38 protein-coding genes and 1 tRNA gene are annotated in these 40,541 nt (G+C 69.3%); 6 read left to right on the top strand and 33 right to left on the bottom strand.

Features of this window, described 5'->3' with window-relative positions:
* Window positions 1-181: 181 nt before the first annotated feature.
* Genes ftsA through mraZ form a run of 13 tightly spaced genes read right to left on the bottom strand, consistent with a single transcriptional unit; the run spans window position 182 to window position 14,976 of the window.
* Window positions 182-1,417 (bottom strand): cell division protein FtsA, encoded by a 1,236-nt coding sequence (ftsA, locus tag VFU06_13775; protein HEU5210457.1) that lies wholly within the window; start codon window positions 1,415-1,417, stop codon window positions 182-184.
* 2 nt (window positions 1,418-1,419) lie between these two features.
* Window positions 1,420-2,184 carry an FtsQ-type POTRA domain-containing protein gene (locus VFU06_13780; protein HEU5210458.1) on the bottom strand — a complete coding sequence of 255 codons (765 nt, stop codon included), beginning with the start codon at window positions 2,182-2,184 and terminating at the stop codon, window positions 1,420-1,422.
* Entirely contained in the window at window positions 2,181-3,578 is a 1,398-nt protein-coding gene (murC, locus tag VFU06_13785) for a UDP-N-acetylmuramate--L-alanine ligase (GenBank protein HEU5210459.1), read from the bottom strand. The genes VFU06_13780 and murC overlap by 4 nt, the downstream gene beginning before the upstream one ends.
* Complete coding sequence (murG, locus tag VFU06_13790; protein ID HEU5210460.1) at window positions 3,575-4,705, bottom strand: undecaprenyldiphospho-muramoylpentapeptide beta-N-acetylglucosaminyltransferase; 1,131 nt, start codon at window positions 4,703-4,705, stop codon at window positions 3,575-3,577. Before murG ends, murC begins: the two co-directional genes overlap by 4 nt.
* Window positions 4,702-5,877 (bottom strand): putative lipid II flippase FtsW, encoded by a 1,176-nt coding sequence (gene ftsW / locus VFU06_13795; protein ID HEU5210461.1) that lies wholly within the window; start codon window positions 5,875-5,877, stop codon window positions 4,702-4,704. The genes murG and ftsW overlap by 4 nt, the downstream gene beginning before the upstream one ends.
* Window positions 5,874-7,223 carry a UDP-N-acetylmuramoyl-L-alanine--D-glutamate ligase gene (gene murD, locus VFU06_13800; GenBank protein ID HEU5210462.1) on the bottom strand — a complete coding sequence of 450 codons (1,350 nt, stop codon included), beginning with the start codon at window positions 7,221-7,223 and terminating at the stop codon, window positions 5,874-5,876. Before murD ends, ftsW begins: the two co-directional genes overlap by 4 nt.
* The gene (gene mraY / locus VFU06_13805; protein HEU5210463.1) at window positions 7,223-8,332 is read right to left on the bottom strand and encodes a phospho-N-acetylmuramoyl-pentapeptide-transferase; all 1,110 of its coding nucleotides are present in this window, start codon (window positions 8,330-8,332) and stop codon (window positions 7,223-7,225) included. The genes murD and mraY overlap by 1 nt, the downstream gene beginning before the upstream one ends.
* A 3-nt stretch (window positions 8,333-8,335) precedes the next feature.
* The gene (gene murF, locus VFU06_13810) at window positions 8,336-9,829 is read right to left on the bottom strand and encodes a UDP-N-acetylmuramoyl-tripeptide--D-alanyl-D-alanine ligase (GenBank protein HEU5210464.1); all 1,494 of its coding nucleotides are present in this window, start codon (window positions 9,827-9,829) and stop codon (window positions 8,336-8,338) included.
* Window positions 9,826-11,313 (bottom strand): UDP-N-acetylmuramoyl-L-alanyl-D-glutamate--2,6-diaminopimelate ligase, encoded by a 1,488-nt coding sequence (locus VFU06_13815; protein HEU5210465.1) that lies wholly within the window; start codon window positions 11,311-11,313, stop codon window positions 9,826-9,828. Before VFU06_13815 ends, murF begins: the two co-directional genes overlap by 4 nt.
* On the bottom strand, window positions 11,310-13,310 hold the full coding sequence (locus VFU06_13820; GenBank protein ID HEU5210466.1) for a penicillin-binding transpeptidase domain-containing protein: 2,001 nt from the start codon (window positions 13,308-13,310) through the stop codon (window positions 11,310-11,312). The genes VFU06_13815 and VFU06_13820 overlap by 4 nt, the downstream gene beginning before the upstream one ends.
* Complete coding sequence (locus VFU06_13825; protein ID HEU5210467.1) at window positions 13,307-13,597, bottom strand: cell division protein FtsL; 291 nt, start codon at window positions 13,595-13,597, stop codon at window positions 13,307-13,309. Before VFU06_13825 ends, VFU06_13820 begins: the two co-directional genes overlap by 4 nt.
* Window positions 13,597-14,520 carry a 16S rRNA (cytosine(1402)-N(4))-methyltransferase RsmH gene (gene rsmH, locus VFU06_13830; protein ID HEU5210468.1) on the bottom strand — a complete coding sequence of 308 codons (924 nt, stop codon included), beginning with the start codon at window positions 14,518-14,520 and terminating at the stop codon, window positions 13,597-13,599. The genes VFU06_13825 and rsmH overlap by 1 nt, the downstream gene beginning before the upstream one ends.
* A complete protein-coding gene (gene mraZ / locus VFU06_13835) occupies window positions 14,521-14,976 on the bottom strand; it encodes a division/cell wall cluster transcriptional repressor MraZ (GenBank protein ID HEU5210469.1) in 456 nt (151 codons plus the stop codon).
* A gap of 260 nt (window positions 14,977-15,236) precedes the next feature.
* Between mraZ and VFU06_13840 the strand changes: the two genes are divergently transcribed.
* Entirely contained in the window at window positions 15,237-16,157 is a 921-nt protein-coding gene (locus VFU06_13840) for a YegS/Rv2252/BmrU family lipid kinase (protein ID HEU5210470.1), read from the top strand.
* Between the two features lie 36 nt (window positions 16,158-16,193).
* On the opposite strand, the gene VFU06_13845 is transcribed toward VFU06_13840, so the two are convergent.
* Window positions 16,194-17,924, bottom strand: a complete 1,731-nt coding sequence (locus tag VFU06_13845) for a tetratricopeptide repeat protein (GenBank protein HEU5210471.1) — start codon at window positions 17,922-17,924, stop codon at window positions 16,194-16,196.
* 353 nt (window positions 17,925-18,277) lie between these two features.
* Between VFU06_13845 and VFU06_13850 the strand changes: the two genes are divergently transcribed.
* Window positions 18,278-18,703 (top strand): hypothetical protein, encoded by a 426-nt coding sequence (locus tag VFU06_13850; protein HEU5210472.1) that lies wholly within the window; start codon window positions 18,278-18,280, stop codon window positions 18,701-18,703.
* A gap of 6 nt (window positions 18,704-18,709) precedes the next feature.
* Here the strand turns inward: VFU06_13850 and VFU06_13855 are convergent, their stop codons facing one another.
* Window positions 18,710-19,030 (bottom strand): hypothetical protein, encoded by a 321-nt coding sequence (locus VFU06_13855; GenBank protein HEU5210473.1) that lies wholly within the window; start codon window positions 19,028-19,030, stop codon window positions 18,710-18,712.
* A gap of 168 nt (window positions 19,031-19,198) precedes the next feature.
* On the opposite strand from VFU06_13855, the gene VFU06_13860 reads away from it, so the two are divergent.
* Complete coding sequence (locus tag VFU06_13860; protein ID HEU5210474.1) at window positions 19,199-20,041, top strand: SDR family oxidoreductase; 843 nt, start codon at window positions 19,199-19,201, stop codon at window positions 20,039-20,041.
* Window position 20,042: 1 nt separating this feature from the next.
* Here VFU06_13860 and VFU06_13865 read toward each other — a convergent pair whose 3' ends face one another.
* Window positions 20,043-21,818 carry a M1 family metallopeptidase gene (locus VFU06_13865; GenBank protein ID HEU5210475.1) on the bottom strand — a complete coding sequence of 592 codons (1,776 nt, stop codon included), beginning with the start codon at window positions 21,816-21,818 and terminating at the stop codon, window positions 20,043-20,045.
* 13 nt (window positions 21,819-21,831) lie between these two features.
* The gene (locus VFU06_13870; GenBank protein ID HEU5210476.1) at window positions 21,832-22,185 is read right to left on the bottom strand and encodes a hypothetical protein; all 354 of its coding nucleotides are present in this window, start codon (window positions 22,183-22,185) and stop codon (window positions 21,832-21,834) included.
* A 259-nt stretch (window positions 22,186-22,444) separates the two neighbouring features.
* Here VFU06_13870 and VFU06_13875 point away from each other — a divergent pair, with 259 nt between their 5' ends.
* Together VFU06_13875 and VFU06_13880 are read left to right on the top strand one after the other, a co-directional pair.
* Complete coding sequence (locus tag VFU06_13875; GenBank protein ID HEU5210477.1) at window positions 22,445-23,125, top strand: GntR family transcriptional regulator; 681 nt, start codon at window positions 22,445-22,447, stop codon at window positions 23,123-23,125.
* The gene (locus VFU06_13880; protein ID HEU5210478.1) at window positions 23,118-24,221 is read left to right on the top strand and encodes an aromatic ring-hydroxylating dioxygenase subunit alpha; all 1,104 of its coding nucleotides are present in this window, start codon (window positions 23,118-23,120) and stop codon (window positions 24,219-24,221) included. Before VFU06_13875 ends, VFU06_13880 begins: the two co-directional genes overlap by 8 nt.
* An 86-nt stretch (window positions 24,222-24,307) precedes the next feature.
* Here the strand turns inward: VFU06_13880 and VFU06_13885 are convergent.
* Window positions 24,308-24,382, bottom strand: a tRNA-Val gene (locus VFU06_13885).
* Window positions 24,383-24,533: 151 nt separating this feature from the next.
* Here VFU06_13885 and VFU06_13890 point away from each other — a divergent pair.
* Complete coding sequence (locus VFU06_13890) at window positions 24,534-26,348, top strand: SLC13 family permease (GenBank protein ID HEU5210479.1); 1,815 nt, start codon at window positions 24,534-24,536, stop codon at window positions 26,346-26,348.
* 24 nt (window positions 26,349-26,372) lie between these two features.
* Here VFU06_13890 and VFU06_13895 read toward each other — a convergent pair whose 3' ends face one another.
* The 15 genes from VFU06_13895 to VFU06_13965 all read right to left on the bottom strand — a co-directional run.
* Window positions 26,373-26,579 (bottom strand): hypothetical protein, encoded by a 207-nt coding sequence (locus VFU06_13895; protein HEU5210480.1) that lies wholly within the window; start codon window positions 26,577-26,579, stop codon window positions 26,373-26,375.
* 68 nt (window positions 26,580-26,647) lie between these two features.
* Entirely contained in the window at window positions 26,648-28,267 is a 1,620-nt protein-coding gene (locus VFU06_13900) for an HD domain-containing phosphohydrolase (protein ID HEU5210481.1), read from the bottom strand.
* Between the two features lie 17 nt (window positions 28,268-28,284).
* The gene (locus VFU06_13905) at window positions 28,285-28,893 is read right to left on the bottom strand and encodes a hypothetical protein (GenBank protein HEU5210482.1); all 609 of its coding nucleotides are present in this window, start codon (window positions 28,891-28,893) and stop codon (window positions 28,285-28,287) included.
* Between the two features lie 215 nt (window positions 28,894-29,108).
* Window positions 29,109-30,272, bottom strand: a complete 1,164-nt coding sequence (locus tag VFU06_13910; GenBank protein ID HEU5210483.1) for a peptidase MA family metallohydrolase — start codon at window positions 30,270-30,272, stop codon at window positions 29,109-29,111.
* Window positions 30,273-30,351: 79 nt separating this feature from the next.
* Entirely contained in the window at window positions 30,352-31,506 is a 1,155-nt protein-coding gene (gene cheB, locus VFU06_13915; protein HEU5210484.1) for a chemotaxis-specific protein-glutamate methyltransferase CheB, read from the bottom strand.
* Window positions 31,503-31,991, bottom strand: a complete 489-nt coding sequence (locus VFU06_13920; protein ID HEU5210485.1) for a hypothetical protein — start codon at window positions 31,989-31,991, stop codon at window positions 31,503-31,505. Before VFU06_13920 ends, cheB begins: the two co-directional genes overlap by 4 nt.
* Window positions 31,988-32,890: a protein-glutamate O-methyltransferase CheR gene (locus tag VFU06_13925; GenBank protein ID HEU5210486.1), complete on the bottom strand. Its 903-nt coding sequence runs from the start codon at window positions 32,888-32,890 to the stop codon at window positions 31,988-31,990. Before VFU06_13925 ends, VFU06_13920 begins: the two co-directional genes overlap by 4 nt.
* Entirely contained in the window at window positions 32,883-34,508 is a 1,626-nt protein-coding gene (locus VFU06_13930; protein HEU5210487.1) for a DUF4388 domain-containing protein, read from the bottom strand. Before VFU06_13930 ends, VFU06_13925 begins: the two co-directional genes overlap by 8 nt.
* A 3-nt stretch (window positions 34,509-34,511) precedes the next feature.
* Complete coding sequence (locus VFU06_13935; GenBank protein HEU5210488.1) at window positions 34,512-36,365, bottom strand: DnaA/Hda family protein; 1,854 nt, start codon at window positions 36,363-36,365, stop codon at window positions 34,512-34,514.
* On the bottom strand, window positions 36,362-36,988 hold the full coding sequence (locus VFU06_13940; GenBank protein HEU5210489.1) for a GTPase domain-containing protein: 627 nt from the start codon (window positions 36,986-36,988) through the stop codon (window positions 36,362-36,364). Before VFU06_13940 ends, VFU06_13935 begins: the two co-directional genes overlap by 4 nt.
* 7 nt (window positions 36,989-36,995) lie before the next feature.
* Window positions 36,996-37,490 carry a roadblock/LC7 domain-containing protein gene (locus tag VFU06_13945; GenBank protein HEU5210490.1) on the bottom strand — a complete coding sequence of 165 codons (495 nt, stop codon included), beginning with the start codon at window positions 37,488-37,490 and terminating at the stop codon, window positions 36,996-36,998.
* A complete protein-coding gene (locus tag VFU06_13950; GenBank protein ID HEU5210491.1) occupies window positions 37,487-37,834 on the bottom strand; it encodes a roadblock/LC7 domain-containing protein in 348 nt (115 codons plus the stop codon). The genes VFU06_13945 and VFU06_13950 overlap by 4 nt, the downstream gene beginning before the upstream one ends.
* Complete coding sequence (locus tag VFU06_13955; protein HEU5210492.1) at window positions 37,831-38,826, bottom strand: tetratricopeptide repeat protein; 996 nt, start codon at window positions 38,824-38,826, stop codon at window positions 37,831-37,833. The genes VFU06_13950 and VFU06_13955 overlap by 4 nt, the downstream gene beginning before the upstream one ends.
* Window positions 38,823-39,950, bottom strand: a complete 1,128-nt coding sequence (locus tag VFU06_13960; protein HEU5210493.1) for a DUF4388 domain-containing protein — start codon at window positions 39,948-39,950, stop codon at window positions 38,823-38,825. The genes VFU06_13955 and VFU06_13960 overlap by 4 nt, the downstream gene beginning before the upstream one ends.
* Window position 39,951: 1 nt before the next feature.
* On the bottom strand, window positions 39,952-40,541 hold a 590-nt coding region (locus VFU06_13965; protein HEU5210494.1), incomplete at its 5' end, for a tetratricopeptide repeat protein.

The following is a 40,541-nucleotide window of genomic DNA, read 5'->3' on the forward strand; positions in this document are numbered from 1 at the left end:
ACCCTGTGTTCTTGACTGCGGGCCGGGGGCCCGGGGCCGTGGGCCCGGGGCCGGTACGACCCTGTTATCTCACGCGCACCTGTCTGCGTGCGCCGCTCCATCTATCTCGAACCCGCCCGAAGGCGGTGCTGCTGTTCCAGCCGTTCCACCGGGCCCGGCCCGGGCCCCGGCCCGCCGTCCCCTAGAAGAACTCCCTCAGCCAGTTCCCCACCCGCACGATCGCGCTCTCGCCCCAGCGCCCGCCGATGCCGGCCTCGAGTGCGTAGTCGGCGCCCATCAGTGCCAGCCCCGTGGCGGTCGCGAACTGCGGGCGCTTCACGGAGTCGGCGAGTCCGCCGAGCCCGTCGCCGGCGATGCCGATGCGGACGGGCATGCTGAACGCGTGCTGTGCGACTTCGGTCGCGCCCTCGAGTCCTGCGCCGCCGCCGGTCAGCACCGCACCGGCTCCGAGCTTGCCGCTCTCGCCGGCGTTCTCGATCTCGCGCGCCACGAGGCCGAGGATCTCGTCGAGCCGCTGCTCGATGATGTGCGCGATCAGCTCGCGCGCGACGAGCCGTTTGGAGCCGGGGCCCGGGCCGGGCAGCTCCACGCTCTCGCGCGGGTCGACGAGCTGCGTGTAGGCGACGCCGTGCTTCTCCTTGGCCTTCTCCGCCTCGGCGAACGTGATCGAGAGCCCCTTCGCGAGATCATTGGTCACGGTCGAGCCGCCCCACGGGATCGACGCGAGGTGGCGCATCTTCCCCTCACGGAAGATCGCGAGCTCCGTTGTGGCACCACCGAGATCGACGAGTGCGACACCGACGTCCTTTTCATCGTCCGTCAGCACCGCGTGCGCGGTCGCGAGCGGCTCGTGGATCGTGCGCTCGATGCGGTAGCCGGCGCGGCTCACGGCCTTGCGCAGGTTCTGGCTCGCGTTGATCGCACTCGTGATGATGTAGACCTCGGCCTCGAGTCGCGTGCCGGCCATGCCGATCGGATCGCGGATGCCGCGCTGGTCGTCGACGATGTACTCCTGCGGCAGCACGTGCAGCACTTCGCGATCCGCCGGCACGACGACAGCCCGTGCGACCTCATGCACGCGCTTCACGTCCGCCGCCGTGATCTCCTCGCCGTGCACAGCGACGACGCCGTTCGATGTGCGCGCATGGATGTACTCGCCAGCGACACCGGTGAAGACGCGCTCGCAGGAGACGCCGGCCATCAGCTCGGCTTCCTTCATGGCGGCACGCACCGAGTCGGTCGTGCCCTCGATGTCGGTGACGACCTCGCGGCGCATGCCGCCGGTTTTCGTCTGCCCGACGCCGAGCACCTTGATCGACGCCTGTCCCTTCACCACGCTCGCGACTTCCGCGATCACGGCACACGTCTTCGTGGATCCGATATCGAGGCCGGCAACGAGGTTCGCTCGGGTCGTCATCCTCAGCTCTGCTTCCTTGCACGGTCGCGACCTGGCGTCACGACGATCTGATCGCTGTAGCGCGCCTCGACGCGGCGCAGGTCGCGCAGCTCCCCGCGCGCTCCGAGGTCGGCGAGCGTGAGCCGCAGCTCGCGCAGCCGCTCCGGCGTGAGCGAGTCCGGCAGCAGCACTTCCGCGCGCGTCGGTCCGCGCATCATCAGGCGGATTCCGCCGCCCTCTGCCGGCGCGATCTCGGAGATCCATGCTGCGAGTGCGGGCTCGTGCACCCGGATCGTCGCCATGGCCGCTGCCATCCGCACCGTTGCATGATCCGCGAAGCGGCCGTTCGATGCAGGCCGCGATGCAACACCGATCACGGGCAGGTCGAGTGGCTCACTCGTGGGGTCGAACGTGAGCGCGTGCCCCTCGGCACTGATCGCGACCAGCTCCGGTGTGCGCGCCCATGCCACTGGTTCCGCTTCCGTCACGCGCAGCACGATCGTGTCCGGGACGCGCCGCTCGATCTCGACGGCCGCGATCATCGGGTGCGCCACCAGTTGCGCATGCCACGGCCCGACGTCGTCGAACACGGTGGCGTCGCTCGCGATGCCACTCGCGGCCAGCACGGCCTGCGGCGTCATGTAGCGCGTGCCGAGCACTTCCACCCGCTCGACCTGGAACGCGCCACCGGCACGCAGTGCGATCGGAGCCGCGGCGGCAGCCCCGGTCAGCAGCAACGCAGCGGCGAGCACGCGCAGCCAGCGGATCCGTAACACACGTCCGATCATGCGGCCTCCGCGAAGCGCGCGTACACGGCACGAATCGCCGTGTCGATGTCCCCCGCACCCATGCCGATGCAGACGTCCTGGTCGACCAGCACGCGCCCCAGATCGTCCTGCAATGCGTCGAGAGTCGGGGTGTAATGGACGCCGTCCGCCCCTGCGCGCCGCGCCGCATTCACGATCATCTCGCCCGTCACGCCTTCGATCGGCTGCTCGCGGGCAGCGTACACGTCGGTGACCCAGACCGCGTCCGCCTGCGCCAGCGCGTAGCCGAACTCGACCGCCAGGTCGCGTGTGCGGCTGTACAGGTGAGGCTGGAACACCGCGACGATGCGCTGGCCCGGGTACACACTGCGCGCGGCCGCGAGTGTTGCGGCGATCTCCGTCGGATGGTGAGCGTAGTCGTCGACGAACGTCACGCCGCGTGCGGTGCCGACCACCTGGAACCGGCGCGACACACCGTGGAACGCTGGCAGCGCCCGCTGCACCGCATCGAACGAAGCGCCTGCGTGGCGCGCAAGCGCGATCGCCGCGAGCGCATTGCGCACGTTGTGCAGCCCCGGCACACCGAGCATTACCTGCCCGAGCGGCTCGTCGTTGTCGTGCACCTGGAACCGTGTGCTGCTGCCCGTCGGCGCAACGTCGGTCGCGCGCAGCCCGGCGTACGTGCGCGTGCCGTAGCGCACGACCCGGGGGTCGCTCGCCGGCAGCAGTCCCGACGCACCCTCGTCGTCGGCGCACAGCGCGATCAGGCCATCCTGCGGGACCCGCGCGAGCAGCTCACGGAATGCCGCGTGGATCTCCTCGATCGAGCCGTAGATGTCCATGTGATCGGCTTCGACGGACGTGACGGCGACCGCCTCCGGCTGCAGCGTCAGGAAGGACCGGTCGTACTCGTCCGCCTCGACCACGTACAGCCGGCTCTCGCCGCGGCGCAGGCCGCCGCCCCAGGCTTCGACGCGCCCACCGACGAACGCCGTCGGGTCCAGGCCTGCCGAATCGAGAATCGCAGTCAGCATCGCCGTCGTCGTCGTCTTGCCGTGCGTGCCCGCGACGGCGAGCACGGTGCCCGCGTTCACGAACGCGCCGAGCGCCTGTGCACGCTTGAGCACAGGGATGCCGCGCTCACGAGCCGCCTGCAGCTCCGGGTGCGACGGCGGCACGGCGGCCGTGACCACGACGGCCGCCGCATCGGCTACATGGGCCGGGTCGTGCTGTGCACTCACCTGCACACGGTCGCCGAGCAGCGACTGCGCGGCCGCTGCATGCAGGTCGCAGCCGGTCACGCGCGCACCCGCCCGCATCAGGGCGTCGGCGAGCGCCGACATCCCTGCACCGCCGATCCCCATGAAATGGATCGTGCCGCGCTGCGCGAGTGCGAGCAGATCGACGCTGCTCATGCGGCCCCCGGCAGCAGGCGAGCCAGCTGTTCGGCGATCTCGCGCGCAGCGTCCGGATGTGCGCGCCCGCGCGCGGCGGCACGCATCGACTCCTGCCGCGCAGGGTCTGCGAGCAGGTCCGCCAGCGCCCGCCACAGCACGCTGCCGGTCAGCGTCGCCTGCGGCAGGTGCAGCGCCGCGCCGGCCGCGTCCAGCGCCTGCGCGTTGTGCGTCTGGTGATCGGCGGCGGCCGTCGGCAGAGGAACGAGCAGCATCGGCACGCCCCACGCGAGCAGCTCCGCGGTCGCCATAGCACCCGCGCGTGACACAGCGACGTCGGCCGAGCTTAGCGCATCGTTCATTGCGTCGATGTAACCCACGGCGCGCACCCAGTCGGCCGCGCCCAGCCGCTCGATCTCGGCACCGATGGCATCGATGTGGCTCGGGCCGGTGGCCCACAGGATCTCGAGCTTCGACGCAGGCCGCTGCAGCTCACCGGCGGCCACCGCACGCAGTGCCTCGAGCAGCGCATCGTTGAGCGCGAGTGCTCCCTGGCTGCCGCCGACGATCAGCACCACCGTCGAATCGGGGGACAGGCCGAAACGTGCACGTGCGGCGGCACGGTCGATCTGCGCGGGCGGCCGGATCGGATTGCCGAGCGCGAACACCTCCGTGTTGCGGCCCGGCTTCATCCGCTGCGCGGCCTCGGGGAAGCCGAGATGCACCTGGGCCGCAAAGCGCGCCAGCATCCGCACGGTCAGGCCCGGAAACGAATTCTGCTCCTGCACGGCGAGGGGCACGCCCGCCGCTACTGCGAACAGGCCGGCGGGCGCACTCGCATAGCCGCCCGTTGCGACGACGAGCCGGGGCGAGAAGCGCATGAACAGGCGCCCGAGACCGAGGAAGCTGCGCGACAGCCCCATCATCGTGGTCGCGTTGCGCCAGACCTGCGCACGGTAGACCGGATGGAACGGCAGCAGCGTGTGCGGGACGCCGCGCTGCGGCAGCACACGCGCCTCCACACCTCGCTGCGCACCGACGAAGTGCACCTGCGTGCCGGGACGCACCTCCTGCAGCGCATCCGCGAGAGCGAGCGCGGGATACAGGTGCCCGCCCGTGCCGCCGCCGGCAAAGAGCACGCGACTCACTCGGCCTCCCTGCTCGAGCGGCGGGCGATGTTCATCAGGATGCCCACCGCGGCCATGCATACGATCAGGCTGGAGCCGCCGTACGAGATGAACGGCAGCGTCACGCCGGTCGTGGGGATGAGCGCACTGTTCACCGCCATGTGCAGCAGCGCCTGCACCACGATGAGGTTCGTGACGCCGATCGCGAGCAGGCTGCCGAACAGATCCGGCGCGTTACGGGCGACACGGTAGCCGATCAGTGCGATGCCGCTGTAGGCGAGCACCAGCGCCGCCATGCCGATGAAGCCCCACTCTTCGCCGATCATTGCGAAGATGAAGTCGTTGTGCGGCTCGGGCAGGAACCCGAACTTCTGCTGGCCGTGACCCAGCCCTCGTCCGAGCAGGCCGCCGCTGCCGAGCGCGATCAGCGCCTGCGTGATCTGGTAGCTGACGCCGGCGGGGTCATGCGTCGGATCGATGAACGCCAGGATCCGGCGCATCCGGTACCCGACACCGCTCACCTGCGTCAGCAGGAAGGGCAGCATCAGCGCGCCGAGCACCACGAAGTGCGCGATGCGCGCACCGCCCGCGAACAGCACGAGCGCCGCGAGCAGCACGACCAGTGCGGCCGCCGACATGCTGGGCTGCATCATGATCAGTGTCGCGACCGTTCCCCACACGAGCAGGAAGGGCAGCAGTCCCTTGCTCAGGCTGCCCAGCCGGTCCTGCTTGCGCACGGCGACCGCGGCCGTCCAGATGATCAGCACCAGCTTCGCCAGCTCGGAGGGCTGCCCCTGGATCCCACCGAGGTCGATCCAGCGACGCCCGCCGTTCACGCGCGGCGCTATGCTCTCGGTGCCCGGCAGCAGCACGAAAACGAGCAGCCCGACGACGACCAGCAGCATCGGCCAGGCGAAGAAGCGGAGCACCCGGTAGTCGAGGTACGCCATGACGGCGAGGAGCAGCAGACCGAGCGAGCCGCCGATCGCCTGGCGGATCACGAAATGGTAGTCGGCCAGCCCGTCCGTCTGCGCCTTGATCGCGCTCGCGCTGTACACGGCGACCAGCCCGAACGACAGCAGCGCAACCGCCAGCAGCAGCAGCACGGGCGCTTCCCATCCGCGGCTCAGTCGCGTGAGCGCCTGGGCGTTCAGGTCCGCATGCGCGCGCGGCGCCACGGCTGCCCGGCTCATGCCTCACCTCGCGCAAGCGCGCGGAACGCGTCGCCGCGCTCCTCGTAGTTGCGGAACATGTCGAAGCTGGCGCATGCCGGCGCCAGGAGCAGCGCATCGCCGGGCCGTGCACGCGCTGCGGCGTGTGCCACGACGTCGCTGAAGCTGCCATCGACGCGCTCGAGCGCGACGACGCCGCCCAGCTCACGCTCGATGAGATCCGCCGCCGCGCCGTATGCGACCACCAGCCGGACGTGGCTGCGGAGCCCGTCCCCGAGGCCGGCGTAGGGCTCGCCCTTGTGCACGCCGCCGAGCAGCAGCACCGTCGGCCGCGTCATGCTTTCCAGCGCGACGCGCGCCGATGCAACGTTGGTCGCCTTGGAGTCGTTCACCCAGAGAACGCCGTTGCGCTCGCCGATCACCTCCAGGCGGTGCGGCAGTCCCGGGAACGTGCGCAGCCCTTCCCGCACGGCATCGACACTCGCACCGGCGGCTACACTTGCGATCGCGGCGGCCAGCGCGTTCGCGCGGTTGTGTCGTCCCAGGATGCGCAGCTCCGCGGTGCCCAGCAGCGCCGTGGCGGTGCCGCTCATGTTCAGCAGGAGTTGCTCACCGCTCAGCCAGCCGCCGCGCTCGGTCGAGGCGAGCGGGGTGTGAACGCGGAACACGTAGCGCGTACCCGGCGCATCCGCGGCCAGCGAGAGCACGTCGGCCTCCTCCCCGTTGAGAACCCACGTACTCTCACTGACCGCGTTGTCGAAGAGATGCGCCTTGTCTGCGTAGTAGTCCCTTACACTCGCGTACCGATCGAGATGGTCCGGTGCGAGGTTCGTCACGACGCCGATGCGCGGCGCGAACGTGTCGACATCCGCGAGCTGGAAGGAGCTCGCCTCCACGACCACCCAGTCCGGCGCATCGTTGCGCAGCGCAACTTCGGACAGCGGCGTACCGATGTTGCCGGCCGCCGGCGCGTCATAGCCGGCTGTCGTGAGCAGATGGGAGGCGAGCGCCGTCGTCGTGCTCTTGCCATTGGTTCCCGTGATCGCGACCACCGGTGCGTCCAGGTAGCGGTACGCGAACTCGAGCTCGGACATGCGCGTGACGTGCGCAATGCGCGCATCGCCCAGCACCGTGGCGGTCGGCGGGATGCCGGGACTGACCACGATGGTGTCGCACTGCGCCAGCCGTGCGACGTCGTGGCCGCCCGTCTGCGCTTCACCGCCCGCCGTGCGGATCTCCTCCGCCGCCGCGCGCAGCTCCGCGGTGTCGCCGGAATCCGAGGCGTACACGCGCGCGCCGCGCGCCAGCGCGAGTCGCGCCGCCGCGCGCCCGCTGCGCGCAAGTCCCAGGATGCCGACGTTGGTCATCAACGGATCTTCAGCGTGCTGAATGCGACCAGGCTGCACAGGATCCCCAGGATCCAGAAGCGCATGATGATCTTGCTCTCGGCCCAGCCCTGCTTCTCGAAGTGGTGGTGCAACGGCGCCATCGCGAGCAGCCGCTGCCCGCGTCCCTGCGTGCGCGCCGTGTACTTGAACCAGCCGACCTGCGCCATCACGCTGATCGCCTCCACCACGAAGACGCCGCCCACGATGACGAGCAGGAACTCACCCTTGATCAGAACGGCCACTGCGCCCAGCGCACCGCCCAGCGCGAGCGAGCCGGTGTCCCCCATGAACACTTCCGCGGGGTGCGCATTGAACCAGAGGAATCCCAGCGTCGCACCGGCCAGCGCGACGCAGAAGATCGACAGCTCACCCGCGCCGGCCATGTAGAACAGTCCGAGGTAGTTCGACGTATCGACGCGACCGATCACGTATGCGAAGACACCGAACGTCGCCGCCGCGATGGCCGAGAGTCCGCCCGCGAGGCCGTCCAGGCCGTCCGTAAGGTTCACCGCGTTCGAGCTGCCCGCGAGGACGAGCATCACCCACGGGATGAACAGGACCGGCAGGATGAACGCGACGTGGTAGTCGGCGAAGAACGGAACGCTGGTCCAGTGCGTCGGGATGTCCGACGCGGGCCAGATCAGCAGCACGATTCCGACGATGATGCCGATCATGCCCTGGCCGATCAGCTTGTACTTGCCGACCAGTCCCTCGGTGCGACGACGCACGACCTTCAGGTAGTCGTCCAGGAAGCCGAGTGCGCCCAGCCAGACCATGACGGCCATCGCGATCAGCACGTACTCGTTGGTGAGGTCCGCCCAGAGCAGCGTGCCGATCAGGGTTGCGACGATGATGAGCACACCGCCCATGGTCGGCGTGCCCGCCTTGGCCAGGTGCGACTGCGGCCCCTCCTGTCGCACGACCTGCCCGAAGCGCAGACGCTGCAGCCACCGGATGATCGGCGGACCGAACAGGAACGCGATCATGATGGCCGTCGCCATGCCGCCCGCTGCACGGAACGTGATGTAGCGGAACAGGTTGAGAAACGAGTACTGGTCCGCCAGCGGGTACAGCAGGTGATAGAGCATCGCCTACGCTTTCCCGCCCTCGGGCGCGTTGGTGTTACGGGGGTGCTCCGCCGAGGGCGCGTCGTCACGCCCGTCGGTAATCGTTTCGATCGCCCGCGACCCGAAGGCCTCCCCGTGCGGGTGGAGCACTCCCCATGTCTCTGCGAACCGCGGCAGCAGTCGCTCCAGCGCGACACCGCGCGATCCTTTCAGCAGTACGATCTCGTTACCGTGCAGCCGGCCCGCGAAGCGCGCGTACGCCTCGAGCGGATCGGCCTCCCGGATCAGCCGGTCACCCAGCGCCGCCGCATGCTCGTCGAACGCCGCGACGAAGTCGCCCGTCGCAACGATCAGGTCCACGTCACTCGCAGCGACCTCGCCCGCCGTCTCCGCGTGCAGTCGCCCGCTCTCGGCGCCCAGCTCGCGCATCGTGCCGAGCACCGCGACCCGGCCACCAGCACGCGGCAGCGAAACGAGCAGATCGATTGCGGCCTGCACGCTGGCCGGGTTCGCGTTGTAGCAGTCCGCGATCACGGTCATGGCGCCGTAATGGTGGAACTCGCCGCGCATCTTCGCCGGCGCGAGCTGCGCCATGCCGGTGACCGCACCGTCCATGTCGACGCCGAGCTCACTCGCGATCGCCAGCGCGAGCAGCGCGTTGCGCGCGTTGTGCCGGCCGCGCAGCTGCAACGCGATGGTGCGTCCCTGCCAATCGAAACGGACCGCGCCGTCCTCGTCGAGCCGCACGTTCGTTGCACGGTACGCGGCATCGGCATCGCTGCCAGTCCCGACGACGACCACCCGCGACACCAGTGCGCGCGCGCGGGCGGCGAGAGCGGTCGGCTCGTCCGGGACCGCGGCCATTCCGCGCTCCGACAGCCAGGGCAGCACCGACGTCTCCTCGCGCAGCACACCATCCAGGTCACCCAGCCCCTCCAGGTGCTCGGCGCCGATCGACGTGATCACCGCCACGTCCGGCTCCACGATGCCCGCCAGGCGCGCAACCTCTCCCGGCGTGTTCGTGCCGATCTCCGCTACGACGACTTCCGTGCCCGCCGGCGTGGCGAGCAGCGTCAACGGCGCGCCGATCAGGTTGTTCAGGTTGCCCGTGGTCGCATGAACGCGGTACTTCGACGCCAGTGCGGCACGCAGCAGGTCCTTGGTCGTGGTCTTGCCGTTCGCGCCGGCCACCGCGACAACCGTCCAGCCCATGCGACGCCGGTGGAAGCGGCCGATGCGACCGAGTGCGCGCAGCGTGTCCTCGACGAGGTAGAGGTGCAGCGACCCGGGTGCGTCTTCAGGTATGCGCTGCACCACCGCTGCCGTCGCGCCCGCGTCCGCTGCCTGCTGCAGGTACTCGTGCCCGTCATGGTTCTCGCCGACCAGCGCAACGAACACCTGCCCGTGCGCCAGAGAGCGCGTGTCGGTGCTGATGCCGGTGTAGACCGCCCCGTCGGACCGGGCGTCCGTCCCGATGCCGAGGGCCGCGCAGATCGCCGCGTGCGTCCAGGTGCTCATCGTGCCGCTCCGTTCGTACTCTCGAGCAGCTCGTGCACGATTGCGGCCTCGTCGAACGGCCGCTTCTCCGTCCCGATCACCTGGTACGTCTCGTGGCCCTTCCCCGCGAGCAGGATGATGTCGTCCGCCGATGCCATGTCGAGCGCCGCAGCGATCGCAGCGCGACGATCCGTGATGCGCACGTAGCCGTCCCGCATCCCGCCGACGATCTCGTCGATGATGGCGTCCGGATCCTCGGTGCGCGGATTGTCCGACGTTACGATCGCGACGTCCGCTCCCTCCTGCGCTGCGCTGCCCATCAGCGGGCGCTTGCCCCGGTCGCGATCGCCACCCGCGCCGAAGACGACGATCACCCGGCCGTCGGTGAGCGGGCGCAGCGTTGCAAGCGCACGCTCCAGCGCATCGGGTGTGTGGGCGTAGTCGCGCAGCACGGGACACGGGATGGCGGTGAGCCGCTCGAGCCGCCCCGGTACCTGCGGCGTCGTCTCGAGCTGGTGCGCGATCTCGTCGGGCGCGAAATCCAAAGCCACACCCACCGCGGCCGCCGCAAGCGCGTTGGATACGTTGTACGCGCCGAGCAGCGGCAGTGAGACGGGCACCGCACCCTTCGGCGTTTCCAGCCGGAAGTGCGCACCACGGCCGTCGATCTCCAGGTCGCGGGCGGTGATGTTGGCGTCGTGATGGATGCCGAAGCGCAGCAGCCGCGCGCCCTTTGCGCCGAGCGAATCCCACGCGCGGTCGTCGGCATTGGCAATTGCCCAGCCGTCCTCGCGCAGCAGATCCTCGAGCTGCAGCTTCGCCTCGAGATACGACTCGAGTGTGCCGTGGTAGTCGAGATGATCCCGGCTCAGGTTCGTGAAGACGCCGGCATCGAACCGGAGCCCGTGCATGCGCCCCTGGTGCAGCGCGTGCGACGACGCCTCCATCGCGAGCGCACGCACGCCGCGGTCGACCAGGGCGCGCAGTGTCGCCGCAAGCTCGACCGGGCCGGGTGTCGTCAGCGTGTCACTGCCGCTCACGATCTGGCCGCGCTCCAGCACCGCGCCCAGCGTTCCGAGCGATGCGCTCGGCCAGCGCGCCGCCAGAACGTGGCGCACCAGCCAGGCGGTCGTCGTCTTGCCGTTCGTGCCCGTGATGCCGACCAGCACGAGATCGTCCTGGGGATCACCGTACACCACGCTCGCAGCGACCGCCGCCGCGCGGCGGCCGTCACGAACGATGATGCGCGGGGTGGGACCGGTGTCGTCCGCGCGCTCGGCGATCACGGCGACCGCGCCTGCGTGCACGGCGAGCGGGATGAAATCGTGGCTGTCGCGCGCGGTGCCATGCCATGCACAGAACACCATACCGGGCTCGACGCGCCGGCTGTCATCCGCGATGCCGCCGACCTGCAGGTCGACGGCCGGCCGCGGGCCCGCGAGCAGACCCGCATTGTCGAGCCGCTCGACGATGGCGCGCAGCGGGACCTCGCGCGGGCGGCTCACCGGCCCTCCGGACGCGCCAGTACGCGCACGAGCGTGCCCTGCGGAACGGCAGCACCGGCGTCCGGCCAGGTCGCGCTCACCACACCGGCACCATCGACCTGTACACGCACGCCGGAGGCATGCAGCACGCGCACAGCATCGCGCAGCGGCAGGTCGACCACGTCGGGAACGTCGACCTCCGGGGCGCTCCTGGCCGGCTGGCCCGTGGACGACCCGTCGAGCGCCAGCACGAAGGGGCCGCGCCCCTCCAGTGAGCGCGCAGCGTCGTGCTTCCGCACGGCAGCGGGTATCGCCGGTGTCTCCGGAAGCAGCGCGGGCTCCGCCGCAATCGTGCGCCGGTCGAAGGGCGCGTGATGCGCCGCCAGCGCCGCCTCCAGCGCACTGCGCGTGATCGGGGCGGCCGTGGCGCCGCCGTAGTACGCACCCTTCGGCTCGTCGACCTTGGCGAGGAACACGAGCTGCGGGTCATCCGCGGGGAAGTAGCCGGCGAACGACGCAGTGTACGCGCCCGGCACGTAACGGCCGTTCTCGGCGATGCGGGCCGTGCCCGTCTTGCCTGCTACCAGGAAGGGACCGAGGGCCGCCTGCTGCCCGGTGCCGCCCTCCACGACGTCGATGAGCGCAGCGCGCAGCTGCTCCGACACGGCTTCCGGCACGACGCGCCGCACCACTGTCCTCTCGTACGATTCCTGGACGCGACCATCGCGCGTGCGCACCTCGCGCACCAGCCGGGGCTCGAGCAGCTCGCCACCATTCGCCAGCGCTGCATAGGCGAGCGCCATCTGCAGGGGCGTGACCGAGATCTCGTACCCGATCGCGAGCGACGGCTGCGACTGCCTGGACCAGCCGCGCGGCGCGCGGAGCAGTCCCCCACTCTCCGAGGGATAGTCGATGGCCGTGGGGGAGCCGAAGCCGAAATCACGCAGGTACTGGTACTGCGTCGCGGGATCGAGCCGCATCGCGAGCTTCGCGAGCGCCACGTTGGACGACTTCTGCAGCGCCTCGTGCACCGTCAGCCAGCCGTAGCCGTGCACGTCGCTGATCGTGCGCCCGAGGTACGTCCAGTTCCCCTGCTCGGCGAACACACTGTCCGTCATGCGCGCTCGCCCGGCAGCCAGCAGCGAGGCGACCAGGAACGGCTTGATCGTGGACCCCGGCTCGTACGGCTCGGTGACCGCGCGCCAGTTGCTGGCAGCGCCGTCACGACCCCGGCTCGCGGCAGCAAGCACGTCGCCCGTGCGCGGATCCAGCAGCAGGAACTCGCCGCCTGCCGCACGCGTGCTGTCGATCGCAACACGCAGCGCCTCGTCCGCGATGGACTGCAGCTCCGCATCCAGCGTGAGGTACACATCCTGGCCCGGCTTCGGCTCGACGACGCGCACCATGGCGCCGGGAATCGGGCGACCGCGCGCGTCGCGCCGGACCGTCGCACGGCCGGGCTCGCCTCGCAACACGTCGTCCAGTTCCATCTCGAGTCCGCCGAGCGCCGTCCCCTCCGCGTTCACCCGGCCCAGCAGCTCGTGCGCGATCGTGCCGTGCGGGTAGAACCGCTGCTGCACCGTCTCGAAGTGCACGCCCTGCACGCCGTCCAGCGCCTCGCGCGCCGCCGCACCGAACCGGCCGCGCAGCACGACCCAGCGCCGCTTCACGTCCGTTGCACGCCGCGCCTCACGCAGGCTGACACCACCCACCTCCGTCAGCGCGCTGATCACCCGCTCACGATCCTTCACCTCGCGCGGCGCAATCGCGATGCGATAGACGTCGCGGCTGGCCGCCAGCGGCACGCCATTGCGGTCGTAGATCGTGCCGCGCGGCGCAGGCAGCGAGAGCCCCTGCTCCTGCTGCTGCTCCGCGCGCTCCGCCCACTCCACGCCCTCGCCCAGCGTGAGATGGGCCGTGCGCGCCATCACCACGCCCGCACCGCACAGCACGCCCAGCAGCAGCACGCGGCGACGCAGGGCCGGCGCGCGCGGCGCGGCTTCCCTGCGCCGGCTCACGGCAGCACCTCCGTCGTGTCACTCACGATCACGATCTCCGACGCGGCAGGAACGCGCAGGTCCAGGCGCCGCGCCGCAGCCGCGAGCACGCGCGGCCTGCTCTCCAGCCGCTGCGCCTCGTGCACGAGCCGCGCTCGCTCCGCTTCCGACAGCGCACGATCCTGCCGGACCGCGTCCAGCTCGCGCATCACCTCCAGCGCACGACTCTGCCGCCACACGACGCTGGTCAGCGCAGCGAACAGCGCCGCAAACGCGACCGCCGTCCGGATCGTGCCGCGCGCCGCCATCAGGCCGCCTTCCGCCAGGCGCGCAGCTTCGCACTGCGCGCACGCGGGTTGGCTTCCACTTCCGACGCACCCGCAGTCACCGGCTTGCGCGTGACCAGTCCGCCCAGCGCACGGCCGCGGCACCTGCACACCGGCAGCTCCGGCGGGCACACGCAGTCGCGGCTCCACTCGCGGAACGCATCCTTCACCTGCCGGTCCTCCAGCGAGTGATACGACAGCACCACGAACACGCCGTTCGGCTCCAGCCGGTCGCGCAGCGCAGGCAGCGCCCGGGCGAGAACCCCCATCTCGTCGTTCACCGCGATCCGCAGCGCCTGGAAGATGCGCGCCCGATCCTGGTTCGTCGTGCGCGGACCGAGCGCCGTGTCGATCGCTCCCAGCAGGTCGTCGCTCGTGCGGAATGGCTGCGTGCGACGCCGCTTCACGACCTCACCCGCCAGCCGCCGCGAACGCCGCTCCTCGCCGAACCGGTAGAACACGTCCGCCAGCTCGCGCTCCTCCAGCTCGTTCAGCAGGTCCGCCGCGGTCGGAACCGCGGCCGAGCCAGCCGCCATGCGCATGTCCAGGGGTGTGCCGGGGCGGAAGGAGAAGCCCCGTGTCTCTTCATCGATCTGATGCGAGGAGATGCCCAGGTCCAGCAACGCACCGGCGAGCGACTCCTCCAGCCGCTCGGCGGCATCCGCAAAGTTGGATTCGACCAGCCGCACCCGTCCACCGAACCGCTCCAGCCGCGCACCCGCCGTCGCCAGCGCGTCCGGGTCCTGGTCCACACCGATCACCCGCGTGTCGTCGCTCGCCTCGAGAATCGCTTCCGTATGGCCGCCTCCGCCCAGCGTGCCGTCGAAGTACAGGCCGCCCGACTCCGCGCCCAGGTACGCAACCACCTCGCGCACCATCACCGGATCGTGATACGCGCGCGCCATCTACAGGAAGATCTGCGCTGCGAACCGTTCGAACTCGCCGCTCTGCTCGCCCACGGCGCCTTCGAACAGCTCCGGGTTCCAGATCTCGACCTTGTCGATCGCTCCCACCAGCAGCGCCTGTCCATCGAGCTGCGCTGCATCCTTCAGACGCGCCGGCACCAGAATCCGACCCTGCGCGTCAGGCACCACCTCCACCGCATTCGACATCATCCGCAGAACCCACATGCGCGCCTCCGGCTGACGACGCAGCAGGTCCTGCAACCGCTCCTCCACCTCCGCCCACGTGCCCTCCGGATACAGCGTCAGCGCCGGCGCATGCGCCTGGATCAACACAAATGCCTGATCCGCCGCCTCCCGCCGGAAGGCGGCTGGCAGACTGACCCGACCTTTGCTGTCGAGCTGGTTCTGGTAACTGCCCAGAAACTTGACCCGCGACGGGGCGCGCGTGCCGGCCAAAAGGGCTCCTTGGTTGTCCGAGCGACTCGGAGGAAGTAGTTCCCCACTTCTCCCCACTTCCTCCCACTTCGCGCCACCATACTACGCCCCGCTGTTTTGGCCGTCAAGAGTTTTCTCACCGCCGTCCCTCGATGTTTCGGCGGACCAGGTCATGGGATCGCACCATGCGGTCCATGGGATGGCATCCCACCGGCTACGCCGCATGGCCTTCCCTCCGCCGGGTGTTGCGGCGCTGCCCTTGCACGGCGACGAGACACCCTGTGAAGCGACACCCGGAAATGAACATCACGCTGATCGTCAAACCCGCCCTGCCGGCCGTCATGGAGCAGCTCCGCAACGCTGCATCCCGGATGCGCGCGGCGGGTCACGCGGTGACCTTTCTGGTCACGTGGGAAAAGCCCGACCTTTCCCGCTTCGCGCGCGAAGCGGCGGATGGCGGTGCTGACCTGGTGATCGCGGCGGGTGGCGACGGGACCCTGAACGGCATCGTCCAGGGGCTCATGAATGCCGCACGGGAGGCGCCGCCGCTGGCCGTGATCCCCACCGGCACGGCCAACGACTTCGCGAACGGGCGCGGCATCCCGACCGACATCGATGCAGCGATGGACGTGGCGCTGCACGGGCGCGCGACGGAGGTCGACATTGCGTGCGCCAATGACCGCTGGTTCATCAACGTGTCGACGGGGGGCTTTGGCGCTTCGGCAGCACGCGCGGCGGGCGGCACACTGAAGCGTCGACTGGGCGGGCTCGCCTACATCCTGAGCGGTGCGCGGCGCCTGCTGCGTCTACGCCCCGAGCGCGCGCGCTTCATGGTGGATGGCAGGCTGATCCACGACGGGGCATTCGTATTCTTCGCCGTGGCGAATGGTGAGCGCACGGGTGGCGGGACTCTCGTCGCGCCGCGCGCCGATGTGCGCGATGGCTGTCTCGACCTCACCATCGTGCGGGCGGGCTCACGCAGCGACTTCATCCGTCTGCTCCCGCAGCTGCGGGCCGGCACGCACCTGGCGAGTCCGGACGTCCTGTACACGCGTGGCGCCCGCATCGAGGTTCACTCTCCGCGCAGACTGGACGTGAACCTGGACGGTGAGCCGATGCGCGCGCGCGCTGTGCACTACGTGGTGCACCCGCGTTCACTGAGGCTCGTGCTCCCGGAAAGAGAAGACGGGCCGGAGCGTTGATCGCCCCGGCCCGTCTCGGTCTGGCGTGTCGTCGGATCAGCCGCGCTTGATCAGCGCGTTCTGAATCTCGATGTACTGATCGACGTTCTGCAGCAGCTGCTGACGCTGCTGTGCCTGCTCGGTGTAGCCACCGGCCTGCTCGAGCCAGCGCTTGGCCTCCTGGAAGACCGGGAGCGACGCGCGGGCGGATGCAACCGTGCTCGGCTTCTGCATCTCCAGCGCCTTCTGGAACAGCGCGTAACCGTGGAAGAAGTTGATCATCCCGGTCGTTGCCGACGACGTCGCGAACTCGCGTGCAACGTTGTAGTACGAGATCGCCGTGTCGAAGCGCTTGTTCTTGTGGTGGTTGTTGTAACCCTGCGCGAAGATCGGACGCGCCAGGTCATCACCACTCGCAACCTCACCGTTCTGCAGCGCCTTCCGGAACGCGGCCTGTGCTGCGCTCAGGTTGCCGTCCTCGAGCTGCCAGGAGCCGAGCCGCGCGTTGACCGCGTACTGCGGATCGATCTGTGTGACGCGGTTCAGCGTGCGCAGTGCCTCGTCCGTGCGATCGGCGGCGGCGAGGGCGTCGGCGTACGCCGACAGCAGCGCGGCATCGTTCGGCACGCGCTGGATCGCGCGCTCACCGAATGCGACCGCCTCGTCGTTCCGCTCGAGCAGACGGTACGCGACGAGCATGTTCGTCATCATCGTGACGTCCGGCGTGTCCGTCTGCATCTCGAAGGCGCGGTTGTAGTAGCCCAGCGCCTTCTCCAGCAGGCCCTGCACGTCCGGCGAGACGTCGCCCTGAGGCGAGTTCTCGATGACCTCACGCGCCGACGCCAGCGCAAAGTGGCCGGCGTACTGCAGCGTCGTGACGTCAGCGTCCGCAGTCGAGGTGGCTCCGCCCTCCTCGACCAGCATCAGCGCACCGCGCGGATCGCCGGCCGCGGCGATGTCGGCCGCGATCTTGAGGCGGACCGCCTGGTCACCCGGGTTCAGCTCCAGGTACTGGTGCAGGTACTGCTGCGACTTCTCCTGCTGGCCAAGGCGCGCCGCGACCACGCCCGCCGCCAGGATCGCGTCCTGGTGCACCGGGTTGATCTCGATCGCCTTCTCGAACGTCGCGAGCGCAACGTCGTCCTGGCCCGCGTTCATGTACGCGCTCGCCAGGTTGTACTGGTTCGACGCCGAGTTCGGGTTCGCCTCGACGACCTTGCCGCACTGCTCGATGGCGGCATCCCACGCCTGGCGCTGCAGCTCGTCGTTGCAGAACACCGCGAGACGGAGCTGCCCGAGGTACTGCTCGAACGCGCCGGCGATCTGCGCCGCCGCCTGCTTCGCCTGCGTCGCCGCAAACGGTGCGACCTCGAACTCCTCGCCCGTGGTCGGAACCACGAACCTGGTCGCCACCTGCCGGTTGTCGCCCGACTCGCTGTACTCACCGCACATCACGAGCTCGGCCCCGATCTGGACGGCCAGCTGGCGCGCCTTGATGCAGTCGCGGATGTCCTCTTCCTTCAGGCCGAACTTCTTCAGCGCGTCCTTGAGGACCTTCTCCTCGACCGGCGCGTGCGTCGCAAACTCGTCCAGTGCCTTGCGGACTTCCTTGCCGACGTCCTTGCCGAAATTGTCCTTGGCGCCCGCCTGGGGAGCCAGCGCAGGGACAAGGACGCGGTATCGTCCGCCGTCCTGCGCCTCGGCCGGCGCTGCAGTGACTGCAGCAGCAGCGACAGCCGCAACAAAGGCGAGCGGCGCCAGCCGACGATGGTTGCGTGCACGATCCATTAGCAGGGTCTCCATTGGGGATATGGACACATGAGGCGACCGACCGGGTCGCCGACAACACTCTAACCCCTTGTATCACAAAAGGTTCGCCGGTTTCACGCCCTTCCCCGGCGGCTCCGGCGCACGGCTGGTCCCTACACTGTTCGGCAGAGGCCGGCCATTCTATGTACAGTCGCGCTCGTGTCGCAAGGAGCGGACCTGATCATGCTGGATTCTGAGCGACCGGGGGGTTGGCATGCGTCCGGTCGTTGTGCTGGTTTGGTTACACAGTGGGACGGGGCGGGTTCCGCCTGGGACGGACGGTCCGGAACATCGCTTGCACCGGAGCGGGCCGAACGGTCAGGAGGGGGAGCATGGACCAGCGGGAGCGGGCGGCGCGGTTTCGCGCCGAGGTTGTGGAAGCGGCGCACGCTTCAGGTGTGGCGCGCAGGCACGAGGAGCTGATCGAGCGCGCGACGTCGGATGGCCGGTTGTCGATCGAGGACGCCGAGCAGGCATACACCCTGGCTGAGCAGGAATCCCTGGAGCCGGGGTACGCCCTGGCTCTGGTTCGCTCGGGTTACCTCGTGCGCGAGCTGGTGCCGCCGGACCCGCCGGAGGAGGCGATGCAGCAGGACGCGCCGGGATGGATCCGCCCCGCGGAATCGGACGAGCTCGTGGAGGAGCGCAGGCTGCGCTCGAGCCTTCGCCGCCTGCGCCACATGCTGGAGCGCTGCGCCACGCCCGCCGAGGCCGCCGATTCCTACCTGGCCGAGCCGGATGTCGCGGCGGATGACTGAGCCGGTCTAGCGCCGGAGGTAGCTCGGCTGCCGTTCGTCCCAGGGGAGCTGTTCCGCGTGGGGCACGGCGAGCCCGTCGCCCTGCATGCGACGGCTGGCGCCGACCAGCCGCTCTGTGAACTCCGCCCGTTCCTCCACCAGGTTCAGTCTTTTCGAGAGGTGGTCGATCTCGGCCTGCAGGCGCGCGACCTCGTTCTGGTCCGCGCGATTGGCCTGCCTGTCGCGCGCGACCTGCTCGATGACCAGTCCGATCTTCTTCGTGAGCGGCCTCAGGATCAGGACCGCCGCGATGCACAGAAACATGATGATCGGAATCAGCTCTTCCATGGTTTGGCTCCCCGTGACCTGGCGCGTGATGACCGGTGATCTACGGTCGGCCGTGTACCCGGGTTTCGCGGGCGGAGTCCGGGGGCCGTCATGCGGGGCGACGCCTGCACGCTTGCCCTGCCTCCCTCGCGCCGCGCATTCTCCGGGTCCACCGGCGAGGGGAACGGGATGCTTGCAGCGGGCACACTCGAGGGGAAGCGGATTCTCGTAACAGGCGGCGGTTCGGGGCTCGGGCTCGCGATGACCGAACGCTTCCTCCAGCTGGGAGCGCGCGTGGCGATCACGTCGCGTTCGGAGGAGCGGCTTCAGTCCGCGCTGGCGCAGCTCGATGCCGGTGACGCGTGCATCGCGGGCCCGGCAGACGTGCGGGACCCGGATGCGGTCAACGCGGCGGTGGAGAGTGTCGTCCGGCGGCTGGGCGGCATCGACGTGCTGGTCAACAACGCCGCGGGCAACTTCCTCGCACCCACCGAAGAGCTTTCACCGAATGGCTTCGACGCGGTCGTGCGCACCGTGCTGCACGGCACCTTCCACGCGACGTCGGCCGTCGGCCGGCACATGATCGCGACCGGCAACGGTGGCGTCATCCTGAGCATCGTCACGACATACGCATGGACCGGCTCCGCCTTCGTCGTGCCGTCTGCGGCGTCCAAGGCAGGTGTGCTCGCGATGATGCGTTCGCTCGCAGTGGAGTGGGCGGAGTACGGCATCCGGACCGCCGCGATCGCGCCCGGTCCCTTCCCCACTGAAGGCGCGTTCTCGCGCCTGGTACCAACGGCCGACGCAGAGGACCTGATGCGACGTCGCATTCCGCTGAAGCGATTCGGTCGTCCGGCAGAGCTGGCAGAGCTCGCCGCATTTCTGATCAGCGATTCGGCCGCGTTCATCACGGGCGAGTGCGTGACGATCGACGGCGGCGAATGGATCGGCAGTGGTGGGGAGTTCAACATGCTGACGCAGATGCCGCGCGAGCGCATCAAGGAGATGATGCGCTCGCTGCGGCCCAGGTGAGCTACTTGCTGCCCGTCAGCTCGAACGCTGCGCGGTTGTTCTCGACCTGTATGTCGAGCAGCACATTGGCAGGATCGAGCACGGCTTCCTGCGGCGCCTCATCCAGACGGAACGTCACGACCTGCCGCGTGTCGCGACTGTCCAGCGTGCGCCTCTCACCATTCACCTGCAGCTCGACGGGCATCCATGCTTCGCCCTCGCGCACGACCTCGACGCTCGCCACCCACGTGCCTCCGTCCTGTTGTGCGCGCGCACTCGTAATGCGGTAGTCCAGCGTCGCCGTCGTATGGATCCACTGGTCGAAGAACCAGTCCAGGTCAGCGCCCGCCGCAGTCTCGAACGCCACACGCAGGTCCTCTTCCGTGACGTGCTGCAGCGCCTTCTCCTCGTAGAACAGTCGCAGGGCCCGGCGGAACGTGTCTTCTCCCAGGTACTCCCGAAGCATGCGGAAGACGAGCGACGGCTTGGTGTAGGTCATCGCGCTGTACGTGCGCGGGTCCCGGAACTCCGCCGACTCCAGTGCGATCGGCTGCGTCTGCCCGGCGCGCTCCATGCGCCGGATCCCCTCGAGCGAGTTGGCCCACATGTCCGCCGGTGCGCCCTGCTCCTCGAAGTACCAGTTGGTCAGGAAGGAGTCGAAGCCCTCGTCGAGCCAGCCCTCCCTCCACTCGTTGTTTCCGAAGATGCCGTGCACCCACTGGTGCCCGATTTCGTGCACGATCAGGCCCTCACTGGCCGACCCGTCCATGATCATCATCGGGAACTCGGTGCCGCCGGGCTCGATGCGGTGCACGTTGGTGATCTGCGGCCACGGGTAGGGACCGAAGACGTCGCTGAAGAACGCGATCGCGTTCTTCGTGCGCTCCACCGCAACGCCGTCGTCCCACGCAGTGTCGCCCGGCTGATAGAGCACGTGCACAGCAACGTCGCCGATGCGCCCGCCCTCGTAGATGTAGTCCGGGTTCGTGCTCCACGCGAAATGGTGAACATCCTCCGCGAGCCAGCGGACGCGCTTGCGCCCCTCCGCAGTTGCGTCGTCCAGGAGGCCGAGCGGCTGCGCAGCGGGCGCATCGTACGCATCGCGCCTGAGCCAGGGCTCAGGGCCCGTTGCCCGTGCCGCCGCCCAGCCGGGATCGCCCTCGACCGGGATGCCGGTCGCGCCGATCACCTGGTCCGCCGCGACGTCCAGCGTCACGTCGAAGGTTCCGTACTCACCGTAGAACTCGCCCTGCGGCAGCAGCGGCCGCGTTGCCCATCCGGTGTGGTCGTAGACCGCGATGCGCGGGTACCACTGGGCGAAGTCGTGATGGCGGTCCCGCCGCCCCTGGCGGCGCGGCAGCGTCGCCAGCCGGGTCTGCCAGTCGATCATCACCGTCGCGCTCGCGCCGGGCGCCAGCGGCTCCGGCAGCGCGATCGCAACGACGGTCGAATCCGGTGCGCCCCGATACTGTGGCTGCACCGTGCGCTCACCCACCCGGACGGCGGTGATCCGCTCGAAGGCGTGATCCTCGGACCCCAGGTCCTGGAAACGCCGCTCGCCGTACTCGAGCTCACGGCGCGCCCAGGCGCTGTTCGGCCGGAACGCGTTCAGCTCGAGGTGGAAGTACAGCGAATCGAGCGTGTCGGACGAGTTGTTCGTGTAGTCGAGCCTGGCTCGCGCGGTGAGCACGTCCGTGCTCTCGTCGAGCGTGGCCTCGATCCGGTACGCGATGTCCTGCTGGAAATACGTCGTATCCGCGGGCGCGGCGAACAGCAGTGCGAGCAGCGCAATCTTCATTGGCTCCACCTGGTTAGATCACGTACAGCACTGCAGTCACCGCTGCAGCACTGATCAGTGCGGATGCATGGACGACCGCTGCCTGGCGACGTACCCGGTAGCGCTCCATGGCATCCTCGATGTCCTCGACGCCGCCGCCCATGTCGCGCTGACCGCGCGCGGCGAGTCGCACGCAGGTCCGCTCCCGCACCTGCAGCAGCCCGTATGTCGCGGCCAGCAGCGGAGCAAACGCGAGCAGCCGCACGGCGCGCGGCAGGGCGAAATGCGACTGCGTCCAGACCAGCGCCAGCGCGATCGCGCCGCCGGCAATACCGAGCAGCAGGCGTCGGCGCAGGGCCGTACCGCCGATGTTGGCGACTCGTTCCATGTGCGGCTTTCTCCGGCAGCATCGTGGCGCGGTGCTCCCGTGCGCGCAAGTGCGTGCCGAGCGGCCCTTGATGCCCCTTGGAGCCCGAGCCCGGCCGCGCCCGGTCCCCCTGCCGACTCCGCCGATACGCAATGCCCGCCATTGACGCGCGCAAGGGAAGAACCTACTTGTAGCGTACCCGCCGGATATTCCAGGACCGACACTGACGAGGCCACGGATCGAGCTCGATCCGCCGGCACCCTTTCACACGACGAATGCCGTGACCGAGCCCTGGCCGATCATCCGCTCCAAGACGCTGTCCGACCACGTGTACCACGTGCTCCGCGCGCGCATCGGCCGCGGTCTGTACGACGCGGGTCAATTCATTCGGGAGCAGGAGATCAGCGAGGCGCTGGGGGTGAGTCGCACGCCGGTGCGCGAGGCGCTGGCGCGGCTGGCCAGCGAGGGGCTCCTCGAACGGATCCCGCACCGCGGCTTCCGGGTTTCCGTCGAGCCACTGGTGGATGCGCTGGAGCTCTATCCGATCGTCGGGTCTCTCGACCTGCTGGCCGGCAAGCTCGCCTTCCCCAACCTCACGGATGCCGACTTCGCGGAGCTGGAGCGAATCAACGCTGAGCTTGCGAGCGTCATCCGGGCCGGTGACACGGCGCGCGCGGTCGAGCTGAACTATGCGTTCCATCGGCACATCTCCGAGCGCAGCGGCAACAGTCGGCTGGCGGCCATGCTGGACGATCTGCGTACCCGCATCCTCCCGTGGGAGATGTGGTACTTCGAGAATGTCGAGGACCCGGAGCACCAGTCGGTGGACGAGCACGCGGAGATTCTCGCCGCGGTCCGTGCCGGCGACTTCGATCGCGCAGCCTCGATCTTCGAGTCCAACATGTTCTGGACGTATCGCGTGCTGCTCGCTTCACCGGAAGCGATGAACGGACATGCCTGAGAACGGCTTCACCGTTGACCCGGACATCCGCCGTGCCGCAACCCTGCCGTCGGCACTGTACCATGATCCCGAATGGTACCGGCTGCAGCAGGAGCGCATCTTTGCGCGTTCCTGGCAGTGGGTCGGCACGCGCGCACAGCTTCGAACGCCCGGTCGCACGGTTCCGTTCACGCTGCTCGACGGCTGCCTCGACGAGCCACTGGTGCTGACACACGACGATGACGGTGTGCTGCACTGCCTGTCCAACGTGTGCACGCACCGCGGGGCCCTCGTCGTGGAAGGCGCGGGACATCAGCGCTCTCTGCGCTGCCGCTATCACGGGCGCCGCTTCACGCTGGGCGGGCGATGCACGTTCATGCCGGAGTTCGAGAACGTCGAGGGATTCCCCTCCGCCGCCGACGACCTGCCGGAGCTGCCACTCGGGGAGCTGGGCCCGTTTCTGTTCAGCGGCATCGACCCGATGATGCCGTTCGCCGACTGGATCGAACCGCTGCGCCCGCGCATCGAGTGGATGCCGTTCGACGAGTTCGTGGAGGACCCATCGAGTGCGCGCGACTACCTGATCCGCGCACACTGGGCGCTGTACGTCGACAACTATCTCGAGGAGTTCCACATCCCGTTCGTGCACGCGTCGCTCGCGGAAACGATCGACTACGCAACGTACGCGACAGAGACATATGCGTGGGCATCGCTGCAGCTGGCACTGGCGAACGAGGGGGAGCACGCGTTCGAGCTGCCGGCGGGACATCCCGATCACGGCAGGCGTGTCGCAGCGTTCTATTACTGGCTGTTCCCCAACCTGATGCTCAACTTCTACCCCTGGGGCATCTCGCTGAACCTCGTTACACCGCTCGGACCGGATCGCACGCGTGTCTCGTTCCGCTCATGGGTGTGGGACGCATCAAAGCGGGAGCAGGGCGCCGGCGCGGGACTGCACCGGGTCGAGATGGAGGACGAGGAAGTCGTCGAATCCGTGCAGCGCGGCGTGCGCTCCCGCCTCTACGACCGGGGCCGCTACTCCGCGCGTCGCGAGATCGGCACGCACCATTTCCACACACTGCTCGCGCGGACGCTGCAGCAGGCGCAGGGCACCTGAAGCGCGCGCGGCGACTGCGACGGTCACAGGCCGGGGGAACATCGCCTGCCGTGCCCCAAATGGCGGCCGCATCGTTTTCTGGGAAATGCGCGCTGAGGGATTCGAACCCCCGACCCCCTCGTTGTAAGCGAGGTGCTCTGGACCAGCTGAGCTAAGCGCGCGTCCGGATAAGCTCGCGCAGCCGGGGCCGCAAGGCAACCGCCCGGACCCTGCTGCGCGAACGTCTTGCCGCGCCGCTGCATTCCCGGCAGAATCCCGCCCCTGAGGCGGCGTCTCGCATGGCGCCGCGAGTCCCACCCGAGCGTCCGCGGGATGTCCGACACACTCCTCGTCTACGTCATACTCGCTGCCACGATCGCGCTGTTCATGAGCGAGCGACTGCGTCTCGATGTCGTCGCATTGCTCGCGCTGCTGGCGCTCATGATCAGTGGCGTACTCACACCCGCCGAGTCGCTCGCGGGCTTTTCGGACCCCGTGGTCATCATGATTGCGGCGCTCTTCGTCGTTGCGGGCGCCATGCTCCGGACCGGTCTTGCGGAGCGCTTCGGCGGATTCCTGGGCCGCTTTGCGGGCGGCGGTCGGCGTCGTGCGACGGCGGTGGTCATGCTGGGCACGGGACTCCTGTCTGCCTTCATGAGCACCACCGGCACCGTGGCGCTGATGCTGCCGGTCGTCACGTCGCTCGCGCACAGGGCGCGTCTGAGCCCGTCGCTGATGCTGATGCCGCTCGCGATCAGTGCACTGCTCGGCGGGCTGCTCACGCTGATCGCGACTCCGCCGAACATCATCGTTGCGAACCAGCTCGTGGAAGCGGGCTACGCGCCGTTCAGCTTCTTCGACTTCACCCCGGTCGGTCTCGTGCTGCTCGGGATCGGCATTCTCCTGATCACGCTGTTCGGCGGCCGCGTGCTGCCCGCAAGAGCCCCCGTCGACCGTCCGGCCGGCACGGAGGGCGTCACGCTGCTCCCGGGCACGGAGCTGGTCGAGGGCTACGAGCTGGGGCAGCCGACGCGGCTGCGCGTGAGCGCTGCCTCGCCGCTGATCGGCACGTCCCCCGCGGAAGCCGGGCTGCGCAGCAGGTTCGACGTGAATGTCGTGGCGATCCACCGGCCGCAGCGGCGCACCGGGCGCATGGATCGGCTTCCGCGCACCGCGGAGCAGCCGGTGCGCGCAGGCGACGAGCTGGACGTGCACGGGCCCGCGGACGCGATCGAGGCGATGGCAGCAGAGATCGGGCTCGAGCACCTCGGCATCGTCGCTGCTCCTGAGACGGAGCTGGCGGAGGTCCTGCTCACGCCCCGCTCCCGCCTGGTGGGTGAGACCCTGTCGTCGGTTCGATTCCGGAGTCGCAACAGCGTCAACGTTCTTTCCGTGCGACGCCAGGGTCAGCCGCTGGTCGGTGCGCTGGCCGACATTCCGCTGCGCTTCGCCGACACGCTGCTCGTGGCAGGCACGGCCCCGGCGATCGAGCGGCTGCGCAATGATCCTGACTTCGTCGTCGTCGCACGCACCCACGACACGCGGACGGGCGGGCCATTCTCCCGCCGCGAAATTGCGGCGCTGCTGATTCTCGTGGGCATGCTCGTGCTCCTTGCCTTCGAGCTGCTGCCCGCCGTCGCCGCCGTGCTGGTTGCTGCTGTCGCCATGGTGCTCACCGGCTGCCTGCATGCAAACGAGGCATACCGCGAGATCAACTGGGAGAGTGTCGTCCTGATCGCGGCGATCCTGCCGATGGCAACGGCACTGCAGAAGACGGGTGGGGTCGACCAGATCGTGGCACTGCTCGGTCCGGTGGCCGCAGTGGGGCCGATCGCGCTGCTCGCGGCAATCTACGTGCTGACGGGCGTCATGGGCCTGTTCATCTCGAACACGGCCACGGCAGCCCTGGTCGCGCCCGTTGCACTGGGGGCTGCCGTCCAGCTCGGCGTTTCCCCCTACCCGGTGCTCATGACCGTCGCCATCGCATCCTCCGCAGCATTCTCGACACCCGTGTCCACACCGGCGAACATGCTCGTGCTCGGTCCGGGCGCCTACCGCTTCCGCGATTACGTGCGCGTCGGCGTCCCGCTGCAGGTCATCATCGGGATCGCAACGCTGGTGATCGTGCCGCTGCTGTTTCCGTTCTGAGTGCTGTGGCGGTGCGGACGAACGCTACAGAATGATGCCGAGAGGGACGAGCACGGCGTAGCCGAGAACGAGCAGGAGCGGTGCGGCCACCGTCGAGCCGCGCGCGAGCAGCATGTAACCGAGGGCGATCGCGACGAGTCCCAGGACCAGCAGGATCGCATTGATCGCGGAGAACTTGAGCGCCGCCTTCTGGGCGGCCGCCGTCCTGGTCGTGCGCTGGCGAGTCGACATGGAGGCAATGTCGAGGGGCGTCGGCGCAGCGTCAAGGTGGCCCATGGCGGCGTGGCTGCCGCCCTGCGCTACGCGGCCACGCCGTAAGCCTTCCGCGCTCGCGTACCCGCCGTCCGCGCCTGGCTGCGCCGCGCCTCGAGCAGTTGACGGAAGAGCTGGAAGAGCTCGGGGTCGAAGGCAGTGCCGGAATCGCGCTCCATGATGCGCATCGCTTCCGCGTGGCTGAGGGCCGGGCGGTAGCTGCGGGCCGTCGTGAGGGCGTCATAGACGTCGGCGACGCAGAGAATGCGTGCGGTCAGCGGGATCTCGGTGCCGCTCAGCCCGTCCGGGTACCCCTTTCCGTCCCACCGCTCGTGATGGTTCCGCACGACGGGCCGGATGTCCCACGGGAAATTGAGCGGCGCGACGATCTCGTCGCCCACCGTGGTGTGACTTCGCATCAGCGCCCATTCCTCGTCGTTCAGGGCACCGGGCTTGTTCAGCACTTCTTCGGGCACTGCCGTCTTGCCCACGTCGTGCAGGTAGCCGCCCATCCGCAGCCAGGTCAGGTCGCGGCGGTTGAAGCCCAGCGCCTCCGCGATCATGCACGCGTAATCCGCGACGCGCTGGCAGTGACCGGCGGTGTAGCGGTCCTTGGACTCGATCGACTCGCCCCATTCGCGCACGACGCGCAGGTACGATGCCTCCAGCTGGTCCAGGCGACGATCCAGGTCGAGCACTTCATGGTTCGCCTGCAGCTGCTCGAACAGCGTGTGCGCATGATTCAACGCACGCAGCGCATCCGTATTGCGAGTGCAGGCGAGGTGCAGGAGCGCCCACTCGGCGTGGCACTCCGCGTCGAGCAGGCGATCGTCCGCCTGCCCGGCGAGCTGCACGCCCTGCCGGAAATGCGTGTCCGCGAGCCCGACCATGCCCATCTCGCGGTACAGCATGCCGTACATCTTGTGCGCTTCGCCCAGCCCCTGCTTCACGTCGAGCCGCGCGAACACCTCGTAGGCGCGATCGCAGCTTTCCCGTGCCTGCGTGTGCTGGAGCTGCGCGAGATGGAGCTCGGCACGATTCAGCTCGATGGTTCCGATGAGGCCCGTATCCCGCAGCCGCTCGGCCAGGTCGAATGCACGATCGAAGCACACCTCCGCGGCGTCCCATTCACCGCGGTCGACGTGTGCCATGCCCATGTTGTTGCGCGTCCAGCATGCCGCGCGGTGATCGCCCAGGCGCTCGAACCGCTCCAGCGCCGAGGCGTAATGCACGAGTGCATTGTCGACGTCACCGCGGATGTTGGCGAGCGTGCCGAGGTTCTGGTGAACCATCGCGCCGAGCCGCTCATCGCCGATCTCGTCAGCGAGCTCGCCGGCCTGCCCGTACAGCGCCTGGGCACTCTCGACGTTGCCGCGAATCTGCTCGATGATTGCCAGACAGTTCACCGCCGAGGCAAGCTGCGGCGTCAGGGATGTCGCGAGCGCGATCGCATGACTGGCCTCGTAGGCCTCTGCGGCCAGCTCCGTCGCACCCCACTCCCGGTGCAGGTTGCCGATCCAGCGCAGGATGTCCGCGGCGTCCGCAGCAGTGCCACCACGTGGTACGCCACGCAGGGCCTCCTCGTAGTGGGCGAGAGTACCCTCGAAATCACCAGCACTGGCCGCCGCGCGCGCAGCATCCACGCACGCGGCGATCGTCGACACCATCTGCCCCGCTCCCAGGTCTAATTGGCCGCCAGACAGTAGCGGCTGAAGTGGTCGAGCTTCGCCGTGACCGTCCTGCTCTGCGTGTCGAGCGTGCTCGGCATCTCCTCGATCGCCCCGCCCGGCAGGAGCCGCAGGATCACCAGCTTCGACGGGTCGCTCACGTTCGTCGCGCGCGAGTACGTCAGCGTCAGTGACACCGGCTTTTCGAAGCCACGTTCACCGACGTCGATGATCCGGCCGAACAGGCCCGAGATGGTGGCGTCCAGCTCCACCTCGACGTACCCGGGGCGGGCCACCAGCATGGTGAACAGCACCGGCCGATCCACGGCGCCCGCGGGAACGGTGATCGTGTGACCGAGCAGCGAGATGCTGCCGCCGTTGATGCCGATGATCTTGGAAACGTCCAGATCGAGCGGCAGCGACAGCCGCTCCTGGACCAGCGTGTAGTCGCCGACTTCGGACGGACCGAGCAGTCCGCCCAGCAGGCCGTCGAGGCCGAGCAGCGCCGTCTCCGTCGGTGCCGGCTCGAACTGCGGCGCAGCCACGTCCTGGCTGCACGAAATGCCGGACACGACGATCGCGGCAAGCGCCAGCGCGCCGATTCGATTCACCCAGCGTCGGGTCATCGTTACCTCTGCGGTATGGGGGCAGGTCGATTTGTACGGGCACGCCTGGAGCAGAGACCGTGCCTCACCATGTAACTGCAATAGCGTCAACGTGTTGATATGAGCCGATCACCCCGGCCAACCCGCGGATCAGAATACTTTTTTTCCGGTGTTGTGGCGCGTCGGCTACACGCGCGAATCCCGTGCACATTCCGCGTAGAACTGCTCCTGCCGCGTCATCCTTCGGCAGCGGAGTCGGGCTGCGGGCCGCGTTGGCGACTGTCCTGCCCGTGCGGGGGAGGACCGGGCTGGCCCTCGCGTGTCGGGGGGCCGCTGCTTTCCCGGCCGACCTCCGGCTGCGCGACCGGTCCGGGGCGTGGCGCACTGTCCCCTCCCCCGCCCTCCCGCTGCGCGAGCGGTCCGGGCCTCTGCGCACTGTCCTCGCCGCCGTCCTCCCGCTGCGGCCCGTCCGGCGGCTCCGGCATCAGCCAGTAGGCAGGATCGTCGGGGATCTCATTCGCCCGCAGCCGTTCCAGCCGCGCCCGGTTGTAGCGCCTGCGGATCATCCAGATTGCGACGACGATCCCACCGGCGATGCTCCACAGCACGGCGCCCTGGGCAAGGAAACGAAGCCAGCCGTACTCGCGCCGGACGTGCTTGCTCCAGTCCTGCTCGAAGCGTGCGAGCGTGAACCGGTACGTGGCGCGCATCGCCTCGTCGAGCGACGCACCGGCTGCCCAGCGGTCGAGCAACTGTGCGAGCGCGGGTTCACCTCCGTGCGAGTAGAGGTAGCGCATGGCGCTGGCTGACAGCAGGTACGCGATGCGGGCGTCGGTGGCGCCGGCCGGCCAGAGCAGGTCGAGCGAGTCGAGTGGCGGCGCGCGGCCGGTGAGGAATGCGACGCGCAGCAGCCAGTCAGCCTCCTGGTCGAGCTGTCCGGCGGTCCAGGTCGCGTAGCCTTCGGTGAACCAGCGCGGCACCTGCGCGGTCCGGAGGTGGCGCTGGAGCGCGACGTGTGCGAGCTCGTGGCGCAGCGTGCGTCGCAAGTCGGTGGGTGAGCGCACGCGCGGCGCGTATGCCGGCAGAACGATCCGTTCGAGGCGCGGAAAGGCAACGCCCGCGCCCCACTCCGGTGCGAGTCCGCCGGTCCATTCGGAGAACGTGGCCTCGTCCGGGGCCAGCAGGACGGTGATCTCGCTGCCGCGCGCATGGATGTCGGTGGGCAGCCCGGGGAACGACTGGATCGCCTGGGGGAGGATCGCGCGTGCGAGCGCCTCTTCCCCCGGCTGGAACCGCACGACGACGTCGTCGCGGCGGATCCCGTCCAGTTGCTGCGCACCAGTGGGGAGTGCAAGCGAGGCGAGGATTGCCAGGCACGCCGCGAGCGCGCGCCGCAGCATCGCACCAGGGCGACCCGGGTGGGACAGAGCGGTCGCGCCCCCGCCAGGGGTCGCGTCGTTCGCGAGCCGGCCCGGCACCTCAGCGCGCGTCGTGCAGCTCGCGCGTGATGGTCGTGATGCGGCCGCCGATGGCGGGCAGCGGAAGAATCTCATCCGCATAGGGTGCGGCCGCGCGGGGCATGCCCGCAATCACGGCGCTTGCCTCGTCCTGCGCGATGGTGCGGGCACCGACCGCATGCAGGGCACGCATCCCCTCGGCGCCGTCGCGTCCCATGCCCGTCAGCACCACGCCCAGGCTGGCCGGTCCGAAGGTGCGTGCGACGGCCGTGAACAGCACGTCCGCGGCGGGTCGCACGCCGCGCAGCGGTGGCTCGTCGACGAGCTGGATGCAGATCCCGTCCGGTGTGCGGTGCAGCCCCATGTGGTGCGTGCCCGGTCCCAGGTAGACGTGCCCGCCGTGCACGAGCTCCCGGTCGCGCGCGATGCTGACGGGGAGAGGGCACTCGGCCGCGAGCCGCTCCGCGAAGCGCTCGGTGAATGTCGACGGCATGTGCTGCACGACGAACACCGCGCACGCCGCGTCCTCCGGCAGCGCGGCCACCAGGTCGAGCAGCGCGCTCGGCCCGCCGGTCGATGCCGCGATCGCGACTGCGCACGCGGCGGGCCGCTGCTTCTGCCGGATCCGGCGCGCCCGCTGCAGCGCACCGGCCACCGCGATCCGCAGGCGCAGGTTGCGGAGACGAGCGTCCAGTGCCGCATCGAGCGCGCTCAGCAGCCGTTCCTCGAATTCCCTGTGCTCAGCCGGATCGCTGCCCGGTTTGACCACGTACTCCACGGCGCCGTACTCGAGGGCGCGCAGGGCAGGATCGGCCATGCGCTCGGTGTGAGAGGAGACGATCACGACGGGCCGCGGCAGTTCGCTCATGATGTAGCCGAGCGTTTCGACACCGCCGAGGTCCGGCATCTCGAGATCCAGTGTGAGCACGTCCGGCTTCTCCCTGTGGAGCAGCCGGATCGCCTCGAACCCCGTACCGGCCTCGCCCGCCACCTCCCAGCGGCCTGTCGCCTCCACGATGTCGCGGATGAGCTGTCGCATCATCGGCGAGTCGTCGACGATGACGATGCGCGCCCGGCCGCCGCGCTGACGGGCCCCTCCGCCCTGTGCGTCGGCTGCGCGCTGCTGCACGGGCTTCTCGTCGCGTCGCGAGTCGAAGCCACCAGTGACGCCGCTCACAGCGTGACCTCCGGCTCCAGCGCGGACGTCACGAGCAGCTGGCCGGTGCTCATGTCGAGGAACACGCTGCGACCGTGCTCGCCGCCCACCTCCTCGCCCTCGAGCGGCACCCCGGCGCACTCCAGCGCCTCGCGCACCGCATCGACGTTGCGCTGGCCCAGGCGCAGGCCGTACTCCGGGAGCAGCGCCGCAAACATCGATGCACCGCCGGCGATCCGTGCCGTGATGCGGGCGGGCTCGGCGCCATGCTCGACCATGCGCTCGAGCAGCTCCGGTACGGCAGTCGTCGCAAAGCGGCCGGGCGGTGCCGACCTGCGGGTGCGCAGGGGCTTCGGCAGCATGGCGTGCGCGAGACCGCCGACGCGGCTCTCGCGGTCATAGAGAGCGATCGCGACGCACGAGCCCAGCCCGATCGTGAAGAGCACACCGTGCTCCCGCGCGACCTTCACCTCCCCGATGCGCACCGGCACGCGTTCGGTCGTCATGCCCGTCGAAAGATGCGTTCCCGGTTGGCCGCGACGTTGAAGCCGGCGGCATTTGCGCCGAACAGCGTCTCGACCTTGCCGAGCACCAGGAACCCCGACGGCACGAGCGACGCTGCGAACCGTGCGAAGATGCGGTCCTGCATTTCGCGTTCGAAATAGATGATGACGTTGCGGCAGATGATGAACTGCAGCGCCTGCGGGTAGTCGTCGCGCAGCAGGTCGAGCGTTTCGAAGCGGACGAGCGAGCGCACTTCGGGGCGCACCCGGTAGGTGCCGTCGAGTGCATCGAACCAGCGGTCCCGCACCGCCTCCGCGGTCTCCGTCAGAGCGTAGGCGCCGTACTCCGCACGCCGCGCCGTCGCGAGAGACCCTTCGTCGATGTCGGTGGCGAGGATCTCGAAGCGGTCGAGCGGCAGCCGCTTCGCGGCGGCATACTCGTGCAGCAGGATCGCGAGCGAGTACGGTTCCTCACCGCCGGCGCAGCCGGCGCTCCACAGCCTGACCTGCCCTTCCATCCGGAACAGCTCCGGGACGACACTGGTGCGCAGCGCGTCCCAGACCTCGGCGTTCCGGAAGAACTTGCTGACATTGATCATCACCGTGTCGAGCAGCCGCTCCCGCTCGGCGATGTCCTGCTCGAGCAATGCGCCGTAGTCCCGGTACCGGTGCAGCCCGTGTGCGCGCATGCGCACCGCGATGCGCCGTCTCAGGCAGCGCTCCTTGTAGCCGCTGCAGTCGAGGCCGACATGGCGGGTGATCAGCACCTTCAGCTCATCCAGCTCCGCCGCATCGCGCGGGTCCAGATCGCCGTTGGCCAGCGGAAGCGAGGAGTGCACCGCGGGCAGCGCCTGCAGCGCGCGCCGCACGCGCTGGTGACGCTCGTCCGGTGCTTCAGGCATGCTCTTCGGCGCGCGTGATCTGCAGGTTGTTCCGGACCACTTCGTTGTCCGGGTTCAGCTCGAGCGCGCGCGTCCATGCACGCAGTGCCTGGTCACGGTTGCGGTTGCGGAGGTGCAGGTTGCCGAGCTTCGCCCAGACATCATCCCCGAGCGCGGGCTCCAGCTCGGCCGCTCGGCGATAGTGCTCGATCGCCTCCTCGAGCAGGCCGCGACGGTAGGACACGTCTCCCAGGTTCTTGTGTGCCTGGGCGATCCCGGGATCCTCCTCCATCGCGCGCCGGTACGAGCGATCCGCCGCGTCGAGATCCCCCCGTCGTTCGTGCAGCAGCCCTTCGAGCAGCAGCAGCGGCGCACATTCCGGGTAGAGCTGCAGGCCCGCCGCAACGAGACGGTCTGCCTGGTTGCGACGGCTGCGCACCGCGGCGCACAGCGCGGCGAGGTAGAAGTACGCGGCCGCAGGCTGCTCCTCCTCGGCGAGGCGCACGCGGTACTCCTCGAACTCGCGAGCAGCGGCGGCGTAGTGAGCGCCGGTCAGCAGCGTCGTTGCACGCTGCAGCGACACGAGCGGCGTGCCCGCACGCAGCCCCTCTGCCTCGTTCAGCACCAGCAGCGCGTCGGGCGTGCGACCCAGCCGCCGCAGCGCCACGGCGAGGTTGACGAACGCGCCATAGCGCGGGCCGGCGTCCTCCAGCAGGCTCTTGAGCTGGCGGACCGCGTCGCGGTACTCGCGCCTGCGCAGTGAGATGAGCGCGAGCTGGAAGCGCGCAACGTGATCATTCGCGTCCAGGTCTGCGACCCGCTGGAACTCGCGCGACGCTTCATCGAGCATGCCTGCCCTGGCGAACGCGATGCCCAGGTTGCGTCGCTCCTGGATCTCGGCATCGCGCGCCCGGACGGGCTCCTCCGCGCGCCGGCCGACCTGGTGCGCGAAGCCCGCCTGCAGGAGTCCGAACAGCGCCTTGCCGACTTCGAACTCGGTGTAGCCGGTCTGGTCGACGATGTCGCCCAGCGCACGTGTGCCGTCGAGCAGCGGAACCAGGTCCTCCTGTTCCGGCGTGAGCGCCACGCTCGCGGTGTCGAGCCTGCTGTGGTCCACTTCGAAGAGCAGATCGAACGAGGCGATCTTCTTCTCGATCAGGCTCCACTCGTCGACCCGACGTGCTGCCTCGAGCAGCAGGCTTTCCGGATTGATCGACACGACGACGTCCGCGGGGTCCGGCCTCTCGTCGACCTCGAAGAAGAAGTTGCCCCGCGACCACGTGAAGAGGTGGTAGATCGCCTCCTCGATCTGCATGCGGATGTAGCGTGTCAGGTCGCCCGGCGTGATGATGCGCCGCTCGACGAGCAGCTCGCCGACCCGCTTGTCCGGCTGCCGCGCCTGCTGCACCAGGACCTCGTCGAGCTGTTCCTGTGCGATCTCGCCGTCCCGCACGAGCAGATCGCCGAGCCGGTCACGCCGGTTGACGATGCGTGCGTACGTGATCCGGCCCTGGTCGAAGTAGATCTGGCCGAAACGCGAGCGGTCCGCGACGGACAGGCATCCGGTCTTCTGCCCCAGCGCCAGGAGCTGGCAGACATCAGCCAGGCTCGCTTCCTTGAGGCTGCCCTTGATCGCCATGCCTCAGCCTGCCTCCGTCTCCAGCCAGTCTTCGACGTACGGCCACTGCCAGAGCACCTTCTCCGTACTGCGGAAGAAGTCGTCGATCGGCAGCTGCGGCTCCGATGGCGCCGCATCCTCGAGTACGTCCGTCAGATCCGGCTCGACCTGCGCCACCGGGATCTCCTGCGTCGCCAGTGCGACCCGTGGTTCCACCCACGCGGGCACGTCCCGCCCGGACTCACCCGGCGTCGCTACCGTGCGGGCGGCAACTTCCTCCTCCTCTTCGCTCTCGGCCAGCTCGACGACGAGCCCGCTCTCCAGCCGCGTGCGCAGCCGCTCCTCCAGCCCCTCGAGCGCGCGTGGCTGCACCTCCGCGGCAAAGACGAGCTGCCCGCCCGCCCGCACGATGTCATCGAAAAGATGGAACAGCTCCTCCTGTACGCGTTCCGTTCCGGCAATCGCATCGACGTCGTCGAGCAGAAGCAGCCGCGCACGGCGGTAGCGCGAGCGCCAGCCATCCACGTGGTTGCGCTGGATCGCGTCCATCAGCTCCTCGCCGAACTCCGGGCCGGTGAGGTACGCGATCGCGGTGTCGGGTGAGTGCCGGCGCACCTCGTTCGCGAGGGCGACCAGCAGTGCGCTCTTGCCTGCTCCGGCGGGACCGTGCACGAACAGCGGATTGTAGCGGCTGGCGGGCGCTTCACCGACCGCGCGGGCCGCTCTCACCGCGAACAGCGAGGCCGGCAGCGCCAGCTCGTCGAAGCTGGGCGATGTCGACGGCTGCGGCAGCGAGCGGGTGCGCGCCTCGACCGCCGCGAGCAGCGACTCCGCGTCGTGCAGCCGGTCGGGATTGCGCAGCACCTCGAGCCGCTCCAGCTCCGGCGCCTCCGCGTCCAGCTCGCGAATGCGTGTCCCGATCGAGCGAAGCCGCTCGATGTCGTTCTCGTACTCTTCGATCAGCGTGTCCGCATCCGCCTCGCTGACCGGCGTGTCCAGGGCCATCTCCAGGCGGCGTGTGCGGAACCCCTCGCCTTCCCAGCGCAGGATCGCATCCGCGAGCATCTGTTCCGCGGATACGCCGCTCACCACTTCGCCGACTGCACCGGCAATGTCATTCAGGAACGCCCCGAACTCGTCGGCCTTGCGCGTCTCCACGCCCACGCCGAGCAGATGCGCGACCTCCTCGGCGGTCACGGTGCGCTCTTCCAGCTCCTGGACCGCGAGCACCCGGTTCAGTGCGCCCTGCAGCTCACGGACGTTGGTGAACTCCACACGGGCGAGCGTTTCCGCCACACCGGGTGCCAGGGTCTGCCCGCGCTCCTCGGCCTTGCTGCGCGCAATCACGATGCGCGTCTCGTACTCCGGGCTGCCGATGTCGGCGATCAGGCCCCCGCTGAAGCGCGTGAGCAGGCGCTGGTCGAGATCGTCGATCTCGGTCGGTGGCCGGTCACTCGCGAGCACGACCTGGCCGCCGCGCGCCGTGAGCAGATCCCACGCACGCAGCAGCTCCTCCTGTGCACCGCGCCGTCCTGCCAGGAACTGCACATCGTCGAGCAGCAGCAGGTCCGCATGCCGCAGGCGGTTCCGGAACGCGTCGCGCTCGCCCGCCTGGATCGCGCTCATGACGCCTTCGAGCAGGTGCTCGAGTGTCTCGTAGATGACGGTCAGGTTGGCGTGCACGCGGCGCGCGTGGACGCCGATCGCCATCACGAGGTGCGTCTTGCCGAGCCCTGAATTGCTGTAGAGAAAGAGCGGGTTGTACGCGGCGCCCGGGGCGTCGGCAACACGACGCGCCGCCGCAGCGGCGAGGCGGTTGGCGGCGCCGACGACGAAGTTGTCGAAGGTGAAGCGCGTGTCCAGGTCCAGCGTGCTCATCCGCCACCCCTCGCCGCGACCGGATCGACCGGTGCGCGGAACCGGCGCGAAAGGCTCTGCAGCACGAGCTGGCTGATCGACTTCAGCGTGTCGAAGACACCGTTGCCGCTCAGGGCCGACGCAGGAAACGCGGGCACCCCCCGGAAGTTCAGCAGGTCGTCCAGCTCTTCGATCGAGGCCACGCCGGGGAGATCCCGCTTGTTGTACTGCAGCACCATCGGGAACTCGCGAGGCTCGATGTTCTCCTCGAGCAGATTCTCGTGCAGGTTGCGCAGGCTCTCCATGTTCTCATCGAGCTGCTCGCGCTGCGAGTCCGCGACGAACACGACGCCGTCCGCACCGCGCAGCACCAGCTTGCGCGTCGCGTTGTAGTAGACCTGGCCCGGCACCGTGTAGAGCTGCATGCGCGTGCGGAAGCCGGAGATCGTGCCCAGGTCGAGCGGCAGGAAATCGAAGAACAGCGTGCGATCCGTTTCCGTAGCGAGCGAGACCATCGGTCCCTTCCGCTCCTCCGGCACGAACGCATGCACGTACTGCAGATTGCTCGTCTTGCCCGAACGGCCGGGGCCGTAATAGACGATCTTGCAGGTGATTTCCTTCGTCGAGTAATTGACCAGCGACATCTCGCCCCTATCGACTGGATGCGTCAGGCTGGAACACGCGCTGGAGTCCCTCCTCCAGGTCGCGCTCGAACGTCTGCTGCGTGGTCTGCTCACCCGGCAGCACCCGGAACTCCGCGAGCTGTCCGACCTGCTCACTCAGCTTCCCGAAGAAGAGCTGCACCAGGCCGAGCGAGGATTCCGTGTCGAAGATCACCACGAAGATCAGGTCCTCGACGGGTGTCCGCAGCGTTGCGAGGAACAGGTCCTGTTCCGTGCCGGCGTGATGGAGGTGCTGCCACGGCCCCGCACCGGTGAGCCGACCGAGCGCGTTCGCCGCTGCATGGGCTGCCGCGGCGAGCGACGCAACGTTCATCACCTCGTAGCGGCGCGCGAAGCCGTGCTGCGCGAGCACCTGTCCGCTGCCGGTCACGACCAGGGCGATGCGCGCGCGCGATTCCCGCACGAACGTCTGGATCGGCGCACGCAGCGCCTCCACCACCCTCGGCAGCTCCGCGACTCTCACTGCAGCGACTCCGCCGCCCGCTGCGTCTCGAGCCGGACCAGGCCCAGCTGGGCATCGCGCTCGGCAACCGCAATCACGAGCATCTCACCCGCGCTGGAAACGACCACGTGTCCCGCGGTCGCCTCCAGCTGCAGCGTGTGCACGCCGTCGTATCCTCCCGTCTGCGCGGCGCGCTGCGCCCCGCGATACATCGCGGCGGCGAGCGCTGCGACCGCGCCGCTGTCCACGCCCGCAGCGACATCCGCCGCCACCGGCACACCCGCCTTCGCCTCCACCACGAGTGCACCAGCCACGCCGCTGACGCGGCTCAGCCGTTCCAGCGCGTCCGTGTAGCGGGCCGTCATGCGTACGCCTCCAGGAACTGCTGTGCGAGCGATGCCGCATGCGCCGCACTGCGCATCATCCAACCGGCCGGTGCACCGCTGCGGGCAACGAGCAGGATCACGGCGTCGGGTCCTGCGGGCGCGATGTGGAGCGCCGCGCTGCCTGCCTCGATGAGCAGCCCCTCCCACGCCCCGAGCCCCAGCATCGCCGCGGTGCGTGCTGCTTCACCGGTGACGCTGCCGAGCACCGCGGCAAGCGCGTCGGCCGCCCTGTCACTGTCATCGAGCGCACCGGCCAGCACCATCCCGCGCGTGTCGAGCAGCAGCGCACCGAGCACCGGGCCGGTCACGATCGCGTCGAACAGCCGGGCAGGATCCGGAACTGCGTGCACGGGCGGCGCCGGCTGCTGCGCCGCGCTCCACGCAGGCTGGTCTGCCGGCGCGAGCGGTGCCCAGGCATCCGGCTCCGGCAGCACTGCCGGCTCGGGCGCTGCGCTCACCACGTCCGCCGCGCGCGTGTCAGCCGCCGCGGCGTGAGTCGTGAGCGGGTCGGGCGCCTGCGTCCAGGGCTCGACCGGGACCGGCGCGGCGTCTTCCGCATCCATCCGGTCGGCGACGAAGCGCAGTGCCTCGCGCACGGCCTCGTCATCCGGTCGTATCAGCGACGCGCGCTCCAGCCGGTTGCGCGCCTGTGCCAGCTGCCCGTTCTCCAGGTGACAGAACCCGAGTCCGCGCAGCGCATCGAAGTTGGACGGGTCGAGGCGCAGCACGAACGACCACTCGTCGGCCGCACGCGCGTAATCGCCGCGATCGATGTACAGCAGTGCGAGCAGCCCGTGCGCATCCGCGTTGTCGGGATGGTGCTCGAGACCGCGCAGACACAGCCGCAGCGCTGCGTCAGGTCGGTTCTGCCGCCGGTACGCGCGCGCGAGCGGCAGGAACACGAGCGACCTGGGATCGGCCGCCAGCTCCTCGCTCCAGCGCTGCAGGTCCGCCGGCAACGGCTTCTTCATGCGATCAGTCCCTTTTCCACGATCCGTGCAATGTCCCGCACGGCGATCAGTCCGTTCGCGACCAGCTCGCGGCGCGTGCCGCTCGGCGCAACGCGCAGGTACGTTTCCCACGCATTGGCCGTGCGCTGCAGGTCGCCCGTCTGCACGGCCGAGTAGCCGAGATGGAAGTGCGCCTCCGCCGACATCGGATCGAGCAGCGCGGCGCGCGCGAATGCCTCCGTCGCGGCCCGCATGCGACTTTGCGCGAGCAGGGTCCGTCCCGACAGCAGTGCGATGTCCGCGCGCTCGGGATACGACGACTCGAGATCCGATGCGAGCTTCTGCGCCTGCTCCAGCTCTCCGTCCTGCATCAGCCGCTCGATGTCCTGCATCGTCGCCTGGAGCTGCGCATCCGATACGCGCGTGTGCCGCTCCTCGACTTCGACCACGCCTGTGCTCACCAGCCCGAAGATCGTCTTTGCGACGTCGAAGGAGCTGCGTGCCAGGTCGGCCGCGATCTGGCGGACGTCGCGCTCGCCATCCACCTGTGCCAGCACTTCCCATTCCTCCGGCCGCAGGTCGAGCGGTGTGTCCGTGCGATCCGCGGTCGGCGCGAGCACCGGTATCGATTCGGGGCTGGGCACCTTGGACTCGAGCCGTGTCCACTCGTCGATGCGCCGCGCGCCCTCCATCAGCAGCGATTCGACACGCACGCGCGCGAGCAGCCGCGGGCCCGCCATGTCCGCGCGCTCCTCGAATTTGAAGTACCCCTCCGTCCACGCCATCACCTCGTAGACGGTTTCCTCCATCTGGAACCGGAGCTGCTGCTCGAGCACGTCCTCGGCGATGCTGCCCATCTCCAGCAGCACCTCCGCCAGACGGCGCGTCGGATTCGCCCGCTGGATCTCCAGTGCCCGGTCCAGCTCGCGCTGCGTCAGCTTGCCCGCGCGGATCAGCAGCTGCCCCAGCCGACGCGTGGAGCGACGGCGCACCGCGAAGATGATCGTACCCTTCGCGAAGTGAATGATCGCCTCGTCGTTCCAGCGATCCGAGCGGACGGTCAGCACGCCTGTCTTGTGCGCCAGGTCGAGCAGCTGCAGCACGTCCTGGATGCTCAGCTCCTTGAGCGGCCCCTCGATCGCCATCTCAGTGGCTCCAGTCCGGCGTCGGATCGACCGGCGCGTCAGGGTGCGTCGGCATCAGTGCCTCGAGTCCGGCCAGCGCATGCTGGTGACCCGGGTCGAAGTGCAGCACGCGTCGGAACGCAACACCGGCCTCCGTCACGCGCCCGAGGCGGGTCAGCAGTGTGCCCAGGCGCACGAGCCCGTCCAGGTGATACGGATCCACCGTCAGCAGATCGACGAGCACGTGCACCGCATCGCGCAGGTGTCCGCGCCTGGTCTCCAGGTCGGCCAGTGCGAATGCCGCTTCCCCGTAGCTCGGCAGCACGTCGAGCGCTGCACGGAATTCGCGCGCCGCGGCGTCCTCGTCGCCACCCAGTGCGTACGAGCGGCCGAGCGCGACGCGCGCCGCGACCGCGAAGTCGTCGAGCTCGAGCGCCCGGCGCAGCACACGCTCCGCCGCAGCCATCTCGCCGATCCGGGCGTGCGCGGTGCCCGCAAGCACGAGCAGTGGCACATCGTCGGGGGACGCTGCGAGCGCACGATCGAGCGAGCGGCGTGCACGCGCCGCATCGCCGGCCATGAGTGCTGCCTCACCGACCATGCGCGCGCTCA

The sequence above is a fragment of the Longimicrobiales bacterium genome (genome assembly GCA_035764935.1).
Classification (GTDB): domain Bacteria; phylum Gemmatimonadota; class Gemmatimonadetes; order Longimicrobiales; family RSA9; genus DASTYK01.

Excerpts from the sequence above, each read along its gene's own strand:
- ftsA (HEU5210457.1), bottom strand. The coding sequence starts at position 1,417 with ATGACGACCCGAGCGAACCTCGTTGCCGGCCTCGATATCGGATCCACG.
- VFU06_13780 (HEU5210458.1), bottom strand. The coding sequence starts at position 2,184 with ATGATCGGACGTGTGTTACGGATCCGCTGGCTGCGCGTGCTCGCCGCT.
- murC (HEU5210459.1), bottom strand. The coding sequence starts at position 3,578 with ATGAGCAGCGTCGATCTGCTCGCACTCGCGCAGCGCGGCACGATCCAT.
- ftsW (HEU5210461.1), bottom strand. The coding sequence starts at position 5,877 with ATGAGCCGGGCAGCCGTGGCGCCGCGCGCGCATGCGGACCTGAACGCC.
- murD (HEU5210462.1), bottom strand. The coding sequence starts at position 7,223 with ATGACCAACGTCGGCATCCTGGGACTTGCGCGCAGCGGGCGCGCGGCG.
- mraY (HEU5210463.1), bottom strand. The coding sequence starts at position 8,332 with ATGCTCTATCACCTGCTGTACCCGCTGGCGGACCAGTACTCGTTTCTC.
- murF (HEU5210464.1), bottom strand. The coding sequence starts at position 9,829 with ATGAGCACCTGGACGCACGCGGCGATCTGCGCGGCCCTCGGCATCGGG.
- VFU06_13825 (HEU5210467.1), bottom strand. The coding sequence starts at position 13,597 with ATGGCGGCGCGCGGCACGATCCGGACGGCGGTCGCGTTTGCGGCGCTG.
- rsmH (HEU5210468.1), bottom strand. The coding sequence starts at position 14,520 with ATGGCGCGCGCGTATCACGATCCGGTGATGGTGCGCGAGGTGGTTGCG.
- VFU06_13845 (HEU5210471.1), bottom strand. The coding sequence starts at position 17,924 with ATGGATCGTGCACGCAACCATCGTCGGCTGGCGCCGCTCGCCTTTGTT.
- VFU06_13850 (HEU5210472.1), top strand. The coding sequence starts at position 18,278 with ATGGACCAGCGGGAGCGGGCGGCGCGGTTTCGCGCCGAGGTTGTGGAA.
- VFU06_13855 (HEU5210473.1), bottom strand. The coding sequence starts at position 19,030 with ATGGAAGAGCTGATTCCGATCATCATGTTTCTGTGCATCGCGGCGGTC.
- VFU06_13860 (HEU5210474.1), top strand. The coding sequence starts at position 19,199 with ATGCTTGCAGCGGGCACACTCGAGGGGAAGCGGATTCTCGTAACAGGC.
- VFU06_13865 (HEU5210475.1), bottom strand. The coding sequence starts at position 21,818 with ATGAAGATTGCGCTGCTCGCACTGCTGTTCGCCGCGCCCGCGGATACG.
- VFU06_13870 (HEU5210476.1), bottom strand. The coding sequence starts at position 22,185 with ATGGAACGAGTCGCCAACATCGGCGGTACGGCCCTGCGCCGACGCCTG.
- VFU06_13880 (HEU5210478.1), top strand. The coding sequence starts at position 23,118 with ATGCCTGAGAACGGCTTCACCGTTGACCCGGACATCCGCCGTGCCGCA.
- VFU06_13890 (HEU5210479.1), top strand. The coding sequence starts at position 24,534 with ATGTCCGACACACTCCTCGTCTACGTCATACTCGCTGCCACGATCGCG.
- VFU06_13895 (HEU5210480.1), bottom strand. The coding sequence starts at position 26,579 with ATGTCGACTCGCCAGCGCACGACCAGGACGGCGGCCGCCCAGAAGGCG.
- VFU06_13900 (HEU5210481.1), bottom strand. The coding sequence starts at position 28,267 with ATGGTGTCGACGATCGCCGCGTGCGTGGATGCTGCGCGCGCGGCGGCC.
- VFU06_13905 (HEU5210482.1), bottom strand. The coding sequence starts at position 28,893 with ATGACCCGACGCTGGGTGAATCGAATCGGCGCGCTGGCGCTTGCCGCG.
- VFU06_13910 (HEU5210483.1), bottom strand. The coding sequence starts at position 30,272 with ATGCTGCGGCGCGCGCTCGCGGCGTGCCTGGCAATCCTCGCCTCGCTT.
- VFU06_13920 (HEU5210485.1), bottom strand. The coding sequence starts at position 31,991 with ATGACGACCGAACGCGTGCCGGTGCGCATCGGGGAGGTGAAGGTCGCG.
- VFU06_13925 (HEU5210486.1), bottom strand. The coding sequence starts at position 32,890 with ATGCCTGAAGCACCGGACGAGCGTCACCAGCGCGTGCGGCGCGCGCTG.
- VFU06_13930 (HEU5210487.1), bottom strand. The coding sequence starts at position 34,508 with ATGGCGATCAAGGGCAGCCTCAAGGAAGCGAGCCTGGCTGATGTCTGC.
- VFU06_13935 (HEU5210488.1), bottom strand. The coding sequence starts at position 36,365 with ATGAGCACGCTGGACCTGGACACGCGCTTCACCTTCGACAACTTCGTC.
- VFU06_13940 (HEU5210489.1), bottom strand. The coding sequence starts at position 36,988 with ATGTCGCTGGTCAATTACTCGACGAAGGAAATCACCTGCAAGATCGTC.
- VFU06_13950 (HEU5210491.1), bottom strand. The coding sequence starts at position 37,834 with ATGACGGCCCGCTACACGGACGCGCTGGAACGGCTGAGCCGCGTCAGC.
- VFU06_13955 (HEU5210492.1), bottom strand. The coding sequence starts at position 38,826 with ATGAAGAAGCCGTTGCCGGCGGACCTGCAGCGCTGGAGCGAGGAGCTG.
- VFU06_13960 (HEU5210493.1), bottom strand. The coding sequence starts at position 39,950 with ATGGCGATCGAGGGGCCGCTCAAGGAGCTGAGCATCCAGGACGTGCTG.